43 protein-coding genes, 2 tRNA genes and 1 pseudogene (1 of these 46 running past the window's edge) are annotated in these 57,671 nt (G+C 36.4%); 37 read left to right on the forward strand and 9 right to left on the reverse strand.

Annotation, left to right across the window (positions count from 1 at the left end; all coding sequences use genetic code 11):
* Positions 1-172: 172 nt before the first annotated feature.
* A tRNA-Val gene (locus tag ACFIKG_RS06365) sits at positions 173-248 on the reverse strand.
* Positions 249-421: 173 nt separating this feature from the next.
* On the opposite strand from ACFIKG_RS06365, the gene ACFIKG_RS06370 reads away from it, so the two are divergent.
* The 23 genes and pseudogenes from ACFIKG_RS06370 to ACFIKG_RS06480 all read left to right on the forward strand — a co-directional run bounded on the left by ACFIKG_RS06370 (position 422) and on the right by ACFIKG_RS06480 (position 27,607).
* Positions 422-498, forward strand: a tRNA-Asp gene (locus tag ACFIKG_RS06370).
* Between the two features lie 298 nt (positions 499-796).
* Complete coding sequence (locus ACFIKG_RS06375) at positions 797-1,162, forward strand: NADH-quinone oxidoreductase subunit A (protein ID WP_005773599.1); 366 nt, start codon at positions 797-799, stop codon at positions 1,160-1,162.
* Complete coding sequence (locus tag ACFIKG_RS06380) at positions 1,153-1,734, forward strand: NADH-quinone oxidoreductase subunit B family protein (protein ID WP_273723174.1); 582 nt, start codon at positions 1,153-1,155, stop codon at positions 1,732-1,734. Before ACFIKG_RS06375 ends, ACFIKG_RS06380 begins: the two co-directional genes overlap by 10 nt.
* A 14-nt stretch (positions 1,735-1,748) precedes the next feature.
* Positions 1,749-2,360, forward strand: coding sequence for an NADH-quinone oxidoreductase subunit C (locus ACFIKG_RS06385; protein ID WP_375651943.1), 612 nt, complete (start codon positions 1,749-1,751; stop codon positions 2,358-2,360).
* 121 nt (positions 2,361-2,481) lie between these two features.
* Complete coding sequence (locus ACFIKG_RS06390) at positions 2,482-3,672, forward strand: NADH-quinone oxidoreductase subunit D (RefSeq protein WP_375625911.1); 1,191 nt, start codon at positions 2,482-2,484, stop codon at positions 3,670-3,672.
* A pseudogene (nuoE, locus tag ACFIKG_RS06395) lies at positions 3,672-4,344 on the forward strand (NADH-quinone oxidoreductase subunit NuoE). The gene ACFIKG_RS06390 and the pseudogene nuoE overlap by 1 nt, the downstream one beginning before the upstream one ends.
* Positions 4,345-4,490: 146 nt before the next feature.
* The gene (nuoF, locus tag ACFIKG_RS06400; RefSeq protein ID WP_375627308.1) at positions 4,491-5,798 is read left to right on the forward strand and encodes an NADH-quinone oxidoreductase subunit NuoF; all 1,308 of its coding nucleotides are present in this window, start codon (positions 4,491-4,493) and stop codon (positions 5,796-5,798) included.
* A 63-nt stretch (positions 5,799-5,861) separates the two neighbouring features.
* On the forward strand, positions 5,862-7,931 hold the full coding sequence (gene nuoG, locus ACFIKG_RS06405) for an NADH-quinone oxidoreductase subunit NuoG (protein ID WP_375651944.1): 2,070 nt from the start codon (positions 5,862-5,864) through the stop codon (positions 7,929-7,931).
* A gap of 21 nt (positions 7,932-7,952) precedes the next feature.
* A complete protein-coding gene (gene nuoH, locus ACFIKG_RS06410) occupies positions 7,953-8,999 on the forward strand; it encodes an NADH-quinone oxidoreductase subunit NuoH (protein WP_375625919.1) in 1,047 nt (348 codons plus the stop codon).
* A 14-nt stretch (positions 9,000-9,013) separates the two neighbouring features.
* On the forward strand, positions 9,014-9,505 hold the full coding sequence (gene nuoI / locus ACFIKG_RS06415) for an NADH-quinone oxidoreductase subunit NuoI (protein WP_273723184.1): 492 nt from the start codon (positions 9,014-9,016) through the stop codon (positions 9,503-9,505).
* A 93-nt stretch (positions 9,506-9,598) separates the two neighbouring features.
* A complete protein-coding gene (locus tag ACFIKG_RS06420) occupies positions 9,599-10,219 on the forward strand; it encodes an NADH-quinone oxidoreductase subunit J (protein WP_273723185.1) in 621 nt (206 codons plus the stop codon).
* 15 nt (positions 10,220-10,234) lie between these two features.
* Positions 10,235-10,543, forward strand: a complete 309-nt coding sequence (gene nuoK, locus ACFIKG_RS06425; RefSeq protein WP_015856359.1) for an NADH-quinone oxidoreductase subunit NuoK — start codon at positions 10,235-10,237, stop codon at positions 10,541-10,543.
* Between the two features lie 6 nt (positions 10,544-10,549).
* On the forward strand, positions 10,550-12,514 hold the full coding sequence (gene nuoL, locus ACFIKG_RS06430; protein ID WP_375627307.1) for an NADH-quinone oxidoreductase subunit L: 1,965 nt from the start codon (positions 10,550-10,552) through the stop codon (positions 12,512-12,514).
* The gene (locus ACFIKG_RS06435; protein WP_375625906.1) at positions 12,514-13,983 is read left to right on the forward strand and encodes an NADH-quinone oxidoreductase subunit M; all 1,470 of its coding nucleotides are present in this window, start codon (positions 12,514-12,516) and stop codon (positions 13,981-13,983) included. Before nuoL ends, ACFIKG_RS06435 begins: the two co-directional genes overlap by 1 nt.
* Before the next feature lie 17 nt (positions 13,984-14,000).
* On the forward strand, positions 14,001-15,455 hold the full coding sequence (gene nuoN, locus ACFIKG_RS06440) for an NADH-quinone oxidoreductase subunit NuoN (protein WP_375627305.1): 1,455 nt from the start codon (positions 14,001-14,003) through the stop codon (positions 15,453-15,455).
* Positions 15,455-16,264 (forward strand): biotin--[acetyl-CoA-carboxylase] ligase, encoded by an 810-nt coding sequence (locus tag ACFIKG_RS06445; protein ID WP_375627304.1) that lies wholly within the window; start codon positions 15,455-15,457, stop codon positions 16,262-16,264. The genes nuoN and ACFIKG_RS06445 overlap by 1 nt, the downstream gene beginning before the upstream one ends.
* Before the next feature lie 46 nt (positions 16,265-16,310).
* Positions 16,311-17,987, forward strand: a complete 1,677-nt coding sequence (locus ACFIKG_RS06450) for a ribonuclease J (protein ID WP_375627303.1) — start codon at positions 16,311-16,313, stop codon at positions 17,985-17,987.
* 202 nt (positions 17,988-18,189) lie between these two features.
* Positions 18,190-19,515 carry a proline--tRNA ligase gene (gene proS / locus ACFIKG_RS06455; RefSeq protein ID WP_375651945.1) on the forward strand — a complete coding sequence of 442 codons (1,326 nt, stop codon included), beginning with the start codon at positions 18,190-18,192 and terminating at the stop codon, positions 19,513-19,515.
* An 11-nt stretch (positions 19,516-19,526) separates the two neighbouring features.
* Positions 19,527-20,795 carry a lipoprotein-releasing ABC transporter permease subunit gene (locus tag ACFIKG_RS06460; protein WP_375625897.1) on the forward strand — a complete coding sequence of 423 codons (1,269 nt, stop codon included), beginning with the start codon at positions 19,527-19,529 and terminating at the stop codon, positions 20,793-20,795.
* Positions 20,795-21,475 (forward strand): ABC transporter ATP-binding protein, encoded by a 681-nt coding sequence (locus ACFIKG_RS06465; protein ID WP_375627301.1) that lies wholly within the window; start codon positions 20,795-20,797, stop codon positions 21,473-21,475. Before ACFIKG_RS06460 ends, ACFIKG_RS06465 begins: the two co-directional genes overlap by 1 nt.
* 66 nt (positions 21,476-21,541) lie before the next feature.
* Positions 21,542-21,829, forward strand: a complete 288-nt coding sequence (locus tag ACFIKG_RS06470) for a succinate dehydrogenase assembly factor 2 (protein ID WP_375627300.1) — start codon at positions 21,542-21,544, stop codon at positions 21,827-21,829.
* Positions 21,830-21,834: 5 nt separating this feature from the next.
* Positions 21,835-25,335, forward strand: a complete 3,501-nt coding sequence (gene mfd, locus ACFIKG_RS06475) for a transcription-repair coupling factor (protein ID WP_375651946.1) — start codon at positions 21,835-21,837, stop codon at positions 25,333-25,335.
* Between the two features lie 1,660 nt (positions 25,336-26,995).
* Positions 26,996-27,607 carry an invasion associated locus B family protein gene (locus tag ACFIKG_RS06480; protein WP_375627298.1) on the forward strand — a complete coding sequence of 204 codons (612 nt, stop codon included), beginning with the start codon at positions 26,996-26,998 and terminating at the stop codon, positions 27,605-27,607.
* A gap of 88 nt (positions 27,608-27,695) precedes the next feature.
* Here ACFIKG_RS06480 and ACFIKG_RS06485 read toward each other — a convergent pair whose 3' ends face one another.
* On the reverse strand, positions 27,696-30,317 hold the full coding sequence (locus tag ACFIKG_RS06485; RefSeq protein WP_375648273.1) for an Rne/Rng family ribonuclease: 2,622 nt from the start codon (positions 30,315-30,317) through the stop codon (positions 27,696-27,698).
* Between the two features lie 588 nt (positions 30,318-30,905).
* Here ACFIKG_RS06485 and ACFIKG_RS06490 point away from each other — a divergent pair.
* The 3 genes from ACFIKG_RS06490 (at position 30,906) to prfB (ending at position 36,064) form a co-directional block, all read left to right on the forward strand.
* Positions 30,906-32,135, forward strand: a complete 1,230-nt coding sequence (locus tag ACFIKG_RS06490; protein ID WP_375651947.1) for an N-acetylmuramoyl-L-alanine amidase — start codon at positions 30,906-30,908, stop codon at positions 32,133-32,135.
* A gap of 168 nt (positions 32,136-32,303) precedes the next feature.
* The gene (locus ACFIKG_RS06495) at positions 32,304-34,769 is read left to right on the forward strand and encodes a penicillin-binding protein 1A (RefSeq protein ID WP_375627295.1); all 2,466 of its coding nucleotides are present in this window, start codon (positions 32,304-32,306) and stop codon (positions 34,767-34,769) included.
* Positions 34,770-34,935: 166 nt separating this feature from the next.
* A protein-coding gene (gene prfB, locus ACFIKG_RS06500) for a peptide chain release factor 2 (protein WP_375627294.1) occupies positions 34,936-36,064 on the forward strand; the annotation gives its coding sequence in 2 pieces (ribosomal slippage) (positions 34,936-35,004 and positions 35,006-36,064; 1,128 coding nt in all).
* Between the two features lie 335 nt (positions 36,065-36,399).
* Here the strand turns inward: prfB and ACFIKG_RS06505 are convergent.
* From ACFIKG_RS06505 to ACFIKG_RS06515, 3 genes are all read right to left on the reverse strand, one after another.
* Positions 36,400-36,885, reverse strand: a complete 486-nt coding sequence (locus ACFIKG_RS06505) for a peroxiredoxin (protein WP_375625879.1) — start codon at positions 36,883-36,885, stop codon at positions 36,400-36,402.
* A 186-nt stretch (positions 36,886-37,071) separates the two neighbouring features.
* The gene (gene tyrS, locus ACFIKG_RS06510; protein ID WP_375627293.1) at positions 37,072-38,325 is read right to left on the reverse strand and encodes a tyrosine--tRNA ligase; all 1,254 of its coding nucleotides are present in this window, start codon (positions 38,323-38,325) and stop codon (positions 37,072-37,074) included.
* A gap of 314 nt (positions 38,326-38,639) precedes the next feature.
* Positions 38,640-39,320: an alpha/beta hydrolase gene (locus tag ACFIKG_RS06515; protein ID WP_375625875.1), complete on the reverse strand. Its 681-nt coding sequence runs from the start codon at positions 39,318-39,320 to the stop codon at positions 38,640-38,642.
* 161 nt (positions 39,321-39,481) lie between these two features.
* Here ACFIKG_RS06515 and ACFIKG_RS06520 point away from each other — a divergent pair, with 161 nt between their 5' ends.
* From ACFIKG_RS06520 to ACFIKG_RS06560, 9 genes are all read left to right on the forward strand, one after another.
* Entirely contained in the window at positions 39,482-40,627 is a 1,146-nt protein-coding gene (locus tag ACFIKG_RS06520) for a cysteine desulfurase family protein (RefSeq protein ID WP_375625874.1), read from the forward strand.
* A 171-nt stretch (positions 40,628-40,798) separates the two neighbouring features.
* A complete protein-coding gene (sufB, locus tag ACFIKG_RS06525) occupies positions 40,799-42,310 on the forward strand; it encodes a Fe-S cluster assembly protein SufB (RefSeq protein ID WP_375625872.1) in 1,512 nt (503 codons plus the stop codon).
* A 158-nt stretch (positions 42,311-42,468) separates the two neighbouring features.
* On the forward strand, positions 42,469-43,224 hold the full coding sequence (sufC, locus tag ACFIKG_RS06530; RefSeq protein ID WP_375627291.1) for a Fe-S cluster assembly ATPase SufC: 756 nt from the start codon (positions 42,469-42,471) through the stop codon (positions 43,222-43,224).
* Positions 43,225-43,235: 11 nt separating this feature from the next.
* Positions 43,236-44,498 (forward strand): Fe-S cluster assembly protein SufD, encoded by a 1,263-nt coding sequence (gene sufD, locus ACFIKG_RS06535; protein ID WP_375625870.1) that lies wholly within the window; start codon positions 43,236-43,238, stop codon positions 44,496-44,498.
* Between the two features lie 10 nt (positions 44,499-44,508).
* Positions 44,509-45,753 (forward strand): cysteine desulfurase, encoded by a 1,245-nt coding sequence (locus tag ACFIKG_RS06540; protein ID WP_375651948.1) that lies wholly within the window; start codon positions 44,509-44,511, stop codon positions 45,751-45,753.
* Positions 45,746-46,147, forward strand: coding sequence for an SUF system Fe-S cluster assembly protein (locus ACFIKG_RS06545; RefSeq protein ID WP_273787976.1), 402 nt, complete (start codon positions 45,746-45,748; stop codon positions 46,145-46,147). Before ACFIKG_RS06540 ends, ACFIKG_RS06545 begins: the two co-directional genes overlap by 8 nt.
* 83 nt (positions 46,148-46,230) lie before the next feature.
* Positions 46,231-47,871: a site-specific DNA-methyltransferase gene (locus tag ACFIKG_RS06550; protein WP_375625866.1), complete on the forward strand. Its 1,641-nt coding sequence runs from the start codon at positions 46,231-46,233 to the stop codon at positions 47,869-47,871.
* Between the two features lie 22 nt (positions 47,872-47,893).
* The gene (locus ACFIKG_RS06555; protein WP_375651949.1) at positions 47,894-50,644 is read left to right on the forward strand and encodes a DEAD/DEAH box helicase; all 2,751 of its coding nucleotides are present in this window, start codon (positions 47,894-47,896) and stop codon (positions 50,642-50,644) included.
* A gap of 443 nt (positions 50,645-51,087) precedes the next feature.
* A complete protein-coding gene (locus tag ACFIKG_RS06560) occupies positions 51,088-52,023 on the forward strand; it encodes a COG2958 family protein (protein WP_375651950.1) in 936 nt (311 codons plus the stop codon).
* 648 nt (positions 52,024-52,671) lie between these two features.
* Here the strand turns inward: ACFIKG_RS06560 and sodC are convergent.
* The 4 genes from sodC to ACFIKG_RS06580 form a co-directional block, all read right to left on the reverse strand.
* The gene (gene sodC, locus ACFIKG_RS06565) at positions 52,672-53,199 is read right to left on the reverse strand and encodes a superoxide dismutase [Cu-Zn] SodC (protein ID WP_375625860.1); all 528 of its coding nucleotides are present in this window, start codon (positions 53,197-53,199) and stop codon (positions 52,672-52,674) included.
* A gap of 382 nt (positions 53,200-53,581) precedes the next feature.
* Positions 53,582-53,938: a hypothetical protein gene (locus ACFIKG_RS06570; protein ID WP_375625858.1), complete on the reverse strand. Its 357-nt coding sequence runs from the start codon at positions 53,936-53,938 to the stop codon at positions 53,582-53,584.
* Positions 53,916-54,260 carry a hypothetical protein gene (locus ACFIKG_RS06575; protein ID WP_375625856.1) on the reverse strand — a complete coding sequence of 115 codons (345 nt, stop codon included), beginning with the start codon at positions 54,258-54,260 and terminating at the stop codon, positions 53,916-53,918. Before ACFIKG_RS06575 ends, ACFIKG_RS06570 begins: the two co-directional genes overlap by 23 nt.
* Before the next feature lie 391 nt (positions 54,261-54,651).
* The gene (locus ACFIKG_RS06580; protein WP_375627286.1) at positions 54,652-55,878 is read right to left on the reverse strand and encodes a UbiH/UbiF family hydroxylase; all 1,227 of its coding nucleotides are present in this window, start codon (positions 55,876-55,878) and stop codon (positions 54,652-54,654) included.
* Between the two features lie 183 nt (positions 55,879-56,061).
* Between ACFIKG_RS06580 and pcsA the strand changes: the two genes are divergently transcribed.
* Together pcsA and ACFIKG_RS06590 are read left to right on the forward strand one after the other, a co-directional pair.
* Positions 56,062-56,880 carry a phosphatidylcholine synthase gene (gene pcsA / locus ACFIKG_RS06585; RefSeq protein WP_375651951.1) on the forward strand — a complete coding sequence of 273 codons (819 nt, stop codon included), beginning with the start codon at positions 56,062-56,064 and terminating at the stop codon, positions 56,878-56,880.
* 21 nt (positions 56,881-56,901) lie between these two features.
* Positions 56,902-57,671: the 5' portion of an enoyl-CoA hydratase/isomerase family protein gene (locus ACFIKG_RS06590; RefSeq protein WP_375651952.1), read on the forward strand. The gene runs 277 nt beyond the window's last position; the window shows 770 of its 1,047 coding nt (coding positions 1-770); it begins with the start codon at positions 56,902-56,904; its stop codon lies off the right edge, out of view.

Below are 57,671 nucleotides of genomic sequence, written 5' to 3' on the forward strand. Positions count from 1 at the left end.
ATGGCTTACATCAAGAAGCGTTAGCAGATTTCAAAGAAACATTAGAAACATTGTGCGAAGCGTGCTTTATAGAGAAACGTTAGAAAATCCTATTCCCTAACTTTTATTTACGCGTCCCTCACTTAAAAAAACATATGAAGAATCAACAGCTTAATAGGAATATAAAGCTATATGGTGGGCGATGAGAGACTCGAACTCCCGACATCCTCGGTGTAAACGAGGCGCTCTACCAGCTGAGCTAATCGCCCAATGCAATGACCAGCAATTGAATGGAGATTCTTTAAGGAAAAATTTTTCTAAACGCAAGAATAAAGATGGTATTTGATAATTTTTTTTAAAAATGCATAATCCTTCTTGACATAAACGCATGAACCCCTTACACGACCGCTTGTACCAAATTAAATTGGTTCGAAAAAAATGCGCGGGTGTAGCTCAGTTGGTTAGAGTGCTGGCCTGTCACGCCGGAGGTCGCGGGTTCGAGCCCCGTCACTCGCGCCATTTCATGATTCCTTATGAAATTTTCTTTTTTAAATATCCATATGCTATGAGTGAGGTGGTGGAGTATTCGATTGGGGGATAAATGTGTTTTTTCTTCCTTTTTATATGGTTTATAAGAATAGGGCTTGCGTCTTTCTTTGCTCTGCGTTACCTATGCCGATAAGAAAAGTATCGCTCTGTATGCCTTTGAAGCAGTATGAATAGAGTTAATAGAGCGATTGTTAAATTTGTCTGTTTGGTTTCGCAATATTGAATCATTGTGTTAAACTCAGGTGTTTCGTTACGATGGAAGAGGGTTATGGCTTATTTATTGAGCTCTTATTTGCCAGTCTTGATTTTCATTATTGTGTCAGCGGTTATTGCTGGAGTTTTGTTGATTACACCTTACATTGTAGCATATCGTTCCCCCGATCCTGAAAAGTTATCGGCTTATGAATGTGGGTTTAATTCATTTAGTGATGCACGCATGAAGTTTGATATTCGTTTCTATTTGGTATCAATTTTATTTATTATTTTTGATCTTGAAGTTGCTTTTCTTTTTCCTTGGGCTGTTTCATTCGAATCGATAGGTATGTTTGGCTTTTGGTCGATGATTGTGTTTTTAGCGATTTTGACTATTGGATTTATATATGAATGGAAAAAAGGAGCCCTGGAATGGAATTAAGATCTAATAATTCAACGATTGCAGCTCCAAAACCAAAAGGAATCATTGATCCAAATACTGGTGGGCTGATAGGATCTGATGATAAGTTTTTTCGTGATATTAATGCTGAATTATCAGATAAGGGTTTTTTAGTTACCTCGGCAGATGCTTTGATTACTTGGGCTCGCACCGGTTCTTTAATGTGGATGAGTTTTGGTTTGGCTTGTTGTGCTATCGAAATGATGCAATGCTCAATGCCTCATTATGATAATGAGCGTTTTGGCTATGCACCACGAGCTTCACCCCGTCAGTCAGATGTAATGGTGGTGGCAGGTACTCTAACAAATAAGATGGCTCCTGCTTTAAGAAAAGTGTACGATCAGATGCCAGAGCCACGTTATGTGATTTCTATGGGATCATGTGCAAACGGTGGGGGATATTATCATTATTCCTATTCAGTGGTGCGTGGATGTGATCGTATCGTGCCTGTCGATATATATGTTCCAGGGTGTCCACCTACAGCAGAGGCATTATTATACGGCATATTGTTGCTACAGAAAAAAATCCGTCGTACCGGATCCATAGAGCGATAGAGAGTTTTCTTGTCATGATGGATGAAACTTTGGTTGAACTTGCTGCTTATTTGGAAAATAAGTTAAAAAATAAGCTTGAAGAGACTGTTATTGCTTTTGGTGAATTGACCGTTGTGGCACGTCTTGATGCAATTGTCGATGTCTTAATGTTTGTTCGTGATGATTCGCGCTGTCAATTTATTAATCTCACAGACATTAGTGGTGTGGATTATCCTTCTCGCGATAAGCGCTTTGATGTTTCTTACCAATTGTTATCTCCTCGTGAGAATTTACGCTTACGTGTAAAAGTTCGTACGGATGAAAATACTCCTGTTGCTTCAGCTTGTACGGTTTATCCTGGCGCAGAGTGGTATGAACGTGAAACGTATGATATGTATGGGATTTTATTTTCAGGACATCCGGATTTGAGACGAATTTTAACAGATTATGGGTTTGAAGGATATCCTTTACGCAAAGACTTTCCTGTGACAGGATTTGTTGAATGTCGTTATGATAATGAAGCAAAGAGGGTGATTTATGAACCTGTTGTTTTGCGCCAAGAGATGCGTAATTTTGATTTTCTTTCTCCTTGGGAAGGGGGCCAGTATACTTTGCCATGTGATGGAAAAGCGGATGAAAAAAAATAATATTGGTTTTGATAAGGCATTATATTAGAGTACTGTGTTTCTTAAATAATTAAATATTTTTTAGTATGATAGATTTTTTTGATATTTGATATGAAGTTTTTTAAAAGGCAAGGGGTTGATTGTGGCTGAGGTCAATGTTCGAAACTTTAATATCAATTTTGGTCCGCAGCATCCTGCCGCGCATGGGGTTTTGCGCATGGTTTTGGAGTTGGACGGCGAAGTTGTTGAGCGTGTGGATCCACATATTGGGCTATTGCATCGCGGTACCGAAAAATTAATGGAAACAAAAACTTATCTTCAAGCGGCTCCTTATCTAGATCGTTTGGATTATGTTGCTCCTATGAATCAGGAACATGCTTTTGTTCTTGCTGTTGAAAAGTTATTGGATATTAAAGTTCCTAAAAGAGGGCAATTAATACGTGTTTTGTTTTCTGAAATTGGGCGTATTCTTAATCATTTGCTTAATGTAACGACACAGGCAATGGATGTTGGTGCTTTAACGCCACCGCTTTGGGGATTTGAACAGCGTGAAAGATTGATGATTTTTTATGAGCGTGCCTGTGGCGCTCGTCTTCATGCAAATTATTTTCGTCCCGGTGGCGTGCATCAAGATTTACCAGAATCTTTAGTTGAAGATATTGGTGATTTTATTGATCCATTTCTTGTTTCTCTCGGAAAACTTGATGCGCTTGTGACCCCGAATCGGATTTTTAAGCAGCGTAATGTGGATATTGGCGTTGTAAGTATTGATGAAGCTTGGGCACGTGGTTTTTCTGGGGTTATGATTCGTGGAGCTGGTGTTCCATGGGATTTACGTAAAAGTCAGCCTTATGAATGTTACGATGAAATGGAATTTGATATTCCTGTAGGTAAGAATAGCGATTGTTATGATCGCTATCTTATTCGTATGGAAGAAATGCGTCAATCAGCAAAAATTATGCGCCAATGTGTGGAGCGTTTGCTGAGTACTGAAAAAAATGGACCGGTTTCGAGCTTGGATCGCAAAGTTGTACCACCGAAACGGAGTGAAATGAAAAGTTCGATGGAAGCACTAATTCATCATTTCAAGCTTTATACGGAAGGTTTTCATACGCCTCCTGGAGAAGTATATGTTGCTGTGGAAGCTCCGAAGGGTGAGTTTGGTGTTTATCTTGTTTCTGATGGAACCAATAAGCCTTATCGTGTCAAGTTGCGTGCTCCTGGGTTTGCGCATCTCCAAGCTATGGATTTTTTAACCAGAGGTCATATGCTGGCGGATGCTACAGCTATTTTGGGTTCGATTGATATTGTTTTTGGGGAGGTTGATCGCTAATGTCCGTACGCCGTCTTGCAGATGAAGTTTATCAGCCCGCTGAGTTTTCTTTTACAAAAGAAAATCAGATATGGGTAAAAAATACTATAGAGAAATATCCTGTAGGGCGTGAGCAGTCTGCTGTAATTCCGTTATTAATGCGTGCTCAAGAGCAAGATGGTTGGGTGACACGTGCCGCGATTGAGCATATTGCTCAGATTCTTTCTATGGCTTATATTCGTGTTCTGGAAGTTGCAACTTTTTACACTCAGTTTCAGCTTAAGCCTGTTGGAACAAAAGCGCATATTCAAGTTTGTGGTACAACCCCTTGTATGTTACGTGGATCTGGTGAATTGATTAAAGTTTGTCAGAAAAAAATTCATCATGAACCTTTTGTTACCAATCAGGATGGAACCTTATCATGGGAAGAGGTAGAATGTCTTGGTGCTTGTGTGAATGCTCCGATGGTTATGATTTTTAAAGATACTTATGAAGATCTTACAGCTGAGCGTCTTGAAGAAATTATTGATGCATTTGAAGCTGGGAAAGGTTCTGAGATAACGGTTGGTCCGCAAAGTAGCCGTAAGTCGTCGGAACCGATTAGTGGTTTAACTTCTCTTATTGATGATGAGAAGGAAAAAAAGATCTCTTAAGTCTTCACCCAAAAAGGATAAGGAAAGAGTGGGAACATAATTAAGTATTTTTCTTGAGAAAATATTTTATTATTCTACCCATGATGGCAACATTTAATGAAAAGTAAGAAGTTTTGAAAAGATATTTAAAAATTGCATTTGAGGAAAAGCGGAAAATGCTATGGGTAATAGAAAAAAAGGTGGGGTATGCTAGCTGATAAAGATCGTATCTTCACCAATATTTATGGTTTAAAAGACAAATCATTAAAGGCTGCGATGTTGCGTGGGCATTGGAATGGTCTGAAAGAGATGATTGACAAAGGTCGTGATTGGATCATTGATGAGGTGAAGGCATCGGGTTTACGCGGTCGTGGTGGTGCTGGTTTTCCTACCGGAATGAAGTGGTCCTTTATGCCAAAGCAGAATGATGGGCGTCCTCATTATTTGGTTGTCAATGCCGATGAATCTGAACCTGGAACTTGTAAAGACCGTGATATTTTACGTCATGACCCCCATACTTTGATTGAAGGATGTGCAATTGCTACTTTTGCTATGGGAGCCAATGTTGCTTTTATTTATATTCGTGGTGAATATATCCGTGAACGTGAAGCGCTTCAAGCTGCCGTTGATGAATGCTATGATGCAGGTTTACTTGGCAAAAAAACGAAATATGGGCATGCTTGTGATATTGTTATTCATCATGGAGCTGGTGCTTATATTTGTGGTGAAGAAACAGCTCTTCTTGAAAGTCTTGAGGGGAAAAAGGGACAACCTCGGCTTAAACCACCATTTCCTGCCAATATGGGGATTTATGGCTGTCCAACAACAGTAAATAATGTAGAGTCCATTGCTGTAGTTCCAACGATTTTGCGGCGGGGTGCTTCGTGGTTTTCATCAATCGGACGAGCAAATAATGTTGGAACGAAATTATTTATGGTTTCAGGGCATGTTAATGCACCTTGTACATTTGAAGACGCTCTTGGTGTTTCATTCCGTGAATTAATTGAAAAACATACGGGTGGTGTTCGTGGTGGATGGAATAATCTTTTAGCAGTTATTCCAGGGGGAGCTTCTTGTCCAGTTGTCCGTGGTGAGGATATGATCGATGCAATCATGGATTTTGATGGGATGCGAGATGTTGGGTCTTCTTTTGGCACGGGGGGAATGATTGTTATGGATAAATCAACCGATATTATCAAGGCAATTTGGCGTATAGCTGCTTTTTTCAAGCACGAGAGTTGTGGTCAGTGTACACCGTGTCGTGAGGGGACGGGGTGGATGATGCGTCTTTTAGGGCGTATGGTTGAGGGAAGAGCGCAAAAACGCGAGATTGATCTTTTGTTTGAAGTGTCGAAACAGGTTGAAGGACACACTATTTGTGCGCTTGGTGATGCTGCCGCATGGCCTGTACAGGGATTGATACGTAATTTTCGTCCGGAAATCGAGCGTAGAATTGATGAATACACGCGAAATGTAGTCCAAAGCAAAAATATTGCTTTAGAAGCTGTAGGATAGAAGATTTTTTAAAGAGCAGCCGAATGCAAATTTTAAGTGGGTTATCCGCAGGTTGGATGGGTGATGATAAATATCAAAGTTGATGGCAAAGAGATTGAAGTTCCTGATTACTACACGTTGCTTCAGGCTGCTGAGGCGGCTGGGGCAGAAATTCCACGTTTTTGTTTTCATGAATCTTTGTCAATTGCTGGAAATTGTCGTATGTGTTTGGTTGAGGTTAAGGGTGGTCCTCCGAAACCTCAGGCTTCTTGTGCTATGGGGGTTCGTGATTTACGATTGGGGCCTAACGGTGAAGCACCTGAGATTTTTACCAATACGGCGATGGTAAAAAAAGCACGTGAAGGTGTTATGGAATTTCTTCTCATTAATCATCCTTTGGATTGTCCTGTGTGTGATCAAGGGGGAGAATGCGATCTTCAAGATCAAGCAATGCTTTATGGGCGTGATTGTTCTCGTTATAGTGAAAATAAGCGTGCTGTAGAAGATAAATATATTGGGCCACTTGTGAAGACAGTTATGACACGGTGTATCCATTGCACACGCTGTGTTCGATTTACAACAGAAGTCGCAGGTATTTCTGAGCTTGGTTTGATCGGTCGCGGCGAAGATGCTGAAATTACGACATATCTTGAAAAAGCTATGACATCTGAATTACAGGGAAACGTTATTGATCTTTGTCCGGTGGGAGCTTTAACTTCAAAACCTTATGCGTTTCATGCTCGTCCGTGGGAATTGGTAAAAACGGAATCAATTGATGTGATGGATGCGCTTGGTAGTGCGATCCGTATTGATAGCCGTGGCCGTGAGGTTATGCGGATTATGCCGCGTACGAATGAAGATGTAAATGAGGAATGGATCTCTGATAAAACGCGTTTTATTTGGGATGGATTGCGCACTCAGCGGCTTGATAGGCCATATGTACGCAAAGATGGAAAGCTTCAGCCTGTCAGTTGGACAGAAGCTTTTGCAAAAATTAAAATGGTGGTTTCTAAAACCTTGCCAGAAAAAATTGGAGCGATTGCTGGAGATCTTGCGTCTGTTGAGGAAATGTATGCCCTTAAAGCATTATTGAGTTCTTTGGGCTCAACGCTTTTTGATTGTCGCCAAAGAGGGGGGGCTTTATCGCCTGAGTTTGGGCGTTCGAGTTATATTTTTAATCCTACAATTGCAGGTATTGAACAGGCTGATGCACTGCTTATTGTGGGATCTAATCCACGTCATGAAGCGGCTGTTTTAAATGCGCGTATTTTAAAGCGCCAACGGATGGGAAATTTTCCTATTGCATTAATTGGAGAGAAAGTCGATTTACGTTATCCTTATTCTTATCTTGGATCTGGGAGTGATACATTAACGACACTTATTCGTGGAGAGGATGTTTTTTTAAATGTCTTAAAAGAAGCGAAGAGGCCCCTTATTCTTATCGGAGAGGGAGCTGTTTCAGGAAATGAAGGTTTATCTGTTTTAAAAAGTCTTGCTAAATTAGCTGACAATATTGGTGCTCTTAGTGAAGAATGGAATGGGTTTGGGATTCTTCATAATGCAGCATCGATTGTTGGAGGATTGGACATAGGCTTTACTTCTAAGCTTGGGGTTGCAAATATTCTTAAAACCTGTGAAGTTTTATTTTTACTTGGTGCTGATGAAGTAGAATTAGCCAATACAAAAGCTTTTACAGTTTATATTGGTAGCCATGGTGATAATGGTGCACATGCTGCTGATGTTATTTTGCCTGCATCTGCTTACACTGAAAAATCAGGGCTTTATGTGAATACAGAAGGACGTGTCCAAATGACAAATCGGGCTGGTTTTGCTCCAGGTGAAGCAAAAGAAGATTGGGCTATTTTGCGTGCTTTATCGGATATTTTAGGACAAAGGCTCCCTTTTGATTCTCTTTCTCAATTAAGACAATGCTTGTTTAATGATTATCCACACCTTTGTGCTGTTGATGATATAGTACCTTCTGATATAAGTGGTCTTAAGGCGCTTGGTTCAAAAATGGTTTCTCTAGAGAGTCACACCTTTACTTCTATGGTTAAAGACTTTTATTTAACAAATCCGATAGCACGTGCTTCTGCTGTTATGGCTGAATGTTCATCTCTTGCAAAAAACCGTGCTACGCAAACTATAAAGTAAGGCAAAGGAAAAGGAATAATGATGTATGATTTCTTTATGACTTGGCTATTGCCATTACTGATTATAGTTGGAAAAACACTTCTTCTTTTGGTCGTTCTTTTGATCTTAGTTGCTTATCTTCTTTACGCAGATAGAAAGATTTGGGCAGCGGTGCAATTGCGTCGTGGACCAAATGTTGTTGGTCCATGGGGTTTGTTACAGTCTTTTGCAGATTTAATTAAATTTGTTGTTAAGGAGCCTATTATCCCTGCAGGTGCAAATAAGGGTGTTTTTCTTTTGGCTCCTTTTGTTTCAGCGACACTTGCTTTATCAACTTGGGCTGTTATTCCTGTCAATGAGGGCTGGGAGGTTGCGAAGATTAATGTTGGCTTGCTTTATATCTTAGCCATTTCATCTCTTGAGGTTTATGGTGTCATTATGGGGGGATGGGCATCGAATTCAAAATATCCTTTCTTAGGAGCCCTTCGTTCGGCGGCACAAATGGTTTCTTATGAAGTTTCCATTGGTTTTGTGCTTGTGACTGTCATTTTAATAAGTGGTTCGTTGGATCTCACAACAATTGTTCATAAACAAAGTTCTGGAATTGGTACAACTCTTGGTCTTCCTTTTAACAGCTTTCTCGATTGGAATTGGTTGGTCCTTTTTCCAATGTTTATTATATTTTTTATTTCTGCGCTTGCAGAGACAAACCGTCCTCCATTCGATTTGGTGGAAGCAGAATCTGAACTTGTAGCTGGTCATATGGTAGAATATTCTTCAACGCCTTACATGCTTTTCTTTCTTGGTGAATATGTTGCGATTGTTTTAATGTGCGCATTAACAACTATTCTATTTTTAGGCGGTTGGCTGCCACCTTTAGATGTTTGGTGGCTTAATTGGGTTCCTGGTATCATTTGGTTTATTTTAAAAGTCTGTTTTGTATTTTTTTGGTTTGCTATGGTTAAAGCATTTGTTCCACGTTATCGCTATGATCAGCTCATGCGGCTTGGTTGGAAGGTTTTTCTTCCTCTCTCACTAGCAATGGTTGTGATAACTGCTGCTTTTTTAAAGTTTACGGATTTCGTTTAAGAGGAGATTTTACGATGTCAGGTTTTATTCAGGCGGCAAAGTCACTTCTTCTATTGGAATTTGTGAGTGCTTTTTTCTTAGCCATGCGTCAATTTTTTTCACCAAAGCCCACGATTAATTATCCTTATGAAAAAGGCTTTGTATCTCAGCGTTTTCGCGGTGAGCATGCATTGCGTCGCTATCCAAATGGTGAAGAAAGGTGTATTGCTTGTAAATTATGTGAAGCAATTTGTCCTGCTCAAGCGATTACAATTGAAGCTGGACCACGGCGCAATGATGGTACGCGTAGAACTGTTCGTTATGATATCGATATGGTTAAATGTATCTACTGCGGTTTTTGTCAAGAGGCTTGTCCGGTTGAAGCTATTGTCGAAGGTCCAAATTTTGAGTTTGCGACGGAAACACGTGAAGAACTTTATTATGATAAAGAAAAGCTTTTATTAAATGGAGATCGCTGGGAGCGAGAAATTGCTCGCAATATATTGATGGATGCGCCTTATCGCTAAGTGTATCGTTAAATGAGGTGTCGGATATTTTCCGATAAATTGTAATCTGGTATGAAGTTTATACCAATTGTTTGAATAATTAAGGAGAAGCCTATGCTAACAGATCTAGCGGCGGCATTTTTCTATTTGTTTGCTTTTATTATGCTAACAAGTGCAGTTATTGTTATTACAGCACGCAATCCAGTGCATTCTGTTTTGTTTTTAATTCTCGCATTTTTTAATGCAGCAGCTTTATTTTTGCTTGCAGGAGCAGAATTTTTAGGGCTTATTCTGCTTGTTGTGTATGTAGGAGCTGTCGCTGTTTTATTTTTGTTTGTCGTTATGATGCTTGACGTTGATTTTGCTGAGTTAAAGAGTGGAACTCTTCGGTATGCTCCTATTGGAGCTCTTATTGGTGTTATTATCGCTGTAGAATTGATTGTTGTTTTTGTGAGTAGCTATTTTTCTCCAGTTTTGAGAACACATGTTACGCAACCAATGCCAGATTTAGCGCAGCGAACAAATACACAAGCATTAGGAGATATTCTCTATACGGATTATGTTTTCTATTTTCAAATTGCTGGAATGATTTTATTGGTTGCAATGATTGGGGCTATTGTTTTAACACTTCGTCATAAATTAGGAGTAAAGCGGCAATCTATTGCGGAGCAAGTTTCTAGAACGGTAGAAAGTGCCATTGAAATCAAACAAGTTGAATCAGGTAAAGGTATGTAAGGGGGGGCTATGTAGATGTATATTGATATTACACATTATCTCACTGTTTCTGCTTTGATGTTTACAATTGGTATTGCTGGAATTTTTCTCAACAGAAAAAACGTGATTATTATCTTGATGTCCATTGAGCTTATATTGCTTTCAGTTAATCTCAATTTTGTTGCGTTTTCAGCATTTCTTCATGATCTCGTTGGTCAGATATTCGCTTTATTTGTCTTAACCGTAGCAGCTGCTGAAGCTGCCATTGGTTTAGCAATTCTGGTCGTTTTTTTCCGTAATCGTGGTTCCATTGCGGTTGAAGATGTTAATGTAATGAAAGGCTAACCAGTGATGTATTATACGATTGTCTTTCTTCCGCTTTTGGGTTTTTTAATTGCTGCACTGGGTGGAAAAACGATAGGAGATCGTGCGAGTGAATTGATAACATGTAGCTTTATGGTTGTTGTTGCCATATTATCGTGGATAGCATTTTTCAGTATTGCACTTGGTCATATTCCAAAGATTGACGTATTGGTATTACATTGGATGACTGTTGCTGACTTAAGCTTTAACTGGGCTTTACATGTTGATGCATTAACAGCTGTCATGCTTATTGTTGTGAACAGTGTTTCGGCATTGGTGCATATTTATTCAATTGGTTATATGCACCATGACCCTTCAAGGTCTCGTTTTTTTTCTTATCTTTCTTTGTTTACATTTATGATGCTTATGTTGGTTACATCCAATAATTTGATTCAGATGTTTTTTGGATGGGAAGGTGTAGGACTTGCTTCTTATTTACTCATTGGTTTTTGGTTTCAGCGCGATTCTGCTAATAAGGCTGCAATGAAAGCTTTTGTGGTCAATCGTGTTGGAGACTTTGGTTTTCTCTTAGGAATCTTTAGTATTTTTGTTTTATTCCAATCGGTTGATTTTGCCTCTATTTTTGCAAAAGCTGCAAACAATAGCTTTATACAAAATATGACATTTTTAGGTTGGCAATTTGATGGGCAGACGGCAATTACCATTACATGTCTTTTATTATTTATTGGTGCGATGGGAAAATCAGCACAATTTCTTTTACATACTTGGCTGCCTGATGCAATGGAAGGGCCAACCCCTGTATCAGCGCTTATTCATGCCGCTACAATGGTAACGGCTGGTGTTTTTATGGTTGCGCGTATGTCGCCAATTTTTGAACTTTCTTCGACTGCTTTGACCGTGATTATTATTGTTGGTGCAACAACAGCGTTTTTTGCAGCAACTGTGGGGTTGGTGCAGAATGATATTAAGCGTGTTATTGCTTATTCTACATGCTCTCAACTTGGTTATATGTTTGTGGCATTAGGTGTTGGAGCTTATGGCGCTGCTGTCTTTCATCTTTTTACGCATGCTTTTTTTAAAGCCTTATTGTTTCTTGGTGCAGGTTCTGTGATTCATGCTGTATCTGATGAACAAGATATGCGAAAAATGGGTGGGTTACGCAAACATATAAAGGTCACCTATTGGATGATGATGGTCGGGACCATTGCATTGACCGGTGTTGGGATTCCAGGAACACTTTTCGGGACTGCAGGTTTTTTCTCGAAAGATGCGATTATAGAGTCTGCTTTTGCATCCCATAATATTGCTTCAGGATATGCTTTTTATCTTCTTGTTTTTGCCGCCTTTTTAACAAGTTTCTATTCATGGCGGCTTATCTTTATGACATTCCATGGTAAACCACGGGCAACAGTTGATGTTATGCATCATGTTCATGAATCGCCTCCAGTTATGTTGATTCCACTCTTTCTTTTATCTATTGGAGCAATATTTTCTGGTGTCGTTTTCCAACCTTACTTTTTTGGTGACTTGTATAATGCTTTTTGGAAGGGAGCATTATTTACAAGCAGCCACAATCACATTCTTCATGATTCCCACCATGTTTTTAATTGGGTAAAATGGTCGCCATTTATAGCGATGGTTCTTGGGTTTATTTTAGCTTATTTATTTTATGTTTCTATTCCATCTCTTCCTAAGAAAATGGTTCGTATTATGCCAAGAGCATATAATTTTCTTTACCAAAAATGGTATTTCGATCAATTATATAACTTTTTATTTGTTCGTCCTACCTTTAGAATTGGTTCTTTTCTTTGGAAAGTGGGAGACGGTAAAATTATTGATGGTTTAGGTCCTAATGGTATCGCAGCGCGTGTTGTTGATATTACAAATAGAATTGTTCGATTGCAAACAGGCTATCTTTACCACTATGCATTTGCAATGCTTATCGGCGTTGCATTACTCATTACATGGATGATGATCGGGGGCGTAAACTAATGACCGATTGGCCTATTCTTTCTACGGTTACATTTTTGCCACTTATTGGTGTGCTTCTGATTTTGTTTATCAAAGATGATAGTGAAGTAGCACGCCATAATATACGTAATGTCGCATTTTTTACGACTCTATTTGTTTTTATTATTTCTTTAATTATTTGGATAGGATTTGATTCTAGCAACCCAAATTTTCAAATGGTTGAAAAGTCCAGTTGGTTAGGGGGGGGCATTAGCTATCATATGGGGGTTGATGGTATTTCTATTCTTTTTGTTGTTCTCTCGGCTTTTCTTTTGCCTTTTTGTATTTTAGCAAGTTGGGAAAATGTTAAAGAGAGATTAAAGGCTTATATGATTGCATTTCTTCTTCTAGAAGTTGCGATTATTGGCGTTTTTTGTGCTCTTGATGCAATGCTATTCTATGTTTTTTTTGAAGGTAGCCTTATTCCAATGTTTATCATCATAGGTGTATGGGGTGGAGCACGTCGTGTTTATGCAAGTATAAAGTTTTTCTTATATACTTTACTTGGTTCAGTGCTTATGCTGGTTGCTCTTATGGCTATGTATTGGGAGGCTGGGACACTTGATATACCAACTTTACTCAATTACCAGTTTCCTGCTCATATGCAAATATGGTTATGGCTTGCATTTTTTGCTTCTTTCGCAGTTAAAATGCCAATGTGGCCGGTTCATACATGGCTTCCTGATGCTCACGTGGAAGCACCGACAGCGGGTTCCGTTATTTTAGCTGGTGTCTTACTCAAATTAGGTGGGTATGGTTTTCTTCGTTTTTCTTTGCCTATGTTTCCTATCGCTTCAGCAGATTTTGCACCTTTGATTTTCACATTATCACTTATCGCTATTATTTATACGTCGTTGGTTGCACTTGTTCAAAATGACATCAAAAAGCTTATTGCTTATTCTTCAATAGCTCATATGGGGTATGTGACAATGGGCATTTTTTCTGCGAATGAACAAGGGATACAAGGGGCTATTTATCAGATGCTATCCCATGGAATTGTTTCAGCAGCGTTGTTTCTTTGTGTTGGGGTTATCTATGATCGCTTGCATACACGTGAAATTTCAGCGTTTGGTGGTTTAGTGAATAATATGCCTAAATATGCTGTTGTTTTCTTAATTTTTACTATGGCAAATGTTGGTTTGCCTGGAAGCTCAGGATTTTTGGGTGAATTTTTAACCTTAATAGGTGTTTTTCAAGTAAATAAATTGGTTGTTGTTTTAGCAACAACAGGTGTTATCTTATCGGCAGCCTATGCCCTTTATCTTTATAGGCGTGTGGTTTTTGGTTCCTTGGATAAAGAGAATTTAAAAGTATTAATAGATCTTTCTTTAAGAGAAAAATTCATCCTTTATCCAATGGTTGTTCTTACAATATTCTTTGGTATCTATCCAACGCCTATTCTTAAAGCAACGGCGTTTTCCGTAGAAACCCTCATCAATAAACTGCACTAGATAAGGGAAGAATGCACATGCAAACTGAAATAATAGCGCAATTAGTCTTAATTCTTCCGGAGCTTTTAATCGCATTAGGAGCTGTCGTGTTGCTTATGTTTGGTGTTTATTCCAATACACGTGCTTCTTTAACAGTGACAGGTTTAGCCATGGCACTTCTTGTGGCAACTATTATTATTCTTATAGTTTTTCCGAAAAATGGTTCATTTCAAACCAATGCGCTCGTTATCGATTCCTTTAGTCGTTATATGAAAATTTTAATGCTTATTGGTGCACTCTTTTCTCTTATCATGTCTGTTGGTTTTGCCAATGCACAAAAGTTTAATATATTTGAATTTCCAGTGCTTGTTCTTTTAGCAACCCTTGGAATGATGTTTATGATTTCAGCTGGTAATATGCTGTCGCTTTATATGGGGTTAGAACTGCAATCTTTAGCTTTATATGTTTTAGCAGCGATTAATCGTAATAATGTAAAATCTTCTGAAGCTGGTATAAAATACTTTGTTTTAGGAGCATTATCTTCAGGATTGCTGCTTTATGGTATTTCTTTACTTTATGGTTTTACCGGTCAAATTGGTTTTCACGAAATTGCTCTTGCTTTAAAAGGTAAAAATTTACAATTGGGGGTCATTTTTGGAATTGTTTTTATTTTAGCTGGTTTGGCTTTCAAAATTTCTGCTGTTCCATTTCATATGTGGACACCTGATGTTTATGAAGGAGCGCCAACACCGATTACGGCATTTTTTGCTGGTGCCCCTAAAGTTGCTGCAATGGCTTTAATCATCCGTATTATTGTGATGACCTTTATTCCCCTAGGGCGTGTTGATAATGTGATGCCTGCATGGCAACAAATTTTGGTCTTCATGGCGATTGCATCAATGATACTTGGTGCATTTGCTGCAATTGGTCAAAATAACATTAAGCGCTTAATGGCTTATTCGTCGATCAGTCATATGGGCTATGCACTTGTTGGTTTATCTGCTGGAGATATGCTAGGAATAAAAAGTGTTATTCTTTATATGACGATTTATCTTGGAATGACGATTGGCTCATTTGCTTTTATTCTTGGAATGCGCTCTCAGAATGGCAATGTTGAAAATATTTATGATCTTTCAGGGTTAGCAAAGACAAATCCGTTTATGGCTATTGTTATGACAATACAGCTTTTCTCGTTAGCCAGTGTACCACCTATGGCTGGTTTTTTTGGGAAGTGGTATACATTTTCTGCTGCTGTCCATGCTGGTCTGACGCCACTTGCAGTCGTTGGGATGATAGCGTCTGTCGTTGGAGCTTTTTACTATTTACGAGTCATTAAAATTATGTGGTTTGATGACGCAAAAGCGCATTTTGTTGTTTTATCGAATGAGCTTCAATTTTGTCTTGGTCTTTCTGCATTGTTTATTTTATTTTATACACTTTTTGGAGTTTGGTTTGCTGAATTAGCAGAAAAAGCAGCAGCTGCATTGTTTTAATGAATATGGTTTATATTTTATCAGATTTTGCTCAAGAACAAGGATACACTATTGAAGCGTACGATAGTGTTGACTCAACAAATCTCACTGCGCAACGAAAAGCGCAAACTGGTCATCAAGGTAATCTTTGGATTGTTGCACAAGAACAATCACAGGGAAGAGCAAGAAGAGGGAGGACTTGGTCTAGTCCCAAAGGGAACCTTTATTCTAGTCTTTTATTAATTGATGATATTGTTCATCAAACTGCAGCTCAACTTGGTTTTGTTGCTGGAATAAGTGTGGTAGAGGCAATAAAACAATTGATAAAAGATGAAAATCAGACAAACAATATTGTGAGTTTAAAATGGCCAAATGATATTTTGTTACAAGGAGCTAAAAGCTCAGGAGTTTTGCTTGAGATTTTAAAGTTGTCATCACAACAATATGCATTGGTTATTGGTATTGGAATAAATGTGAAATATAATTATGAAGATGCACCTTATCCCACTTCAAGCTTAAAGAATATCGGTTTGCATATTGAAGCAGAACAATTATTTACGGTTTTGACGGAGTGTTTTTCTAGAAATTACCTTCTTTGGAAACAACCAAAAGGATGTGAAATAATCCGAAAAAAATGGCTTTTATATTCTGCTCACCTTGGGAAACATGTCAAAGTGGTGAATGATGAAAAAGTCATTGAGGGTGTTTTTGATGGTCTTGATAGTGATTTTAACTGCATCATAAAGCAAAAAAATGGTCAGACAGCCATTATAACAGCTGGAGATATTCATTTTGGTTCGGCTGCTTCTATTAATGCAGGTTGTTATTAAAAAATTATTTTACCATCAGATACCTTAATGATTTTGGGAGATGTTTATGGTTGCAGCTAATAAGAATGAGTTTGTTTTTTTACCTCTGGGGGGGGTAGGTGAAATAGGGATGAATTTAGCTGCTTACGGATTTGGTCCCCAACATCTTCGTGAATGGCTGCTGGTTGATATGGGAATTAGTTTTGCTGGTTCTGAATTACCAGGAGTCGACCTTGTTTTTCCTGATATTCGTTTTCTAGAAAGTGAAAAACATAATATACGGGGTCTTGTTTTAACACATGCACATGAAGATCATTATGGGGCCGTTCTTGATTTATGGCCAAAGCTACAAGTTCCAATTTACTGTACGCCTTTTACAGCAGGATTATTGGAAACTAAAAAACAATTAGATTTTGAATCTCAAAAAAATTTACTCAATATTTTTCAAGCTGGTGATTGTTTTCAGGTAGGTTCCTTTACTGTAGAGGCTATAGCTGTTAACCATTCAATACCAGAATCTGTATCTTTAGCAATTACAACCTCTTTGGGGACTGTGATTCATACTGGTGATTGGAAAATTGATCATACTCCTTCACTTGGGGCTGTGACGGATGAAAAAAGATTTCGTGCGTTAGGAAAAAAAGGTGTTTTAGCATTACTTTGTGATTCTACAAATGCGTGTCGGGATGGTATATCTCCATCAGAGCAGCAGGTTCAAGCCAGTCTTTCTGAGATTATTTCCAAAGCTGAAGGGCGCGTTGCAATAGCAACTTTTTCTTCTAATATTGGTCGGATACGTTCTATTGCTCTTGCAGCTGAAGCTGCTGGACGTAAGGTGCTTGTCATTGGGCGTTCCCTTAAGCGAAGTATTATGGTTGCACAAGAGCTTGGTTATATGAATGGTTTAGCACCATTTGTAACGGAAGATGATTATGGTTACATTTCGCGAAAAGATCTTGTTTTAATTGTCACAGGGAGCCAAGGTGAGCCATGTGCTGCTTTGGCTAAACTGTCACGTGATGGAATGAGAAATATTACACTTTCTGCTGGTGATACCGTTATTTATTCATCACGAAGTATTCCAGGAAACGAAAAAGCGATTATTGAGGTACAAAATCGTTTCATTGATTTGGGTATTGAAATTATCACGAATGAAGATGCACTTGTTCATGTTTCCGGTCATCCCCGTCGTTCAGAACTTTTACAGATGTATGATTGGGTAAAGCCACAGATACTTGTTCCTGTACATGGGGAAGCAATGCATCTTAAGGCTCAGGCAACTTTAGCGCGTCAAGCGGGTATTAAAATTGTTACAGATATCAGAAATGGACATATGTTACGTTTTGCACCGGAGCCTGTAGAAGTTGTTGATCAAGTTCCTGTTGGCCGCATCTATAAGGATGGTTGCCTAATTGGAGATGAAAATGAACTAGGGATTCGTGAACGTCGCAAACTAAGTTATGCTGGTCATGTTACTATTTCTCTCCATATAAATAGTAAGCATGAATTATTAGGGGATATAGGTCTAACAACATTCGGGTTACCTGAAAGTAATGGAAAGGGAGAAAGTTTAAAAGATATTCTTTTAGATATTATAGAAAATACAGTTTATAATATCCCACGCATGAAACAGAAAAATAATGAACTTATTCGAGAGGCAACACGACGTGCTGTGAGGGCGGCTGTTCATGAAATTTGGCAAAAAAAACCTATCTGTACAGTTTTTTTACATCGGTCAAAATAAAAGAGCTTTCATATTACGTTATTTAAAAAGAGAAGAGCATTTTTATTTTATTGCTAAATAAGAAAAATAAAGAATAAAGCCTGGTAAATTTTTAAATAGTAAGATCGTTATATTTGCAAGTATTCAGAATGCGGCTATAGATGAATAGAGGGTGTGATAAATTGTTCCGATATGATAGGTGTGATTAGGAGTTAGTTATTTAATGCGTCTTACTCAATATTTCCTTCCACTTTTAAAAGAGAATCCTAAGGAAGCAGAGATTGTTTCTCATCGCTTCATGTTGCGCGCTGGAATGATTCGCCAACAAACATCAGGAATTTATTCTTGGCTTCCCTTAGGAAAAAAAGTGCTTGATAAAGTTTGTAAAATTATTCGTGAAGAGCAAGAACGTGCGGGTGCAATAGAAATATTGATGCCTACAATTCAATCTGCTGATCTTTGGCGTGAAAGCGGTCGTTATGATGATTATGGTTTGGAAATGCTTCGCATTAAAGATCGCCAAAAGCGTGATTTACTTTATGGTCCAACCAATGAAGAGATGGTAACAGATATTTTTCGCTCATATGTTCGTTCTTATAAAGATCTTCCACTTAATTTATATCATATTCAATGGAAATTTCGTGATGAAATTCGCCCACGTTTTGGTGTGATGCGGGCACGAGAATTTTTAATGAAAGATGCTTATTCTTTTGATCTTGATTATGAAGGTTCTAAAACATCTTATAATCGTATGTTTGTTGCTTATTTACGCACTTTTTCTCGTCTTGGTTTAAAAGCAATTCCTATGCGTGCAGATACAGGTCCAATAGGGGGGGAACTCAGTCATGAATTTATCATTTTGGCTGAAACGGGAGAGAGCGCTATCTTCTGTGATAAACAATTTCTTGAACTTACTGTTCCTGATAGTTCAATCGATTTTAGTGATAAAGCTGTTTTGGATGATATTGTTAAACAATGGACATCTTTTTATGCAGCGACGGAAGAAATGCATAATGAAGAGGAGTGGGCTAAAATTTCTGATCATAATCGTCTTTCAGCGCGTGGTATTGAAGTCGGGCATATTTTCCACTTTGGCACGAAATATTCTGCTCCAATGGGAGCAAAAGTTATGGGACAAGATGGAAAAGAGCATGTAGTCTCTATGGGATCTTATGGTATTGGACCTTCGCGTCTTGTTGCGGCCGCTATAGAGGCTTCTCATGATGAAAATGGTATTATTTGGCCAAAGTCGATGGCACCGTTTGATTTTGGAATTATCAATATGAAATCCGATGATGAAAAATGCACAAAGACATGTGAGTTTCTCTATCAGGGATTAAAGGAGGCTGGTTTTGATCCATTATTAGATGATAGAAATGAACGTCCTGGATCAAAATTTGCAACAATGGATTTGATTGGTTTGCCAACGCAAATCATTGTTGGTCCTAACAGCATTGCACAAAATGAAGTTGAAATTAAAGATCGAAAAACAGGTGTAAAAAAATCTCTAAAGGTTGAAGATGTACTCAGCCAACTTTCTATAAATTAATAGGAAATGTTATGAAGAGGCTGAAAGACAAATGGTTTTCATCTTATGAGTGGATGATCGCTTTTCGTTATATGATTCCCAATAAAAAACATGTCGTTGCATCTGTTATTTCAATTATTTCTCTTATTGGGATTATGTTGGGCGTATTTGCTCTGGTTGTTGTTATGGCGGTGATGAATGGCTTTCGTACAGAACTTCTCAATCGTATTCTTGGTATGAATGGGCATCTTATTGTTCAAACTGTTGATTCTGGTTTTTCTGATTATAAGACTCTTATTTCTTCTTTAGAATCTACAAATGGTGTGAAGTTTGCTTTGCCTGTTATTGAAGGTCAAGCGCTTGTTCAAGGTGAAGTTCAAGGTGGCTCTGGCGCATTAGTTCGTGGTATGCGCAAACAAGATCTAGAAAAGCTTAAAACAGTCTCTCAAAACATTAAATTAGGATCGATTTCTCGGTTTGATGAAGAAGAAGGTGTTGCAATTGGAAGTGGCTTAGCAGAAAAATTGGGACTGACAGTTGGAAGAGATATTCGTATTATTACTCCAGATGGTGATGAGACTCCTTTTGGCGTTACCCCACGTGTGAAAGCTTATAAAGTCGTTGCTATTTTTGAAGTTGGTATGTCTGAATATGATTCAATATTTATCTTTATGCCTCTCCATGAAGCACAAATATTTTTTAATTTGGGAGATAAGGTTCAGTCTTTAGAATTATTTCTAAATGATCCTGATGCTGTTGATCAAATAAAACCTATTGTAGAAAAAACAGTTGATCAACAGGTCTATTTAATTGATTGGCGTACACGCAATCAGGCTTTTTTTTCAGCCTTACAGATTGAACGAAATGTTATGTTTTTCATTCTTTCTCTGATCGTTCTTGTTGCTGCTTTAAATATTATTTCAGGGCTGATTATGCTTGTAAAAGATAAAAGTCATGATATTGCGATTTTACGCACGATGGGGGCTCAGCAGAGTGCGATTTTGCGTATATTTATCATTACAGGAATGATGATTGGTTTTATTGGAACTATATTGGGTTTAGTTTTAGGTGTTATCGCGACCGCTAATATTAATCATATCCAAGACTTTATATCTTGGTTATTTAATGTCGACGTTTTTAATCCTCAACTTTATTTTTTAACAAAATTGCCTGCACAAATTGAGTGGAAACAGACCATCTTGGTTGCTATGATGGCTTTATTTTTGTCGTTTCTTGCTGCTCTCATTCCGGCATGGCGTGCTGCTAAGCTAGATCCCGTACAAGCTTTGAGGTATGAATAATGACAGCTATTTTAGAGCTTGTAGAGATTGAAAGACACTTTTTCGAGAGTCATAAGCCGCTTATTGTTTTAGATAAAGCGAATTTTATTCTTAATCGTGGAGAGCTTGTTGCACTTGTTGCACCATCTGGTGCTGGAAAATCAACACTTCTTCATATTGCTGGATTATTAGAAAAACCAACAGCTGGTGATGTGATGTTACGGGGTATTTCTTGTGCAAAGCGCTCTGATAGTGAGCGAACAGCTATAAGACGAAATGATATTGGTTTTGTTTATCAATTTCATCATTTACTTCCAGAGTTTACGGCGTTAGAAAATGTTATGATACCGCAAATGATAGCAGGATTAAAAAAATCCATAGCAGAAGATCGTGCGCGCAAATTATTGACGTATCTGCGTGTTTCTCATCGTGCTAACCATCGTCCCTCAGAGTTATCGGGAGGAGAACAACAACGTGTTGCTATTGCACGTGCAGTAGCAAATGGCCCTTCGGTTCTTTTGGCTGATGAACCTACAGGAAATCTTGATCCCGTAACTTCAGCTTATGTTTTTCAAGCTTTATCTATCCTTGTTCGCCAGTCGGGTCTTTCTGCTCTTATTGCAACACATAATTACGCTTTGGCTAAGCAAATGCATCGTCGAATTACACTTAAAGAACAAAAGATTATAGAACTTCCTTAAAAGCAAGGTACAAATTTTATACGACTAATTGAATAGTTTATATTACTTTATTCAAGGAGATTTTTTATGACAGTTTTTGTCGTTGACAAAAATCAATTAGATGTGCGTCGTCGTCGATTGATTTTTCGTGCATGGCATCGCGGTATTCGTGAAATGGATCTCATTTTTGGACATTATGTCGATACTCATATTACTGAAATGAATGATAAAACGCTCTCTGAACTTGAATATATTATGTCTTTTGATGATCGTGATTTACTCACATGGATTACTGGAGAAGTTTCGCCACCCTCTGAAGTTGATAGTCCACTTTTTCGTGATATTGCCAATTATCGTACTTGCTTAAGTTATTAATCCCGATGCCTATATTTAAAAAAATTGTTATTCCAAAAAATAATTCTGTTCGTATGATTTTTGATGGAGTTCCTGATGGATTTGAAGCCTTTGCGCTTGCGAAATTAAGTTCAGAAATTGCACAAGGTAAACCGCTCATCTATGTTGTCCGCGACGGAACAAAAATTGTTCATTTACAACAAGTTTTAAATTTTATTGAGCCCAATTTACCCATACTTCAATTTCCTGCATGGGATTGTTTGCCTTATGATCGTGTGTCACCAGGAATTTCTGTTATGGCACGTCGATTATCAGCATTGGCACACATAGCAAATTTACGTAAAGATCCGCATCCTGCAATTATATTAACAACAGCAAATGCGATTATGCAAAAGTTACCTCCTCGTGAAATGATAGAAGCTCAGCTTATTCACGCACGTGTTGGCCAGCGCAATAACATGGGAAATCTTATTCAGTTTTTAGAAACCAATGGTTTTGAACGCGTTACGGTTGTCCGTGATGTTGGTGAGTTTGCTGTAAGAGGAGGAATACTTGATATCTTTTCTCCCATGGATGTTGAACCTTTACGTCTTGATTTTTTTGGAGATACCCTAGAAAGTATCCGCATATTTGATCCAGAAAGTCAAAGGACAACAGGCCAAAAAACTGAACTTTTATTACAGGCAATGAGTGAGGTTGTTCTCACACCAGAACGCATAAGCCGTTTTAAGAGCAATTATACCCGTACATTTGGTGTATCACAAAAAAATAACATGCTTTATGAAGCAATTGCTCAAGGTCGGCGTTTTGCCGGTATGGAACATTGGCTTCCATTTTTTTATGAAAACCTTGATAGTTTTTTTGACCATTGTGGTAACTTACCGATAGTTTTTGAGCATCTCATAGAAGAAGCCTTCATTGAACGCTATCGTCTTATTGAGGACTATTATAACGCGCGCAAAGAGCGCGAAAATGATGAAAAAAATTCTACTTCTTATCATCCAATAGATCCTAGTCTTTTCTATTTAACTCCAGAGCGTGTTTTGGAAAGTGTGCAACAATCTTCACAGCGTATTGATTTTTCGCCTTTTAATATTCCACAAAGTTCGGAAAAAACTGTTATTCACACCAATGTTAAACAGGGATATGATTTTGTAAAAGAGCGTAATGCGCAGGAAAAAAATGTTTTTTCAAGTGTTATTGATCATATCGCATCTTTACGCACTGCTGGTAAAAAAGTGCTTTTAGCGTGTTGGAGTGAAGGATCTCTCAATCGTTTGTTACAAGTTCTCGATGAGCATGGATTGAAAAAAATAGATGTTGCAAAATCCTTGCAAACTGTCAAAGCAACACCACGAGATCGCATATTAGCAGCTGTTATCATGATAGAACATGGTTTTGAGGCTGAAGATTTGGCTGTTATAGCAGAGCAAGATATCCTTGGCGATCGTTTTATAAGATCGCCAAAGCGGCGTAAAAATAATACAAATTTTATTTCTGAAATTTCTGCTTTAAATTCTGGTGATATTATTGTGCATATCGACCACGGTATTGGCCAATTTGTTGGTCTTAAAACCATCAAAACCACTGGAATTTTACGAGATTGCCTTAAAATTAGATATGCTGGAGGTGATTTACTCTTTTTACCTGTTGAAAATATTGAGCTTCTCTCACGTTATGGCTCAGAAGGAACAGAGGTAACTTTAGATAAATTAGGGGGTGTTGCTTGGCAAGCACGTAAAGCTCGGCTTAAAAAACATTTATTGGAAATGGCAGGGCAATTAATTCGTATAGCTGCAGAACGTATAACTCGTGCTGCGCCTGCTTTACTTCCACCAGTTGGACCATTTGATGAGTTTGTTGCTTGCTTTCCCTATGAAGAAACGGAAGATCAAATGAATGCAATTGATGCTGTTTTAGACGATTTAGCCTCAGGAAAGCCTATGGATCGCTTGATATGCGGTGATGTTGGTTTTGGAAAAACCGAAGTAGCCATTCGAAGTGCTTTTGTCGCAGCATTAAATGGATATCAGGTTGCTGTTGTTGTACCGACAACTTTGCTTTCACGTCAACATTACAAGACATTTATTTCGCGGTTTCAAGGATTACCGGTTAAAATTGGACATGCTTCAAGGCTTGTAAAAGCAAAAGAACTTGCACAAGTAAAAAAAGGTGTTTCAGATGGTACAATCGATATTGTCATTGGAACCCATGCATTGTTAAGTGGTGCAGTTAATTTTTTACGATTAGGCCTTCTCATCATTGATGAGGAGCAGCATTTTGGTGTCAAACACAAAGAGCGTTTAAAAGAGCTTAAAAGTGATATTCATGTTCTCACACTTTCAGCAACTCCCATACCACGCACTTTAGGGTTAGCATTATCGGGTGTACGTGAACTTTCATTGATAACAACGCCCCCCATTGATAGAATGGCCGTTCGTACTTTTATTTCACCCTTTGATGCACTTGTTATACGAGAGACCCTGCTTCGAGAATATTATCGTGGCGGACAAAGTTTCTATATTTGTCCTCGTATTTCTGATCTGACTTTTGTAGAAGAATATCTCAAAACACATGTGCCAGAACTGAAATTCGTTGTGGCTCATGGACAAATGCCGGCTGGACAACTTGATGATATCATGAATGCATTTTATGATGGGCAATATGATGTTTTGCTATCGACAACCATTATTGAATCTGGTCTTGATATTCCAACAGCCAATACCCTAATTGTGCATCGCGCTGAGATGTTTGGTCTTTCTGCACTCTATCAGTTACGAGGGAGGGTAGGGCGTTCAAAACAACGTGCTTATGCACTCTTTACATTTCCTGCTGGTAAAGTTTTAACAGCTGCTGCTGATCGTCGTCTTAAAGTTTTACAATCTCTTGACACCTTGGGGGCTGGTTTTCAATTGGCAAGCCATGACATGGATATCCGTGGTTCAGGCAATTTTTTAGGTGAAGAGCAATCGGGGCATATTAAAGAAGTTGGATTTGAACTCTATCAAAAAATGCTTGAAGAAGCTGTTGCTGAATTAAAAGATGGAGAGCTAAATGAAGATAAGCAATGGTCTCCTCAAATTTCACTTGGTACAACAGTGATGATACCAGAAAGTTTCGTGCCTGACTTGCCATTACGTATGGGGCTTTATCGTCGTTTAACAGAACTTGATGATTTAGAACAAATTGATGAATTTGCAGCGGAGTTAATTGATCGCTTTGGTCCTTTACCGCTTGAAGTTCAACACCTTCTTAAAGTCTTTTATATCAAAACATTGTGTCGAAAAGCGCATGTAGAAAAATTGGATACTGGACCAAAGGGGATTGTTATACAGTTTCGCAATAATTATTTTGCAAATAGTGTTGCTCTTGTTCAGTGGGTTGGAAAACAAGGTTCGATGGCAAAAATTCGACCAGATCAAAGTATCGCTCTTATTCGTGATTGGTCCACAGCGGATGAAAGGCTTGTTGGAGCAGCGAATATTATGACACAGCTTGTCGAAATGGCAGAACAACATTCTGGTTAAAAACTTCTTTGTTGTTTCAGAATTGTTACTCGTTTTTATAAAATTATTATATAAAAACAAATAGTTATTAATTTTTTATAAGAATAAAATTTAAGTTTATAATAAAAGAACTTCTTACATATTCATTTTGCGTTCTTCATCATAAGATATATTGATATAATGAAGAAAATAGCTTAGACGGTGTAACCGCAATAAATAGAACGTGCATATAAGTATCTTCTCTAAAAAGCAAAAACTTAAGCCAAGATAACATGCTTTCTTCATTACAAAAGTTACTAACGATAGTTTTTACTCCCTGTAATATATGGCATAAAAACGCTCACGCTGATTTATCTTCTAAGGAACAATACCAACATTAAAAAACAAAAGAAAGAATACTAAAGATAGCATATAATTTATTGAAGATAAGTATTTATCATTTAGATATTTTGGGAAAAAATTTTCTAAAGCAGAATACTAGAAGCTTTTGCAGGAACGAAATAAGTTTTTAAAAGAACTGAAAAATCTGAAGAATAAATATTATAATCTTGGTTCGAAATTACAGGATCTATTTGAAAAAATAAAAATTTATCTCTAGGGTAGATATAGCGAGAGAGTACGAAGTAGGAGAATACGAAGAAAAGCTGAATTATTTAATAAATGGAAAATTATCCTCATATTTATTATTAGTTGCAAAGTTTTAGTGGATATATTGCAGAGTGATATAGGTGCTATTTTACGCAAAGATTTTGATTGGAAAGATAAAGATTTTTATTGAGTAAAAGACGCAATTAATTCGATAAGCCCCAGTTTCTAGCAATATAAAAGAATTGCTAACAGAAGGCTCTTAATAGCTATGAAAAACAAACATTTGATGATGTAAAAGATAAATTATTATTATAAATTAATATGTTGTTATATTTTAAGGAAGTTTATTATAAATAAAATATTTTCAACAGTTATAAATTTTCTCTCTAAGAAAATATGTTTTTTAATTAAGAAAAAAGCACTTCTTTAGTAGCGTATTTTTAAATTAAACTTTTTGGTTAGGAGCTGTAAAATATAAAACTTTTATTACAAAAATGTATCGCCATTGTTTTGTAAACAAGGGCAGAAAATTGTCCATTAGGAAAAAGTTCTCTTACAATTATGCAGAAATTTTAGACAATCAGTGGTTTTAATTTATGAAATGTTTCAATAATACAGTAAATGATTTTATTTTTTCGTATCATACGAATCACATAAGGAAAAAAGTAAAATTTATCTGATATTTCGGAGCTTCATGCATTACAACAGCTGTTGCTAAGGCTCCACGAACTTAACATGAAGAGTAACAAATGTAAAAAGTTTAATTAGTAAGATTTTTAGAGTAGCATAGGAGTTTATTCTAATTAATATTGCAATATTGATTCGTTTGTGTAATCTTAGCTTAAATGCACAGAGGTGTTTTATGGATAGATTGCATCAAACACCAATATGATAAAGAGGGGAATTATATGGGTGTATAAAAATTAGAATAGCTCGTCGTATTTTTTCTCTAAATTTGACTTTTTTTTTTATATTGAAGTAAAAATAGTAAAATTAAGTGTTATTTCATTATAATTTAATAAATTTAAGTTGGAATTATATTTAATATTTTTTTGAAGTTACTTAAGAGCGCGTTGAAAGGATTAACTTAATCATGTCGCATAAAAATGTTTATTCTGCTGTTTCAGTATTAGTTGGAGCCGCTGCCCTTTTTCTTATAGCTGGTATTTCTGCAAATGCGCAAACTTTATCACAAGGTTGGTACAAAGTTTGCAGTAAGCAGCATGATGTTGATATTTGTAATACAATGAATACTGTATTATCGAATACGGGACAACCTTTGACGGCTTTTAATCTTGTTGAAATAAAAGGGAAGCAAAATGAAAAACGTATAGGTATTCAAGTACCTACAGGTCGTTTTTTGCCAGAAGGTGTTCACATTAAAATTGGTGACGACTTCTCTAAAAAAATTCCTTATATTATTTGTAATGGACCAAGTTGTATTGCCAATGATGTCTTAGATGATAAGCTTATAGCAGCTATGAAAAGTGGTACAAAAATGGTTGTAACCACAGTTAATTTCCGTGGTTCAGCTAATCCTATTGAATTTTCTCTTAATGGGTTTACAGCAGCCTATACCGGTCCTGGTATGGAGGAAAAAGATTTCCAACAAGAACAAATAAAGATGCAGCAAGCCATTCAATCAAAGCAAAAAGAAATTGAAGATCGTATGCGGGCTGAGCAAGAAAAAGCAAAGCAAAATTGATAAACCCACACCATAGAATTGGTTGAAACGTTTTCTATAATTGTTTATTTAAACCGCCACAGTTTTCTGTGGCGGTTTTTTTAAATCTTTAATTTTTCGAAAGAATTCTACGTTTCCACCAACCAATACGTTCAGTTTTGGAAGAATTGTTAGGCGTTGATGAAACAACAACGGGTTGATTAATTGTTTCTTCAATTTTGGAAGGAGAAGTTTGGACAACTTCCTCCATCTCGATTATAGTTTCTTTCTCTAATATTTTTTGTATTTGCGTTGTCTCTTTAGAAGATGATTTTTTACGTGTTCCACGTGTTGACTTTTTACTATTTTCAAGAGTTTTATCTTCTACTTTATGAATAGATTTGTCTGCTTTTTTTGTTTTAGCTTTACGTACTGAACTAGTTTTAGGTTTTTCTTCAAGAGATTTTTGTTCTACGACATTTTGATCATTCTCTAAAGAAAGTTGATTTTCTACTACTTTTGAAGAACGTTTTTTAGGTTTAATACTTGTATCAATTTTTTTAGATTCACCCTGTTGTTGTATATCTAGAGCTTGCGTATTATTTTTTGTTTCTTCAAGTTCAAAAGATTTAGCAGGTGAAACACGATGTTTGCGGTGTGCTGCTTTAATTTCTGCTAAAGCCTGCTTAGCAAAATCTCCCACTGGTTCTGCGTAAGGAATGCGAATCTGATGAAAATTATTATCTTGATTGCGTCGACCACCACGACGTCCTCGACGACGTCCTCGACGATAAGAATCATCACTCAAGGTATCTTCTTTTTTATGAACGTTGGAAAGAGAATGATCAGTAATTTCATCGTGACGATTTTTGCGCCGACGCTTTTGGTTTGTTTCAATGGGAGAAGGATTTTCAATAGATTCACTTTCTATGAAAACAGAATCTCCAATTTCTTGCTTATTAACATCTTCCAATGAAGATCGAGAAATTCTCTCTGCTATTGAGCCTTTAGAAATAACAAGATGTTGCGTTCCAATACTATCATCTGCTTCAATACTAATATTAAGCTTAAAGCGAGTTTCTAAATTAACAAGAATGTTGCGTTTATGATTTAATACATAAAGCGCTGTTGCTACAGGTGTGCGTACGATAATATTATATTGCGAATTATGAAGAAGATATTCTTCAATTGAGCGCATGACATGTAATGCAATTGATGATTCAGAACGTATATTTCCTGTTCCTGCGCAATGCGGGCAGGGCTGTGTTGTACTTTCTAAAACCGATATGCGAATACGTTGACGACTCATTTCTAAAAGGCCGAAGTGTGAAATATGACCTACTTGAATACGAGCACGATCATTTTTTAAACAATCTTTTAATTTTTTTTCGATCAGCTTTACATTGCGTTCTTCAAGCATATCAATAAAATCAATCACAATTAAACCAGCAAGGTCACGCAAGCGTAATTGACGCGCTACTTCTTCAGCAGCTTCAAGGTTAGTTTGTAAAGCTGTCTTTTCGACAGAGAATTCTTTCGTAGAGCGGCCAGAATTCACGTCAATAGCAACGAGTGCTTCTGTTTGATTAATAACAAGATAACCACCAGATTTTAAAGAAACCTGTGGTTGCAACATTTTATCAAGTTGAATTTCAATATTATTTCTTGCAAAAATGGGTGTAGGATCACGGTAAGGTTGCACAACTTTTGCATGACTTGGCATGAGCATACGCATAAAGTCTTTCGCTTCACGATATCCTTGCTCTCCAGAGACAAGAATTTCACTAATGTTCTTATTGTAAAGATCTCGTATAGAACGCTTGATGAGATTACTTTCTTCATGGACAAGGCATGGCGCCGTTGACTCGAGTGTCAAAGTGCGAATAGTATCCCATAACCGCATAAGATATTCATAATCACGTTTAATTTCAGCTTTTGTTCTATTGGCACCAGCTGTTCGTAAGATAACGCCCATACCTTTTGGAACGGCTAATTCTTTTACGATTTCTTTAAGACGCTTACGGTCTTGTACGTTCGTAATTTTTCGTGAAATACCACCACCACGTGCTGTGTTGGGCATTAGAACAGAATAACGACCTGCTAAAGACAGATATGTTGTAAGGGCAGCACCTTTATTACCACGCTCTTCTTTGATGACTTGTACCAACAAAATTTGACGTCGTTTAATGACTTCTTGAATTTTATACTGGCGCCCTTGTTTTCTTTGATAAATTGGGAGCTCTTCACGGATGTCCTCAGCACCAACCATTTCGATCTCATCATAAGAGATATCGGTATTTAATGCTTCTTCTGTATTATCAATTATTGTTGATTCAGATGTGATATCATTTTCAATATCGGCTGCTATGACATTGTTTTTTCCATTTTTTTTTGTTCTTCTGGAGCGTTTTTTATTTTTAGTTGCTTCTTCCGTAAAGGAATCTACAGAATTTTCTCCTACAGCTGCTTTTTCCTCTTCTTCAAGAAGAGCAAGGCGATCAGCAATAGGAATTTGATAATAATCAGGATGAATTTCAGAAAATGTTAAAAAACCATGTCGGTTTCCACCATATTCAACAAAAGCTGCTTGGAGAGACGGTTCTACACGCGTAATACGTGCGAGATAAATATTCCCCTTGAGCTGTTTTCTATGTTCTGATTCAAAATCAAGTTCTTCAATTTTGTTGCCGTGAACAACAACAACACGTGTTTCCTCCGGATGGGAGGCATCTATAAGCATTTTGTTTGACATAAGCTAATATCCTGAAGGCGACATGCACAATTTTATTCAAACGAACGCTATAACTATTCGTAAATATAAAAGGCTGTCTGCCATAAAAGGGAGATACCAGAAAAACAGGACGGAACACCACGTGCAAAGGCATGACTGCATTTACACCATTTCTCATCATTATCTCCATCTGTTTTTTATGACTCATATTTCTTAAAAGTCTCCGGTAAAATAATCTTTAAAACAGTTCGGATATCCGAACCAACGAATCTTAAGTAATGCAATCCTAATGTTATAACATAGAATTTTTTCATCCATAAACAAAGTCTCAATGCATAATAGGCAAAAAACCTCTAAAGACAACTTAATATGAGTTACAGATAATTTAGATGACTATTATCAGCTAGGAAGCATAAATATTCTTTTATGTTGATATCATGCGTTTGGCAAGTAACAATGTAAATCATGTATAATGATAATGTCTTTAATGACCTTAATTTCGTTTTTGGGTGTTTATTTAGCTTTTATTGAAAAATAGAGAATAAATTGGTGTATCGTTTTTATATAACCAAGATAAGTTATTCAAATGTAATGTAGAGTATTTTGCTTATGATAAGAGTTTTCTTTACCAAAAAGCTGAAAATAGCTTATGGGAATGTTATTGTGCTTGTCACATACTTTTTATTATTATTTTTGCTATTCCAAACCAGTGTTCAAGCCGCAGATCCTCTGAAACTTATTAATTTTCGAACCATTGGTGATAGTGTTCATACGCGTATTATTGCGGTTTTCAATTCAAAACCAAATGTTCGTTTACAGATTTTGGACAGGCCAGCACGGTTGGTGATCAATTTACCTACAATTGACTTTTCGATGCAAAATACGCCTTTAAAGAAACAGAATACATTATCCGTTATGCTTTCAGATGTGCGTTATGCTTTTTCTGACATGCAGACTTCACGCATTATTTTGACAAGTAAAACGGCCTTTGTAATTGAAAAAAGTGTCGTAAAAAAATTAAATAATGGTTTATGGCAGTTGCTGATTGATATTCGTAAAACTACACTAGAAAAATTTGATGAAATATTAAAAAAACAGCAAAAAACCAATTTTGATACAAAAACGCAGTTAATGCCAGCATATAATTTCCGTGTTGTTCTTGATCCTGGTCATGGTGGTATTGATGGCGGTGCACGGGGTGTTACTGGAGTTTTAGAAAAAGATGTGACTTTAGATTTTGCGCGTGCATTGCGAGACGAATTACAAAAGGATTCTCATATTACTGTTGCTTTAACACGAGATTCCAATATTTTTTTAAGACTAAGTGAAAGAGTTAAAAAAGCGCAAGAGTTCGATGCTGATCTTTTTATATCTATTCACGCAGATACGATTGATCTACATTCTCTTCGCGGTGCCACAGTGTACACCATATCAGACAAAGCCTCTGATGCCATTGCAAAATCTTTAGCTGAAAATGAAAATAAAGTTGATTTGCTGGATGGTTTACCTGCAGATGAAACGCTTGAAGTTACAGATATATTGATGGATCTTACACGACGTGAAACACATACATTTTCGGTTAATTTTGCAAATAGTGTTATTTCAAGTTTATCAAAGAATCATATTAACTTGATTAATAATCCACATCGGTATGCTAATTTTCAAGTTTTAAGAGCTTCAGATATACCCTCCGTCTTGATAGAGATAGGTTATTTATCCAATAAAGAGGACGAAAAGTTATTAAATGATCCTCATTGGAGAAAACAAATGGCAGCCTCTATTGCTCATTCTATTCGTCAATTTGCTCATTATAGGCAGAAAATGATACAGCCTCTTTAAATTTGTGAGAAAATAGAGTATCAATATGGGGTTCTAGTATACCCTAGTATAAATAAAAGATAGAAAACAATTTCTCTTGATCTCAATCTTGTGGTGATATCCGCTTGGTGTGTTTGAGGTAACGTATTTTTTCTTTGATTAATTCTTAAGAAAGCGATAGCCGTTTTTATGATGATTTTTTTAAGATATCTTCTTCGTTTTTTTGTTGCTATTGGACTTTGTGGAGCAATAACGTGGGGTGTTGTGACCAGTGGTCAAGCAAATGCACTCCCTGATTATGAAGTTCTTTCACTTTATGAACCGCCGGTAATGACCCGCGTTCATGCTTCTGATGGCCGTCTTATGGCAGAGTTTGCAACAAAACATCGCCTCTATTTACCGATTCAATCAATACCAAAGCTTGTTATAAATGCTTTTATTTCGGCTGAAGACAAAAACTTTTATCATCATTTTGGTTTAGATCCCGAAGGACTTTCTCGAGCTTTGATCAATAATATTCGTAATATTGGTTCTGGAAGACGTCCAGAGGGTGCATCAACTATAACGCAACAAGTCGCTAAAAACTTTCTTTTAAGTTCAGAAACAACGTTAGAGCGTAAATTTAAGGAAGCTATTTTAGCAATGCGTATTGAGAAAACTTATTCAAAGGATCATATTCTCGAACTTTATCTCAATGAAATTTATCTGGGTCGTGGTACTTATGGTATAGCAGCTGCTTCTTTGACCTATTTCAATAAATCCGTCAATGATCTGACGCTAGAACAATGTGCTTATTTGGCTGCTCTTCCAAAAGGGCCAGCAAATTATGATCCATTTAAGAATACACAACGTGCTATTGATCGGCGCAATTGGGTTATAGATCGGATGATTGCAAATGGATATGTAACGCGTGAACAAGGTGAAAAAGCGAAAGCTAAACCTTTAGGAGCGACAATACGTGGGAGTGATAGCTATGTTTTTGCGGCTGATTATTTTACTGAAGAAGTGCGACGTCGTTTAATACATCGCTATGGGGCTAAGACACTTTATGAAGGTGGGCTTTCCATTCGTACAACGCTTGATCCGCATTTACAACTTATTGCGCGACGTGCTTTGCACGCTGGATTAATTAAATTTGATCATTTGCAAGGATGGCGTGGAGCTTATGCGCATATCGATGAAAAAGGTGATTGGGGGATAGAACTTGCAAATATCACGGGGCTCAGTGATGTTCCTGAATGGCGTTTAGCTGTTGTTCTTTCTACTAATCCCAATAAAGTAGAGATTGGTTTACAGCCACAGCGTGAAGCTTCGGGTATATTATCAAAAAAACGGGAAATTGCTGTTTTATCTGAATCTGATTCAAAATGGGCCCTCCATGTTGTAAAAGAAAACGGTTATCGAAAAACTGTTCAGAACTTATCTCATGTTCTGCAAGTTGGAGATGTGATTTTTGTTGAAAAACTATCCAATGCAAACAACACTTATCGTTTACAACAAATTCCAAAGGTTGAAGGTGCGATTGTTGCTATGGAACCTCATACAGGGCGCGTTCTTGCTATGGTGGGAGGATTTTCTTTTGCTGCATCTGAATTCAATCGTGCAACCCAAGCTTATCGCCAACCGGGGTCTGCTTTTAAGCCTTTTGTTTATGCAGCAGCCCTTGATAACGGGTATACACCAGCATCTGTTGTTTTAGATGGCCCCATTGAAGTTCGTCAATATAATGGTGAAGTTTGGCAACCCAAAAATTATGGTGGTACCTTTGCAGGACCTTCAACGTTGCGTTATGGTATTGAGCGTTCTCGTAATCTTATGACAATACGGCTTGCCAATGATATGGGAATGCCTCTTGTCGCTGAATATGCAGAACGCTTTGGCATAGTGGACAAATTGCAGCCTTATCTTCCCATGGCTTTAGGGGCTGGTGAAACAACAGTATTACGAATGGTTACAGCTTATTCAGTTATTGCCAATGGGGGACGCTCTATTAAGCCTTCTCTGATAGACAGAATTCAAGATCGTTATGGAAAGACAATTTATCGTCATGATGATCGTATTTGTGAAAATTGTAATACGCCTTCATGGAATAATCAACGTGAACCCACATTGATTGATGAAAGAGATCAAGTTCTTGACCCTATGACGGCTTATCAAATTACCTCGATGATGGAAGGGGTTGTTCAGCGTGGTACTGCAGCACGTTTACGTTATCTTAATCGACATATTGCGGCTAAAACAGGAACAACCAATGACTCTAAGGATGTCTGGTTTATGGGATTTACTCCTGACATTGTCGTTGGTATTTTTGTCGGTTATGATCAACCAGCTCCGTTAGGATATAATGGAACAGGAAGTTCATTAGCTGCACCTATTTTTGGTGATTTTATGGCAGATGCTCTTAAAGGAAAGCCAGATGTTCCCTTTAAGATGCCAAAGGGCATGATTTTAATGCCAATTAATCGGAAAACAGGAATGCTTGCCGAAAGAGGAGATCAAGATGTTATTATAGAAGCATTTAAACCAGGGACTGGTCCTGCTGATATATATCAAGTTATTGGGAGTACAAATTCTTTTCAAGAAGGTGTTCCTGCAGTAACTACTTCTCCACAAGTCAATAAAGCCCTTGAAAGTGGGACAGGTGGGCTGTATTAATCAACAAAATCTCCTTTCGCCATGAGTCTATAGTTTTTATTTTTTACAGTGTCGGTCCTGTAAATAGAATGATAAGTCCGTGCTATTTCCTCACAGCAGCTATCAGATTTGTATAAAATTCTAGAGACATAACCAGAAAGAGTGTTAAAAAATACGGTGTTAAATTATGCGAGCAGAAATAGAAACATTAGTTGATGAAATCCAGAAAGCAATTCAATTGCTAAGGGGGCATCTTTGACTGGGATCAATCACTAAAGCGTCTCGAATATCTTAATCAAAAAGCGGAAGATCCGTCATTATGGGATGATGCACAACAAGCACAGGATATGATGCGTGAGCGTCAACGTCTTGATGATTCAATCAATGGTCTTTTATCATTTACAAAAACACTTGAAGAATGCATTGAGCTTATCGCGATGGGCGAAGAAGAAAGTGATGTTGAAATTATCGCTGACGCAGAAAATTCAATACGTAATCTTAAAAATGAGATAGATAAAAGGCAAATTGATGTACTTCTTTCAGGAGAGGCGGATCCGAATGATACCTATTTAGAAGTTCATGCTGGAGCAGGGGGAACAGAAAGCCAAGATTGGGCTTCTATGCTCTTACGTATGTATATGCGCTGGGCTGAGCAGCATGACATGAAGGTTGAAATTTTAGAAATTCATGATGGAGAAGAAGCAGGAATAAAGTCAGCAACTATTCTTGTAAAAGGGCATAATGCTTATGGAATGTTAAAAACAGAATCAGGCGTTCATCGCTTGGTTCGGATTTCTCCATTTGATTCGAATGCAAAGCGCCATACCTCTTTTGCAAGTATTTGGGTTTATCCAGTTATTGATGACAATATTGAAGTTGATGTTTCAGAGGCAGATGTGCGTATTGATACATATCGTGCATCAGGAGCAGGAGGACAACATGTTAACACGACAGATTCCGCTGTTCGCATCACACATATAAAAACGGGTATTGTTGTTCAATGTCAAACAGAGCGTTCTCAACATAAAAATCGCGCTACGGCTTGGTCGATGTTGCGTGCACGGCTTTATGAAGAAGAGCTTAAAAAAAGAGAAGAAGAAACCAATGCTGCTGAATCTTCTAAAACAGAAATCGGATGGGGACATCAAATTAGATCTTATGTTCTTCAACCCTATCAGCTTGTCAAAGATTTGCGTACAGGGATTGAAAATACGGATCCACAATCCGTACTGAATGGTAATTTAGATGCATTTATAGAGGCAGCACTCGCACGGCGCATTTATGGACAAGACAAAGAAATTGAGGATATTCGTTAATTATATATCCTTCCTTCAAGCTATGTAGATTTTTTTCTTAAGTTGTTTGTTTTATTGATGTTGTGATATTACGATATTCTTGATACTTTAAAGGTTCAAAGAGGGATTTTCTTGTTCCTTTCTTCAATTTTTTCTCACACACCAATCCTGCTTATGATATTGCAAGTGATAGAAAGCTGAAATAAGAAAAATTTGCGATATTCGGAGGACTAATATAAATATAAAACAATTCATTATCCTTATAAATCAATATATTGTAAAAATTGAATCCGTTGAAAAACTAAAATCAATTCGGGGGATGACTTTTGCTTTTTAAGGTAAATCAAACACTCAATTTATAAGTTACCGTTATGATGTAAAAGTGTTGCAGTAGCTAAAACATTTTCAGCATGCCCAGATACGCTTACTTTGCGCCATTCTTCTGCTATTATTCCATTTGCATCAATTAAAAAAGTGCTCCGTTCAACGCCCATATATTTGCGTCCATACATGCTTTTCTCAACCCAAACACCATAAGCTTCGAGGGTTGTTTTTTCTTCATCAGAAACCAAGATGACATCAAGTTCATATTTTACTTTAAATTTATCATGTTTTTTTACATTATCTGGAGAGATTCCAATAACAGCAACACCGATTTCATCAAATTTCATCTTTAATTTTGTGAAATCAAGTGCTTCGTTTGTGCAACCGCTGGTGTCATCTTTTGGATAAAAATATAAAACAACAGGTTTTCCTTTAAAGTCAGAAAGACATACTGTCTCTCCTCCATCGCGAGGCAAATTAAAATCAGGAGCAAGAGCACCTTTCATTGATCTTGTCATTGTTTTCATCTTTCTTGTGTAATAAGTATAAGATATCAAAGTACACAGAAGAAAAGAACTATTCAACTCTCTAGAATATTATTATTTTGAAGAGACCTTTATTTTCTTAACAAAACTCGCTCTATCACAACGATTGGATTGAAAGAACAAGATCGGCGTGAACAACATAAACAAAACAACAAAAGATTATACTGGTTTTATCACAACATGTTTTTTCTTACCGAAAGAAAGCTTAATGATTCCTTCTGCACTGACATCCCCTTCAATAATAAGATGTGTTTCATCCTCAATAATTTGATCATTTACACGGACACCTCCACCTTGAACGTGTCGGCGTGCCTCACTATTAGATTTAGCGAGTCCTGCTTGTACTAAAAGGGTGAGCAATCCAACACCTTTTTTTAATTCTGAGGCATTAATTTCAACAGTTGGAAGATTTTCTCCCAAAGTTTTTTCTTCAAACGTTTTGCGAGCAGTTTCTGCTGCAGCATTGGCGAGAGCACGTCCATGCAACATTGCTGTAACTTCTGTTGCAAGAATTTTTTTTGCTTCGTTAATTTCTGTCCCTTGTAATACAGAAAGTTTAAGAATCTCATCCATTGGCAATGGGGTATAGAGCTTTAGAAATCGTATTACATCAGCATCTTCTGTATTGCGCCAATATTGCCAAAATTGATAAGGTGAAAGCATATCCGCATTCAGCCATACAGCTCCATTCAATGATTTACCCATTTTGGCACCGGAAGAGGTTGTCAGTAATGGTGATGTTAACGCATATAATTGTGGTGTTCCTAAACGATGCCCTAATTCGATTCCGTTAATAATGTTACCCCATTGATCAGAGCCCCCCATTTGCATACGCAACCCATAACGTTTATAAAGTTCAACAAAGTCATAAGCTTGCAGAATCATATAATTAAACTCTAAGAATGACAAAGAGTGCTCACGCTCAAGTCTCAGTCTGACAGAATCAAATGATAACATACGGTTGACAGAAAAATGTTTTCCTACATCACGCAAAAATTCTAAGTAGTTTAAATTGCATAACCATTCAGCATTATTCACAATACAAGCATCAGTTTCTCGGTCACCGAATGTCAAATAGTTAGCAAATACCTTTTTAATACCATCAATATTTGCAGCAATATCATCTTGTGTCAGAAGACGTCGCGCTTCATCTTTGAAGGAAGGATCACCGATCAATCCGGTTCCTCCGCCCATTAAAGCAATGGGGCGATGACCAGTTTTTTGTAACCAATAAAGCATCATAATCTGAAGAAGACTTCCAGCATGTAAACTCGATGCTGTTGGATCAAATCCAGTATAAGCGCTTACGGTTTCTTTTGAAAAAAGATCATCTAAGCCTTTTTCATCTGAAATTTGGTGGATAAAACCACGTTCGCTCATAATGTGTAAAAAATCAGATTTAAAGGCAAACACAGATTCAATTTCCTAATTTAAGAGTGCATTCATTTCATATAATAAGTGATTATATAACGGAGCGTTATCTATCATAACTGATGCACACATCACAAGAAAAAGAGACATATTGATAATATAAAGATAACAATACAGGTATTATTTCCTTTTTACGCTAAAAAGAGAGACCTCTCAGTGAGAGAAAAAAGGCATTTTGTTATTCTCATTTCTATCCTGAAATAAAATTTAGAAAAGTTTTAAGTACGGACTAAAAAAATTACTTTCTTATGATCGGAGACGACTTTTGCTGATTTTTATAAATCTATCGTGTTTTCCTAAGTTAGTGAAAGTATTTCAGGAGGAGGAGCGAGAAATTCATTGGTGATATGGTTATCCAAATAGTGGGCACATCGTTCAATAAGTTCTTCATGACATCCACTGAAAAAGTGATTAGCCTCTTCCAATATTTCTTGTGTGATGATGATTCCTTTTTGTGTTTTCAATTTATCGACAAGTATTTGAACATCTTTTGGGGGGGCAACTTTATCGATACCGCCATGAATGATAAGTCCAGAGGAGGGACAAGGTGCAAGAAATGAAAAGTCATAAACATTAGGCTGAGGGGCAACAGAGATAAATCCCTCAATTTCCGGTCGGCGCATTAAAAGCTGCATACCAATCCATGCTCCAAATGAATATCCTGCTACCCAACAATTTTTAGAGTCTGGATGTTGTGTTTGCACCCAATCGAGAGCAGCAGCAGCATCTGAAAGTTCTCCTATTCCATAATCAAATTCACCCTGACTACGACCAATACCACGAAAGTTAAAACGTAAAGTTGTAAAGCCACGTTGTTGGAACATATAAAAGAGGTCATAGACAATTTTATGATTCATAGTTCCACCAAATTGGGGATGAGGATGCAAAATGATCGCAATGGGTGCATTTTTTTGTTGTGAAGGTTGATAACGCCCTTCGAGCCGACCCGCGGGACCGTTAAAAATAATTTCTGGCATAAAATGCTCCTTAAATGCAATAAAAGGCTCTCATTGACCTTGGTCGACTTTTACCATAGAATCTCTTAAATAATCATTAGATATTCTTTTTTTAGTGCACTTTTCAAGAAAATTGCGCTATTTTTTTAATCAATTCATAAGATTAATGATTGCGATGTAAAATGGTTATAAAACGCCGATATTTTGATCATAACGCAACAACACCGCTCAAAAAAGTGGCACGGATGGCGTTACTGGAATCTTTAGAGATATTTGGTAATCCATCATCGGTTCATAAGGAAGGGCGTGCGGCTAAAACCTTGTTGCAAAAGGCTCGTCGGCAAATCGCTGAAAATCTTAAAACAGATCCAGATCACGTGGTATTTACCTCTGGTGCGAGTGAAGCAGCAATGACTTTGCTAACGCCCTTTTACAATATGGGGAATGCAAAAGTTCAATTTTCTCGTCTTTACCTTGGAGCAACTGAACATCCCTCTGTGGCAGAGGGAGGGCGTTTTTCTAAAGAATTGATAAGCGTCATTGCTGTTAATCAAGATGGGCTCATACAACAAGATAAATTAATAGCACTCTTAACGGTTCACGATAAAACAAAAGGTTTACCTCTTGTTGCTATTCAAGCTGCAAATAGTGAAACGGGTGTTATTCAACCGTTAACAGAAATCGCCGCTATTGTTCGGGATTTAGGAGGCACTCTTATTGTTGATTTGACACAATATGTCGATAAGAATTTCGTGGATATTAATCAGTTAGGAGGAGATTTTTTTATACTGTCTGCACATAAAATTGGCGGTCCTAAAGGAATCGGTGCTTTTGTTTCATGTGGCAATCTTCTTATGCCACACCCTCTTATTATTGGAGGAGGACAAGAAAAAGGTCTCCGTGGAGGAACAGAAGCATTGCCTCTTATTGCTGCTTTTGGGGCAGCAATGGCTGATTGTTTCACACAGGAGGAAATAAAACAGTTAATATATTTACGCAATAAATTAGAAGATGGACTACAAAAAATAAGTAAAAATGTTGAAATTTTTGGCAAAAGAGTTCAACGTTTGCCAAATACAACTTACTTTACCGTGAAAAATATAAAAGCTGAAACGATGCAAATAGCTTTTGATTTAGAAGGGTTTTCTATATCATCTGGCTCTGCGTGTTCTTCGGGAAAAGTAAAACAGAGCAAAGTGTTGGAGGCAATGGGGTATCATGTTCCAAATGGTGCCATTCGCATTTCGCTAGGGCGGGACACAACTTCTGAGGATATTGATGATTTTCTATCGTTTTTTTCTCAAATTACAAGCAAGAAAAAAGGGTAAAATTTATCATCAGAAAGTTATAAAAATTAGAATTATTTTAAATAATAAGATAAGTTTGATTGAAATTTTTGCACTTTACCTATAGCCTAGGAAATAACTTGCTTACTTTAATCTTGGAAAAAACAAGACTTTTAGTTACCGGTTTTTGACGCCAAAAAATGGAGAAAATTTATGCCGGCAGTACAAGAAACAATACGCCAAGTACGTGAAATAGATGTTGACCAATATAAATATGGTTTTGAAACCAATATTGAAACAGATAAAGCTCCAAAAGGCTTAAATGAAGATATTATCAAATTCATTTCTGCTAAAAAACATGAGCCTGAATGGATGCTAACATGGCGCTTAAAAGCTTACCGCCGTTGGCTGACAATGCAAGAGCCTCATTGGGCGCGTCTTGAATATCCTAAAATTGATTTTCAGGAGCTTTATTATTATGCTGCTCCAAAAAATCATACAGGACCAAAATCTTTGGATGAAGTGGATCCTGAGTTATTAGCAATGTACGAAAAACTTGGCATTCCCCTTAAAGAACAAGAGATTTTGGCAGGAGTAAGAAAACAGTCTGATCCCTCTACTTTTGATGACAGTATGTCTGTATCGGGGCAGGTGGCTGTTGATGCAGTCTTTGATTCTGTTTCTGTTGTAACAACATTCAAAAAAGAGCTGGCACGTGCTGGTGTGATTTTTTGTTCTATTTCAGAGGCGATTATTGAACATTCTGAGCTTATTAAGGAATATTTAGGAACAGTTGTACCTATAAGTGATAATTATTATGCAGCCTTAAATGCAGCTGTCTTTACAGATGGTTCATTTGTTTATATTCCCAAAGGGGTTCGTTGTCCTATGGAGCTTTCAACTTATTTTAGGATTAATGAACGCAACACTGGCCAATTTGAACGAACATTGATTATCGCCGCTGAAGATTCCTATGTTTCTTATCTTGAAGGATGTACAGCACCCCAACGTGATGAAAACCAACTTCATGCTGCTGTTGTTGAGCTTATTGCCCTTAAAAATGCAGAGATTAAATATTCTACAGTACAAAACTGGTATCCTGGCGATAAAGATGGAAAGGGCGGTATTTATAATTTTGTGACGAAGCGTGGAGATTGTCGAGGTGATAACTCTAAAATTTCATGGACACAAGTTGAGACTGGTTCTGCGATTACTTGGAAATATCCATCCTGCTTACTCCGTGGTGATAATGCGCGTGGAGAATTTTATTCTATTGCTGTTGCAAATGGTCATCAACAAATTGATTCCGGTACAAAAATGATTCATTTGGGAAAAAATACATCCAGTCGTATTATTTCCAAAGGCATTTCCGCAGGTTTTTCAAATAACACTTATCGAGGACAAGTTACAGCACATCGAAAAGCACAAAATGCGCGTAATTTTACGCAATGTGATAGTTTGTTAATCGGGAATGATTGTGGTGCGCATACAGTTCCTTATATTGAAGCAAAAAATGCAACAGCTCAGTTTGAACATGAAGCCACAACATCAAAAATTTCTGATGACCAACTTTTTTATGTTATGCAGAGAGGAATTCCCGAAGAAGAAGCTATCGCATTAATTGTAAATGGTTTTGTAAAAGAGGTCATTCAAAAACTTCCCATGGAATTTGCTGTCGAAGCACAAAAGCTTATTGGTATCAGCCTTGAAGGTAGTGTTGGATAATTTATTGAATTAGATAAATAGAAGACTTGATGTAAAAAGGCTGTAACAGTAGCAAATCATGCTAAAAATGACCTCTATGGTAATTACAAAAGTAGATGGATGCTAAGGCAAAATAATATGCATTGGTATCTGAAAAACAGCCAAAACAGGATTAAATTATGCTAGAGATAAAAAATTTGCACGCCCGTATTGCTGGAACCGATACAGAAGTTATTCGTGGTTTAAACTTGACAGTTCAAGATGGAGAAGTTGCCGCTATCATGGGACAAAATGGAGCCGGAAAATCAACTTTGTCTTATTTGCTTGCTGGTCGTGATGATTATGAAATAACAGAAGGAGATATTCTCTATAATGGACAATCACTTTTAGAAATGGATCCAGCAGAACGTGCTGCATATGGTGTTTTTCTTGCATTTCAATATCCAATGGAAATACCAGGGGTAGCAACGATGGAATTTTTAAAAGTTGCGATGAATTCTCAACGCAAAGCACGCGGTGACAGAGAGCTTAAAATTCCTGAATTTATAAAATGTGTTAAGGAAGTTTCAGCCAAACTTGAAATAGATATGGATATGCTAAAGCGTCCATTAAATGTGGGTTTTTCAGGTGGAGAAAAAAAACGCGCTGAAATTTTACAAATGGCACTTCTTGAACCTAAACTTTGCATTTTAGATGAAACGGATTCTGGTTTAGACATTGATGCACTAAAAATTGTTGCAGATGGTGTTAATAAACTTCGGGATTCAAAACGTTCATTTTTGGTGATTACCCATTATCAACGGCTGCTTAATTATATCATTCCTGATACTGTACATGTTCTTTATAAAGGACAAATTATCAAAAGCGGAGATAAATCCTTAGCGATTTATTTAGAGCAAAATGGGTATGCTGATCTTATCAGGGAAGCAGTTTGAGGTTATTGAATATGAATACACAGCAAAACTTGTTAGCAATTGAAGAAAATATACTCAGTAATTTCAATCAGTATGTAAACGACTTACCTGGTGATAAAGCTATACGGGAAATTCGCAAGAAAGCTATTGAGCAGTTTCAAACGACACAGCTTCCTTCCCGTAAAATCGAAAGCTGGCATTATACCAATCTGCGTACCTTACTGAAGTCTATTAGCAATTTTTCAAAAGTTCAAAACAATCAATTGATTGATGCTTTGCTTTCAGAAAGTGCTGTTTTTTCTATAAACAATGGAAAAACATCAATAGAGTCAAAGGTAGATAACATTACAGTAAAACGCCTTTCAGACGCATTAAAAGATAATTCTGTACAGGTAAATCAAAACATTTCTGATGAGGATTTTATTGGACAGTTGAATACAGCTTTTGTTACAGATGGTTGGCTTTTTCACATCCCTGAAAATACAAAGTTAAATATTCCCATTGAATTACAAAATATACAAATGGGGGGACAATCTCATATTTTTTCGGATATAAAAGTTGATAAAAATAGTCAAGTTATATTTATTGAACATCAGGTTGGCAATGATAAAGATACCTTTGTCAGTTCAATATTTTCATTAAATATTGCTGCTGATAGTGATGTTACGTGGATTCTCATTCGCAATCGTGATTTTAATTCTACACAATTTGGTCGATTTTGTGCTGTTCTTGCTCAAAGAGCGAAGTTATCACTTTATGTCATTAATATAGGGAGCCAATTAAATCGCCAAGAAATCGATATTGAATTACAGGGAGAAGAATCTAATTTTCAATTACGTGTCATAAATTTATTATCAGGACAAACACATAGTGATCTTACAATGACTGTTCGTCATGTGGAAGAAAAGTCAACATCAACCGAAATTATACGCAATGTAGTTACAGATAAGGCTGTTGGTGTTTTCCAAGGAATAATACGTGTGTCTCAAAAAGCGCAAAAAACAGATGCACGCATGGCTTGTAATAGCCTTATTCTTTCAGATGATGCAGAATTTAATGCAAAGCCTGAACTTGAGATTTTTGCGGATGATGTTGCATGCGGTCATGGTGCAACAGTTGCTAATATTAATCATGATTATCTTTTTTATCTTATGGCGCGTGGTATCCCATTTAAAACGGCTCGTGCACTTTTGATTAAAGGATTTATCTCTGAGCTCATTGATGACATCAAGCAGGATAAGATTCAAATCGTTTTGGAGAATATCATTAGTAAATGGCTTGAAAAAAATGTTTAAGGTAGAAAAAATGGAAAATAACGTACAAACATTTACTTATAATGTCGAAGAAATTCGGCGTGATTTTCCTATTTTGCACCATCAAGTTTATGGAAAGCGATTAGCATATCTTGATAGTAGTGCTTCTGCCCAAAAACCAGTGTCAGTACTCAATGCAATGAATAATTATTATCACTATAGTTATGCTAATGTGCATAGGGGAATGTATTTTTTAGCCAATATAGCAACACAATCCTATGAAAATTCTCGTGAAACCGTTCGTGTTTTTCTAAATGCTCAAAAAGCTGAAGAAATTGTTTTTACGAAAAATGCAACAGAAGCTATTAATACTGTTGCTTATGGTTGGGCGATGCCCAAACTCAAAGAAGGTGATGAGATTGTTCTAACGATCATGGAACATCATTCAAATATTATTCCTTGGCATTTTCTCCGTGAACAAAAAGGTGTTAAACTTATTTTTGTTCCTGTCGATGAAAATGGTGTTCTGCACATTGAAGATTTCCAAAAGGCTTTAAGCGAAAAAACGCGGCTTGTTGCTATAACGCATATGTCCAATATATTAGGAACTGTGCCTCCTGTTAAAGAGATTATTAAACTAGCTCATCAAGATTCTATTCCGGTTCTTGTTGATGGTTCTCAAGGAGCAGTACATTTAACCGTTGATGTGCAAGATCTCGATTGTGATTGGTATGTCTTTACAGGTCATAAGCTTTATGGTCCCACCGGTATTGGTGTTCTGTATGGTAAGAAAGATAGATTAGAAGAAATGCGTCCTTTTCAAGGGGGAGGGGAAATGATCGAGGAGGTAACAACCGATAAGGTTTTCTATAATGCTCCTCCTTACCGTTTTGAAGCAGGCACTCCTCCTATCGTTGAAGCTATTGGATTAACTGCGGCTATTGATTATATACAAGAGAAAGGTCGTAGCACGATTCATGCCCATGAGAGATCCCTTTTAGCTTATGCGCAGGAAAAACTTAAAATGGTTGAGTCATTGCGTATTTATGGTCATTCTCCCAATAAAGGAGCTATTATATCATTTACAATTGAAGGGATTCACGCCCATGATATCGCTATGTTTATTGATAGAAAAGGAGTTGCAATACGCGCGGGAACCCATTGTGCACAGCCTTTATTACAGCGCTTTGGTCTAACATCTATTTGTCGGGCATCATTAGCCATGTATAACACTCAAGAAGATGTAGATCAATTAGTAGAAGCATTGAAAGAAACAAGGACATTTTTTAATGGCTGAATCAATTGAAGAGCGTCATTCTACAGAATCTGTTGAAACTGTAAGCGAAAATAAAAAATCTTATATATCAGCAATTCCAGCAGATGAAATTGATCGTATGACGAATGATATTATTGCTGCTCTCAAAACAGTTTATGACCCAGAGATTCCTGCTGATATTTATGAGCTTGGACTGATTTATCGTATTGATATTGAAGATGATCGTTCAGTAAAAATTGAAATGACTCTTACAGCACCGGGATGCCCTGTTGCTGGTGAAATGCCGGGGTGGGTAGAAAATGCAGTCAGTGCAGTTGAAGGGGTTTCGTATGTTGAAGTCACTATGACTTTTGATCCACCATGGACACCTGATTGTATGTCAGAAGAAGCTCAAATTGCTGTCGGATGGTACTAAAAGTATTGTTAAGAGACTCTAATTTAGCCATTCATGAATAAGCTGTTTACTTTTCACAAGCATTTGAATTTAAAGACGATCGCATGAGTTATAATAAACAAAAATTAGAACTTAACTGGATTGGAAAAGAAAAACGCCCAAAACTAGAGCCTCGTATCTTATTAGAAGATCTTGAAAAATCTTATCACGCTTCGCATCAAATATCATCTCAGGACATTTTTGATAATAAACTTATTTTTGGTGACAATTTGCTCGCACTCAAAGCACTTGAACAAGAATATATGGGGAAGGTAAAATGTATCTATATCGATCCGCCTTATAATACAGGCAATGCCTTTGAACATTATGAAGATGGTTTAGAGCATTCTATATGGCTAAGCCTTATGAGAGACAGGCTAGAATTGTTACATCATTTACTGGCAGATGATGGAAGTATCTGGATATCAATTGATGATGACGAGCAAGCTTATCTTAAAGTGTTAATGGATGAAATTTTTGGTCGAAAAAATTTTATAAACAATATCATTTGGCAAAAAAAATATGCTCCACAAAATGATGCAAAGTGGCTTTCAGACAACCATGATTTTGTAATGGTTTATGCTAAAGATAAAACTGTTTGGCGCCCTCAATTGCTTCCTCGTTCAAGCGATATGGATGCGCGCTATAAAAACCCTGATAATGATCCTCGCGGTCCTTGGCAATCTGGAGACTTATCCGTAAAAAGAGTAACACCTAAGGATATTTACGAAATCATCACACCTTCTGGACGCAAGGTGATGCCTCCTGCTGGAACGAGTTGGCGGGTTAGCAAACACAAATTCTCTGAATTATTAAAAGATAATCGCATTTGGTTTGGAACAGATAACGGTGGAGTGCCAAGGATTAAACGTTTTGTTTCTGAGGTTAAGCAGGGCATAACCAGTATGACGATTTGGCCCTACACAGAAGTGGGACACAACCAAGATGCCAAAAGAGAAGTCAAAGTTTTTAATTCTGATAGTGTCTTTACAACTCCCAAACCTGAGCGTTTAATGGAACGCATTATTCAACTTGCCACTAATCCCGGTGATCTTGTACTGGATTCTTTTGCTGGTTCTGGCACAACCGGTGCTGTTGCCCATAAAATGGGAAGAAAGTGGATTATGGTTGAGCTTGGTGAACATTGTCATACCCACATTATCCCTCGTTTAAAACAAGTCATTGATGGAACTGATCAAGGGGGAATTTCCAAAAGTGTTAATTGGCAAGGTGGCGGTGGATTTCGCTATTATCGCCTTGCACCTTCTCTGTTACAAAAAGATCCATGGGGACAATGGATTATTAGTCGCGAATATAATGCTGCGATGCTTTCAGAAGCAATGTGCAAACATATGGGATTTACCTACGCACCTGATGAAAATCATTATTGGATGCAAGGGTATTCAACCGAAACAGATTATATTTATGTCACAACAAGCGCTATGACCCATGAACAACTCCGTATAATGAGTGAAGAGGTAGGCTCTCATCGCACGTTGCTGATTTGTGGCACAGCCTTTGATACAAAATCAGCATCCTTTGAAAATCTGACACTCACTAAAATCCCCCGTGCAATATTAGAAAAATGCGAATGGGGAAGGGACGATTACAGTTTAAATGTAGCCAATCTTGAACCAGTGATTGTAGTAAAAGAAAACAACAAAAATAAAGATATTGCGCAAGCAGAATTAGATCTATTTGAATAATATATAAAAAGCGGAGTTTTTCATGAACACTGTTGAAAAAAGGATTTCTGCTCGCTTATCGTTACGTGATCCTCAACGTGAATCTTTAAATATTTTGGTAAAAATCTTAGAAAATATAGAGCTTTCTAAAAATGCTGATTTGGTTGCAGAGTTAGAAGTGATAAAAAATCTTTATCCTTCTGTGCAAGATTTTGAACGAAACTTTCCCTCTTTTTGTTTTGCCTTAGCAACAGGTGTTGGGAAAACGCGACTTATGGGGGCTTTTATTAGCTATCTTTATTTAACAGGTCGCAGTCGCCATTTTTTTGTTTTAGCGCCAAATTTGACTATTTATGAAAAGTTAAAACAGGATTTTAGTCCCCAAAGTCCGAAGTATGTTTTCAGTGGAATGAGTGAATTTATTGCCAATAGACCCGTTATTATTACAGGTGAAGATTATGAAAGTGGTAAAGGTATTCGCACTGATGAACACTATTTTCAAGGACAAAAGCGTTTGTTTGAGAATAGAGATACGGCCTTTATCAATATTTTTAATATTTCTAAAATTAATACAACAGATAATAAAAAAGGCGCACTAAAATCTAGTATTCCGAGGATTAAACGCTTACAAGAGACGATTGGCGAAAGTTATTTTGATTATCTCGCAAATCTTCCTGATTTAGTTTTATTAATGGATGAAGCACATCGTTATCGTGCTTCTGCTGGTGCAGCGGCAATTAATGAGTTAAAACCTGTTTTAGGAATAGAGCTTACAGCGACACCAAAAACAATAGGTGCAAAACCCGTAGATTTTAAAAATGTTGTCTATAGTTATTCACTTGCAGAGGCGATGAGGGATGGTTTTGTAAAAGAACCTGCTGTTGCTACACGTAAAGATTTTCAACTTCAAAATTATACATCTGAGCAATTAGAACATATCAAATTACAAGATGCAATTCATGCCCATGAAAATGTGAAAGCAGATTTAATTGTCTATGCAAAAGATTATAACAAAAAGTTCGTTAAGCCTTTTATTTTAGTTGTTGCTCAAGATACAAATCATGCACAAAAACTACGGAATTTATTGGAATCAGATGAATTTTTCGCAGGGGCTTATAAGGGAAAAGTTATAGAGATTCATACAAAACAGTCGAATATAGAAGAAGATCAAAATATTCAAAAGCTTATTGCAATTGAAGATTCTCATGACCCAACAGAAATTGTTATTCACGTTAATAAATTAAAGGAGGGGTGGGATGTTACGAATCTCTATACTATTGTACCGTTGCGTGCATCGGCTTCAGAAATTTTAACAGAGCAAACAATTGGGCGTGGATTGCGTTTGCCTTATGGGTATAGAACAGGCGTGGAAGCTATTGATCGTTTAACAATTATTGCGCATGATCGTTTTCAAGATATTATTGATCGTGCAAACGATCCAAACTCAATTATAAAAAAGCATATTGAGATTGGAAGAGAGGGGGATGTACCCTCTGAAAAGTCAGATATTGTGACGGTTCCATGTCAAGTAGAAGCTTTATTGATGCAAACGATGGTAACACGTAATTCCGATATAAATGGAGCATCTGATTTACAAGGTATCATATTACGTAATCCAGATTCCCCTACATTAACGCCTGAAGAGCGAGATATTGCAGCGATCGCGTGGGATCTTATCAAAGAGAATGATAAATTGCCAAGTTCTCAAATGCTTTATTCTGCACCGATACAAGAAAAAATTGCTAATAAAGTTATGAATATTAAGCCTTCATCACAAAAGTCTCTTGTATCAAAAGTGGTTACAATTTTGACAAAAAAATTAGCAGAATTGATGATAGATATTCCCAATATTGTACTCATTCCTTCGCGTGAGGTTACTTATGGTTTTTCTGATTTTGATTTGGAAAATTTAGAAAACTTAAATTTGCAACCTGTTAGTAAAGAACTTTTAATTCGAGAATTGCGTACCCATAAAAGCATTTTTCTCACTTCTAAGAATGAATATGTCAAAGAGCCTTATCTCGAAAATTACATCATTCGTGGTTTGATTGATAATGACTTTGTCGATTATGATAACCATACGCTCTTATTACGAAAATTAGCTAGTCAGATAGTAGAACATTTCCGATCTTATTTACCCAATGATGCAGCCGTTGAGAACGTATTAATTCACTATCAGCATAAGCTTATTAGTTTTATTGTTGCGCAATTAAGAGAACATCAGTGGGAAACGCAAAAAGATTATGAGGTTAAAGTGACACGGGGTTTTACAACTTTATCGCCTATCCATTATGTATTACCGCAGGGGACGTCTCCTCTTGATTTTCGTAATATTCCTGCCATTAAAAGCGATATTAAGAAACTTGTATTCAGCGGCTTTAGAAAATGCTGTTATCCTTTACAAAAGTTTGATTCAGTAGAAGGGGAGTTACGATTTGCTCAGATATTAGAGGATGATGCACAAGTATTGAAATGGATGAAACCTGCTCGGGGGTTTTTCAGAATAGAATATGATAAAGGATCAACTTATGAACCGGACTTTGTTGTAGAAACGGAGGATGCCAAGTATCTTTGTGAGCCTAAAAAAGCCTCTGAAATGCAAAATCCTATTATTTTAAAAAAAAGAGAAGCTGCAGTTCAATGGTGTTGTCATGCAACGCGCTACGCAGCTACTTATGGCGGTAAAAAATGGTATTATGTTCTTATTCCCCATGATGCTATTAAAGCAAATAATAGTTTTGAAGGTTTATGTGCAGAGTTTACCATTTCAGAATCTATACTTGAGAGCTCATAATTTATTTTTTTCAAAAATAAAACACATAAGTTTTTTAATTGACGGATGTGAGGTGCAATCAAATGTTTGGATAATTATTTTTAATTTTTTGCACTATCGCATCATTAACTTAAAAATATTAGGGATTTTTTAAATCAAAAAATTAATATTTTTTTCTAACAACATTAAAATAAAAGGAAAAATGTATAGAAAAGTTACACAAGATTATGATTTTTTATGGGAATTTTTAGCACATTTACAATTTTTGATAAAAGTACAATCTTACTTTCCTTATGTGAAAAGATCTTTGAATTTATAGTCACAAATTCAAAAAATATTTTAATTTTATTGGGTAATTTTATAAATATGCTTTCTTTAAAAAACTTAAATAGTTTATTGTTCTTTCATTTAAAAAGCCTGAATATAATGAAATATCCAGAGGGTGAGAGGGGAGAATTTTTCATATGACTTTGAATTTAATAAACACTGTTTTTAATTTTTTAAAGAAAAACCCGACAACAAAATTTACAGCTCGAGAAATTGCTCAATGGGTATTTGAAAATTACCCAGATAAATGCCGTCAAAAACAAAAGCATTCAACGGCAATAATTACTCCTCTTAAGAGTGATGCAGCCCTTATTCAGCAAATTGTTGCTGAAATAGGAGCAAGACGCCCTCAGTTACAAAAGCGTTATTCAGAAATTAAAACCACTGAAGGACGACCACGGCAATATTATTTTACTAAACAAACAGATAGTGCTGAAATTGATGCAGTAGAGGACAATGCAAAGAGTAGAACAGAAGATTCTATTAAAGAGCATGATCTTTATCCGTTATTATCTAAATTTTTATGGTCAGAGCTTGCAGTTTACAGCAAGCGCATTAATGAGAAATGTTCTCGTAATAAACATGGTGCAGGCGGAAATAAATGGCTTTATCCAGATCTCGTAGGAATGCAAGATTTAAGCAGTGAATGGAATCGTGAAATCAAAGATTGTGTTTTGCAATATTTTGATAAAAAAACGAAGCTTTGGTCTTTTGAAGTAAAAATTCTCATCAATCGTTCAAATTTACGAAAAGCATTTTTTCAAACAGTTAGTAATTCTTCATGGGCTAATTTGAGTTATTTAGTTGCTAGTGAAATTGAAGGGGTTGATACATTAAAAGAGCTTCGAATGCTTTCAAGTTTGCATGGAATTGGATTTATAAGACTCAATAAGGAAAACTCTTCCGAGAGTGAGATCTTAATTCCAGCCAAAGAACGTAGTGATATTGACTGGGATACTGCTAATAGATTAGTGGAGGAAAACAAAGATTTTCTTGATTATATTAAACTCATTCGTCAATTTTATCAAACTGGTGAGATGCGTCCACTAGATTGGGATCATATGTATCCATGAGGGGATGTTTTAAAAAGACTCTATTGTTTAAAAGCCCTTTTTTCAGAGTGATAAAAAATTACTCTAACTATTTTATTTGACTTATTATATTGATATAACATATTGATTTGTAATGATAATTAGTCTTTTTTTAACTTAAATGAGGGAGGGAATATCCTAGCATTCAATCCTTTCAAACGATCTTATATTGATATTGTATCAATCAAAATTGTTTGCGTGCATCTCATGAGTAGGGTTGAGTAGGGGAAGAGTAAAAATTCTGTTTTAGACCCGTTCTATTTTGTGCGTGGGGCGTGATTCCATTAGATACTAGTTTTAATGATTATAATTTATTACAAATTTTCTATTGTAGAGAGTGAAATTCAACTTTTTTTCTTTTTTTACATCAAGCATTGAAAATATTACTTCCTCATATTGAAGTCTTCTTTATGGAGAATTTATAATACTATTTTTTTAATTTTCATTGCTGTTCGCTTTGATTATTATTAAGTTTTTTGTTATCCGAAGTGGACATTCAAAAAAACATTGATTTTATAAAACACCCACACAGTTTACTCAATTTCTTGCAATAGATTTAAAAAAATAAATTTCTCTCACATCTTATGGTAAAGGGAGTGTGTACTGTCACAGTTTGCCATAATACTCTCTTTATTTATCAATAATACCGCACGCCAAACGCGCACCACCTCCGCCAAGCGGTAATGGTTTATCTGATTGATTATCTGCCCCTAAATGAATGACTAAAGAGCGCCCTTTAATTTCAGAGATTTTTTTTAATCGTGGAGCAAGAACGCTCATCGTGGCATATCCTTGCTTATCAACATAAAGTGCTGGTAAATCACCAAGATGACCATTGACATTATAAGGTCCTAAATGTTTTCCGGTATGTTCTGGATCATAATGTCCACCTGCGCTTCCACCAATGATGCCATCTTTTGTATCACATGAAGGATTTACATGCACATGAAAACCATGCATCCCTTCTGATAAAGTAGATAAATTAGGGATGAAAATCAAACCGTATGTGGTTTCTTCAATTTTAATGCTACCAATAGCCTTTTTTGAATTATTATCTTCTAGTTTATAAATATTTACTTGTGTTGATAGTGCTAATGCAGAATTTTTATGAATTAAAAATGCCATAAAAACCAATAATGATAATAATATTTTTTTCATAAAATACCTTTATACTTATCTTTAAATAAATTTTATCTATAAAAATATTTATAATTTTCTTAAATTGAAATTTAAGTAAAATAATTTACATAGAAATATTAGTTCTTAGAAAGAGCAAATAAATTAAATTATATATATGTGCTCTGAACATAACTCTCATTTTTTGATCTATAAAAAATGTAGCTTTCATAGATTGATAATTATATCTCGCTGACATTTCTTCAAGAGATGCTTTAAAAAATCTACTTTTTGAGGTGTAATAAAGCAATTTTAATAAGTTAGATATTATTTCATTTATAATAGATAACTATTTTATCAAAAAACAGAACATATAATTTGTTGATGATTTAATTGTTTTTCATAGAAAAAATGATAAAAATTTCTATTCATTATGAAATTTATAAGAGAAAGAATTATTATGATTCATATAAATTTCCCATAAAATACAGCATATACCAACACTCCCTCCCATTCCTGATCCTATCAGTGCTCCTATTATCATTCCAGCAGAAAGTGCTACTCCTATACCCATTGCGATAACTGGACCAAATCCTGGAAGAGCAATATAACCATAAGCTGCAAGAGTTGCTGCGATAGCTCCAGATACGCTACCATTTAAACCGCCAATGAAAGCAAATTCTTTCATAGAATGGCAGTACTTTTTTAATTTTCTTTTCTTACAGCTATGAAAAGAAACGTTGCTGTAAGTTTTAAAATCAATCATATTTTTTTCTTTCATTTTGAATGCTAACTGTTCCTGAATAGTCAACGGATACGAAAAAATGGGACTTTTTAAATTTTACTAAAGCACGCCAGATGCCTTTGTCATCTAGACGTAATCGTTTAATATTCTCAAAACCGTTTTGCATAAGACAATTTTTAACTTGTGAAGCAGTAAATGAGTTCTGACCTATTTTAGTGACATTTTGAGTAGAGGTATAGGTAAAGGTTTGACAATAAGGAAGATGAAAAACTTCACTGATTGAAGTAGTGACTGTCAACGAGAAACATAAAATCATTATAAAAAAAATACTTAATTTCAAAAAATTATTTATTTTCATCTGGTCACCATTTGTTGAAACAACACTTTATTAACCTCTGTGTTACTAACAAGTTCCCAAGATGATTTTATTTTTAATATTATACTTAACAATAAAAATTTTTGAAAATCTATTTATTAAATAAAAATGTTTTTTATTATTTATTTTCTTGTTAAAATTAATGTTATAAAATAACTATTTCAAAACGGTATTATTTTTTATTTGCTTTATATTGCAAAATTTAACAGATATGATTTAGCAAGATATCTTTACAATTTCAGCTGTAGTCTATAATTAATTTTCTCTATTTCATATCAGTATGCTAAATATATATAATATTTTTTACATCAGTAATAGATATTATTCAAAATGCAATATTAAACCATAGAGCGATTATATTACTTATTATTGCTCAGTAGAGCTGTTTAGATGATTTTGTTGGAAATATTTGCATAATTTCCTTGAATCCGTAACCGGGATACATTCCTTCGCGCATAAATAAATTACGTAATGGTGAGAAACTATGTAACAAACCAAGCCCAACGCTTCGTATGATATGAACAGGCAACATGTGAGAAAGTAGAGCAGAGTTAAGTGTATGAACAGCTCCACTTCGGATTAATATATCTGGTTTGCGGCATTTGTTATAATGGGCAACAATCATTTCAGAGTTAGAATTGGATATTTTGTTAGGTAAAATATCAATCAAAGTTTGGACATCACGGAATCCTAAATTCAATCCCTGTGCCCCAATAGGGGGGAAAACATGAGCGGCTTCACCCATTAAAATTGTTCGATTAGCAGCAAAATGATGAGAAAGAAGTCCTGAAAGCGGCCATGCTTGAATTGATGTTTCTAAGCTTAGCTTTCCAAGCATTGATTGCATTTTGTTTTCGATCATTTTTGCAATTGCTTTTGGTTCTATATTCAATAATTCCTCAGCACGAGAAGGACGAACGACCCATACAAGACTAGATCTTCGCCCTGGTAGAGGAACCTGTGTAAATGGACCATGTTCTGTATGAAATTCGGTTGATGTATTTTGATGAGAAAACTCATGAGAAAAATTGAGAACAAGTGCTTTTTGTGGATAATTCCAATGTTTGACACTTATCCCTGCTGCGGCACGTGTAAGAGAGTGACGTCCATCAGCTGCAACAACAAGTGGTGCTTGAATGACTCTACGATCAACAAGAGTAATACATACATGGTCTTTTGTATGATGAAAAGATTTGGCTGCAGAAACAAATCTTGTAATATTAGGCGTACGTGTAACCGCATCGACTAAAGCACTGTTCAATTTTACATTAGGTATATTATAGCCAAAAGCTTTTTCACCAATTTCAGCAGAAGAAAAATGCACCGTAGGAGCATGCACAATTCTAGAAGTTATATCTATAATTCTCATGGATGATAAAGCAGCAGCATGTTGTCGAAGATTATTCCAAATATTGAGTTTTTGAAGCATGCGTATTGCAGGCATCATAAGAGCAGTTGTCCGCAACTCATCTGTATGAGCAGGGGGACCAACAAGAAAAACAGAAAGCCCCTCATGTGCAAGATTCAGTGCGGCTAACATTCCGACAGGACCTGCACCAATAACAGCAATATCTTTATGCTCTTTCTTTTCAAAGATCACAACGGTTTGAACCTTTCTCCATTGAGAAAATATTTTAACATTTCCAAATGATCACTCTCTTTTTATTGTATGAAGCTCTTCTATTATAGTATGTAATAAATAATTCGATATAAAAAAGTAACCTTTTTATGATTTTTTTAAATGCTGAGTTATATCATCGGTAAAAAAATGGCGTATTGATAGATGGTTGAAGACTTTAAAAACGAGGATAAGAAAACCTTGAAACGTAAACTAACAAAGAAAATCAAAACAAATGCTAAATTATTACGCCATAAAAAAGTAACAATGCCACAAGCAAAGGCCTTTTCCGTTCATTTACTAACAGCTTCGGGATCATTCTTAGCGTTTCTTTCTCTTATATCAGCCTCTCAAAAAGAATGGACAGCTATGTTCTGTTGGCTTGGGCTTGCACTTCTCGTTGATGGTATAGATGGACCAATTGCACGTAAACTTGATGTTAAATACGTTCTTCCAACATGGTCTGGAGAGCTGTTAGATAATATTATTGATTACGTGACTTATGTTTTAATTCCTGCCTTTGCACTCTATCAAAGTGGTTTCATGGGGGTAGGGTTATCATTTTCATTGAGTGCAATTATTGTTATTTCATCTGCTATTTATTATGCAGATACTAGTATGAAAACCAAAGAAAACTTTTTTAAAGGATTTCCTGTTGTTTGGAATATGATGATTTTTACGCTTTTTGTCGTCAGACCCGAAGAGTGGATTACTTTTATCATTATTGTTTTATCGGCGATTATATCTTTTTTGCCAATTTATTTTATTCATCCAGTAAGAGTTCTTCGTTTACGTAGGATTAATTTTCCAATTTTTCTCTTATGGTGTTTTTTTGGTGTTTCTGCATTCTTTTATCAACTAGAGGCTCCCTATTGGGTTAAAATAGGAATTTCGGTAACAGGAATTTACATATATTGTATCGGCGCAATCATGCAAATATTTCCTCAACTTGGGGCAAAAAATATAAAAAAGACAATAAAATAGTTGTTTTAAGAAGGGTATAAGATGAAAATTGATTTTGGAGCAGATGATGATATTTCTTTTACGAAAGATGGGCGTGCTGGTATTATAAAGCTCACACGCCCTTCAGCATTAAACGCTCTTAATCAACGAATGGTTTCAGCTTTAAAAAAAGCTCTCAGGACATGGGAAACAGATGATAATATCTCTTGTGTCTTAATTGAAGGGGAAGGGCGCGCTTTTTGTGCTGGTGGAGATGTTGTAGAAATCTATCATATGGGGAAAAGTGCCACTGCTTGTCAGTATTTTAGTGATGAATATAGTCTAAATGCTTATATCAAACGTTTTTCAAAGCCCTACATTTCTTTCCTAAATGGTATTTGGATGGGAGGAGGGGTAGGGATTTCTCTCTATGGTTCGCATCGAATTGTTACAGAAAATACTGTTTTTGCTATGCCAGAAGGTGCGATTGGATTTTTTCCAGATGTAGGTGCAAGTTTTTTCTTACCATCTCTTCCCAATCATTTTGGCATATATCTTGCATTAACGGGTGCACGCATAAAGTGGGGAGATTGCTTAAATTTAGGATTAGCAACACACGCCGTTGCTGAAATTGAATTCGATATGATTAGAAAAGCTATTATTGAGCAAGGAGATCCTACTTTAGCTTTAAACGAGCGAGCAATTACAAAAGACTATGAAACGAGTCATGAAATACGTTGTATTATTAACACTTGTTTTAGTGCCCATACCTTAGAAAAATGTCTTGAGTTGCTACATAAAAAAAGTAATGAAGGTATTTTGTTTGCTAAAGA

The sequence above is a fragment of the Bartonella sp. LB28NMGDW genome (assembly GCF_042194435.1).
Classification (GTDB): domain Bacteria; phylum Pseudomonadota; class Alphaproteobacteria; order Rhizobiales; family Rhizobiaceae; genus Bartonella; species Bartonella grahamii.

Coding starts and splice junctions, on each gene's coding strand:
- ACFIKG_RS06375 (WP_005773599.1), top strand. CDS start 797: ATGGCTTATTTATTGAGCTCTTATTTGCCAGTCTTGATTTTCATTATT.
- ACFIKG_RS06380 (WP_273723174.1), top strand. CDS start 1,153: ATGGAATTAAGATCTAATAATTCAACGATTGCAGCTCCAAAACCAAAA.
- ACFIKG_RS06385 (WP_375651943.1), top strand. CDS start 1,749: ATGATGGATGAAACTTTGGTTGAACTTGCTGCTTATTTGGAAAATAAG.
- nuoF (WP_375627308.1), top strand. CDS start 4,491: ATGCTAGCTGATAAAGATCGTATCTTCACCAATATTTATGGTTTAAAA.
- nuoG (WP_375651944.1), top strand. CDS start 5,862: ATGATAAATATCAAAGTTGATGGCAAAGAGATTGAAGTTCCTGATTAC.
- nuoH (WP_375625919.1), top strand. CDS start 7,953: ATGTATGATTTCTTTATGACTTGGCTATTGCCATTACTGATTATAGTT.
- nuoI (WP_273723184.1), top strand. CDS start 9,014: ATGTCAGGTTTTATTCAGGCGGCAAAGTCACTTCTTCTATTGGAATTT.
- ACFIKG_RS06420 (WP_273723185.1), top strand. CDS start 9,599: ATGCTAACAGATCTAGCGGCGGCATTTTTCTATTTGTTTGCTTTTATT.
- nuoK (WP_015856359.1), top strand. CDS start 10,235: ATGTATATTGATATTACACATTATCTCACTGTTTCTGCTTTGATGTTT.
- nuoL (WP_375627307.1), top strand. CDS start 10,550: ATGTATTATACGATTGTCTTTCTTCCGCTTTTGGGTTTTTTAATTGCT.
- ACFIKG_RS06435 (WP_375625906.1), top strand. CDS start 12,514: ATGACCGATTGGCCTATTCTTTCTACGGTTACATTTTTGCCACTTATT.
- nuoN (WP_375627305.1), top strand. CDS start 14,001: ATGCAAACTGAAATAATAGCGCAATTAGTCTTAATTCTTCCGGAGCTT.
- ACFIKG_RS06445 (WP_375627304.1), top strand. CDS start 15,455: ATGAATATGGTTTATATTTTATCAGATTTTGCTCAAGAACAAGGATAC.
- ACFIKG_RS06450 (WP_375627303.1), top strand. CDS start 16,311: ATGGTTGCAGCTAATAAGAATGAGTTTGTTTTTTTACCTCTGGGGGGG.
- proS (WP_375651945.1), top strand. CDS start 18,190: ATGCGTCTTACTCAATATTTCCTTCCACTTTTAAAAGAGAATCCTAAG.
- ACFIKG_RS06460 (WP_375625897.1), top strand. CDS start 19,527: ATGAAGAGGCTGAAAGACAAATGGTTTTCATCTTATGAGTGGATGATC.
- ACFIKG_RS06465 (WP_375627301.1), top strand. CDS start 20,795: ATGACAGCTATTTTAGAGCTTGTAGAGATTGAAAGACACTTTTTCGAG.
- ACFIKG_RS06470 (WP_375627300.1), top strand. CDS start 21,542: ATGACAGTTTTTGTCGTTGACAAAAATCAATTAGATGTGCGTCGTCGT.
- mfd (WP_375651946.1), top strand. CDS start 21,835: ATGCCTATATTTAAAAAAATTGTTATTCCAAAAAATAATTCTGTTCGT.
- ACFIKG_RS06480 (WP_375627298.1), top strand. CDS start 26,996: ATGTCGCATAAAAATGTTTATTCTGCTGTTTCAGTATTAGTTGGAGCC.
- ACFIKG_RS06485 (WP_375648273.1), bottom strand. CDS start 30,317: ATGTCAAACAAAATGCTTATAGATGCCTCCCATCCGGAGGAAACACGT.
- ACFIKG_RS06490 (WP_375651947.1), top strand. CDS start 30,906: ATGATAAGAGTTTTCTTTACCAAAAAGCTGAAAATAGCTTATGGGAAT.
- ACFIKG_RS06495 (WP_375627295.1), top strand. CDS start 32,304: ATGATGATTTTTTTAAGATATCTTCTTCGTTTTTTTGTTGCTATTGGA.
- ACFIKG_RS06505 (WP_375625879.1), bottom strand. CDS start 36,885: ATGACAAGATCAATGAAAGGTGCTCTTGCTCCTGATTTTAATTTGCCT.
- ACFIKG_RS06515 (WP_375625875.1), bottom strand. CDS start 39,320: ATGCCAGAAATTATTTTTAACGGTCCCGCGGGTCGGCTCGAAGGGCGT.
- ACFIKG_RS06520 (WP_375625874.1), top strand. CDS start 39,482: ATGGTTATAAAACGCCGATATTTTGATCATAACGCAACAACACCGCTC.
- sufB (WP_375625872.1), top strand. CDS start 40,799: ATGCCGGCAGTACAAGAAACAATACGCCAAGTACGTGAAATAGATGTT.
- sufC (WP_375627291.1), top strand. CDS start 42,469: ATGCTAGAGATAAAAAATTTGCACGCCCGTATTGCTGGAACCGATACA.
- sufD (WP_375625870.1), top strand. CDS start 43,236: ATGAATACACAGCAAAACTTGTTAGCAATTGAAGAAAATATACTCAGT.
- ACFIKG_RS06540 (WP_375651948.1), top strand. CDS start 44,509: ATGGAAAATAACGTACAAACATTTACTTATAATGTCGAAGAAATTCGG.
- ACFIKG_RS06545 (WP_273787976.1), top strand. CDS start 45,746: ATGGCTGAATCAATTGAAGAGCGTCATTCTACAGAATCTGTTGAAACT.
- ACFIKG_RS06550 (WP_375625866.1), top strand. CDS start 46,231: ATGAGTTATAATAAACAAAAATTAGAACTTAACTGGATTGGAAAAGAA.
- ACFIKG_RS06555 (WP_375651949.1), top strand. CDS start 47,894: ATGAACACTGTTGAAAAAAGGATTTCTGCTCGCTTATCGTTACGTGAT.
- ACFIKG_RS06560 (WP_375651950.1), top strand. CDS start 51,088: ATGACTTTGAATTTAATAAACACTGTTTTTAATTTTTTAAAGAAAAAC.
- sodC (WP_375625860.1), bottom strand. CDS start 53,199: ATGAAAAAAATATTATTATCATTATTGGTTTTTATGGCATTTTTAATT.
- ACFIKG_RS06570 (WP_375625858.1), bottom strand. CDS start 53,938: ATGAAAGAAAAAAATATGATTGATTTTAAAACTTACAGCAACGTTTCT.
- ACFIKG_RS06575 (WP_375625856.1), bottom strand. CDS start 54,260: ATGAAAATAAATAATTTTTTGAAATTAAGTATTTTTTTTATAATGATT.
- pcsA (WP_375651951.1), top strand. CDS start 56,062: ATGGTTGAAGACTTTAAAAACGAGGATAAGAAAACCTTGAAACGTAAA.